Genomic DNA, 56,202 nt, shown 5'->3' on the forward strand with positions numbered 1-56,202 from the left:
ACCTGATGAGCTTCGGCGCGCTCCAATGATTGCCTAGCTCACCGCCGCGTATTACCCGCCGTCCATTGGCCGGCGCTGGCGAAGCGGACGGCTTCTTCCGCGGCGTCGACCAGGGCGCGTGCCTTGAGGACGCTCTCCTGGTATTCGGCCTCGAGATCGGAGTCGGCGACGACGCCGACGCCGGCCTGGACGTACATCGTGTCGTCCTTCACCAGCGCCGTGCGCAGCAGGATGCAGGTGTCCATCGAGCCGTTCGCAGCGAAATAGCCGGCGCAGCCGGCATACATGCCACGCCGCACCGGCTCGACCTCGTCGATGATCTGCATGGCGCGCACCTTGGGGGCGCCCGAGAGCGTGCCGGCCGGGAAGCCCGCCTTCAGCACGTCTATCGCATCGAGCCCATCTTCGATTGTGCCCTCGACGTGGCTGCTGATGTGCTGGAGGCGGCTGTACTTCTCGATGGTGAACTGCTCGACGACCCGCACCGAACCGATCTTGGATACGCGGCCGACATCGTTGCGCGCCAGGTCGACCAACATCAGGTGCTCGGCATGCTCCTTGGGATCGGCGAGGAGCTTCTCGGCGAGCTGCTTGTCTTCTTCAGGTGTGGCGCCGCGCCGGATCGTGCCGGCGAGCGGCCGGATGGTGACGGTGTTGTCGCGCAGCCGGACCAGGATCTCGGGGCTCGAGCCCACGATCTGGAAGTCGCCATAGTCGAAGAAGATCAGGAACGGCGAGGGATTGATGCGGCGCAGCGCCCGGTAGAGCGACAGGGGCGGCAGCTTGAACGGCAGCGAGAAGCGCTGCGACGGCACGATCTGGAAGGCGTCGCCCGCGCGGATGTACTCCTTGCAGGTCTCGACCATCGCCTTGAAGTCTTCCTTCGACATGTTCGCCTGCGGCAGGGGCAGGGCGTCGAGGACATCGGCGCTATCGCGGCGGAAGGGCAGAGTCCGCTCGAAGTCGGAAACGGCGTCGCCCAGCCGTTCCTGCGCGGCCTCGTAGGCGGCTCGTGCGCTGATGTCCTTCTGCGGCCAGACCGGCGTGACCAGGGTCACGTTGTCTTCGAGGCGGTCGATGATGCAGATCAGGGTCGGCCGCACCATGATCGCGTCGGGCAGGCCGATCGGATCGGGATTGTTGTCGGGCAGCCGCTCCATGTCGCGGACCATGTCGTAGCCCAGGAAGCCGAACAGGCCCGACGCCATCGGCGGCAGGCCCGCCGGCAGTTCCATCTGGCATTCCTTGATCAGTGTGCGCAGCGTGTCGAGCGGCCGGCCGTCGAGATTCTCGAAGGCCTGCGAATCGCTCTGGGCCCGGCGGTTGATCGTGACCTGGCCCTTGCGGCAGCGCCACACGACATCGGGCTTGAAGCCGATGATCGAGTAGCGGCCGCGCACCGAGCCACCCTCGACCGATTCCAGCAGGAAGGAGTTGGCGCGGCCGTCGGCCAGCTTGAGATAGGCCGAGACGGGCGTCTCGAGGTCGGCGACCAGCTTGGTCGAGACGACCTGCGGCGTGCCGGAGTCATAGCGCGCCGCGAAGGCGTCGAAGTCGGGCGAGATCGACATGGGGGAACTCTACTGCTGCTGCGCGAAGGTCGCCTGGAAGGCGGCCTCGTCGACGGTGACGCCATACTTGGCGCGGAGCGCCGCCACGAGCTGCAGGATCAGGTCGTTGGCCACCATCGTGTCGAGCTGCTTGCCGAAGCGGTCGAGCTGCTCCTTGTCCTTGGCGAGGTCGGGCGCCTCGACCGACTTCAGGCGCACCAGCACGCTGCCTTCGGCGGTGCGCACCGACTGGGTCTTGTCGGGCGGCAGCTTGAACAATTCCTGCACCACCGGCTGGCTGAGATAGTTGCCGGCATCGGCCTCGAAGCGGGTGACGGGCTTGGCGATGCGGGCCTCCAGGCCCAGCTCCTTGGCCAGCGCCACGAAGTCGGTGCCGCTGTTCGACTTCTCGACCGCCGCTTTGACCTTCTCGTCAGCCAGCTTGCGGCGCTCTTCGTTCTGCCATGCCGCGACCACACGGTCCTCGACCTCGGCCAGAGTCGGCGCCCGCGAGGGCGTGATGCGGTCGGTGCGGACGATGAAATATTCGCCGCGCGGGGTTTCCAGCAGCTCGCTCTCGGCGTTCTCGCGGGTCGCGAAGGCTGCCTGCACCAGCTCGGCCGAGGCGGGGCCGATCACGACCTGCTTGCCGGCGGCATCCTGGCCACGGGCATCGACGTTCTCGAAGGTCCGGACCTTGAGGCCGAGATCCTCGGCTGCGGCCTTCATCGACTGGGTCCGGCCCAGCACGCGCTCGAAGTCGGTGACCAGCTTGATGAGGAGATCCGGCGCCTGCTGCGCCTTCAGGTCCTTCTCGAGCTTCTCCTTGACCTCCTCGAAGGGCACCGACTTGCCGGCCTCGATCTTGTTGATGCGCACGATGTGCCAGCCGAGCGGCGACTGGATCGGCGCCGCCGCGATGCCTTCGGGCAGGCCGAAGATGCCGTCGGCCAGCGGGCCGGGCGGCAGGTCCTTCTTGGTCACTGGGCCGAGCTTGATCACGCCGTCGGCATTGCCGGTCACTTCTTTGGCGGCGTCTTCCAGCGATTTGCCGCCTTGGGCGGCGGCGATGATCGCCTTGGCCTTGTCCTCGGTGTCGGTCATCGCCTGGTCGACGTCGCGCTTCTCGGGCGTGCCGAACTCGGCGGTCCGCGCCTCGTATTCCTGGCGCACGGCGTCGGCGGTGACGGCCACCTGGTTCTGCACGTCGTCGACAGTAATCATGACGTAGGAGAAGTTACGGAACTCCGGTACCTGGAACTTGGCCTTGTTGGCCTCGAAATAGGTGTTGAGCTGCTCCGGCGTCGGCTTCGGGACGTCGACGACGATGGCGTCGGGAACGTAGATCGTCTCGGCGATGCGCTTCTCGCTTTCGAGCTTGAAGATCTGGTCGCGCAGCGAGGCCGGCGCGAGCCCGTCGGCGCGCACGGCGCCGAACAACTGGCCGGCGGCGATCTGGCGGCGCATGTCCGTCACGAACTGTGCTTCGGTGATGCGGGCTTGCTGTAAGCGGTTGCGATAGAGCAGGGGATCGAACGAGCCGCCTGTGCCCTGGAAGGCCGGGTTGCGGGCGATGGTGGCGCGTACTTCCTCGTCGCTGACGGTCAGGCCGAACTCGCGGACGGCGTAGTCGAGAACGGCCCGCTGGATGACCTCCTCGAGGGCACGCACATGCAGGCCGAAGCGCAGCGCCTGCTCCTGCTCGGGGCGCTGGCCGGTCTGGCGCTGGATCGCCTCGAGCTGATTATTAAACTGTTCGCGGACCTCGGTGGCATAGACGGGCGCGCCGCCAACCCAGCCATAGAGGGGAATCTTCGTGCCGCCGACATGCGCTACTTCGGTGCTGCGCCCGACCGCCTTCAGCATGTCGCCGACGCCCCACAGGCCGAAGCTGATGATCAGCATGCCGAAGAGAATGGAAAGAACGATGAAGCGGGCGTACTTGCGGAACTGATTCACGGGGCCGGGCAGGGTTTCTTGACGGGGCGCCATGCCTACCACCGGCCCCAGGGACAGGCAACCAAGCGGCCTTTGACCGCAAACGCCACCGCCTTTAGATACGCCACAAGCAATGAAGGGGACTGAAATGGCGCGGACGAGGCGACCGCTGATCGCGGGCAATTGGAAGATGAACGGTCTAAAGGCCGATGCCCTTGCCCTCGCCAAGGATGTTGCCGCCGGCGTGAAGCAGGCCGGCTGGAGCGACCGCGAACTGCTGGTCTGCCCGCCGGCGACGCTGGTCGCCGCCGTGGCCGAGGCCGCGAAGGGAAGCGGGTTGCTGGTCGGCGGCCAGAACTGCCATGCCAAGGCGAGCGGCGCCCATACCGGTGACGTCTCCGCCGAGATGCTGAAGGATGCCGGCGCCAGCCACGTCATCGTCGGCCATTCCGAGCGCCGCGCCGATTGCGGCGAGACCGATGCGATCGTGAAGGCCAAGGCCGAGGCTGCCTGGCGGGCCGGCCTGCTGCCGATCGTCTGCATCGGCGAGACGCTGGCCGAGCGCGAAGCCGGCAAGACGCTCGAGGTCCTCGAAACCCAACTCAAGGGCAGCGTCCCGGCGGGTTCGACGGCCGCCAACCTGGTCGTGGCCTACGAACCGGTCTGGGCGATCGGCACCGGCAAGACACCGACCGTGGCCGAAGTGGCTGCAGCCCACGCGCATATTCGCAAGGTGCTGGGCGGGCTGACGGGCGAGGCGGCGGGCGTGCGTCTGCTCTACGGCGGCTCGGTGAAGGGCAGCAATGCCGCCGAGCTCCTGGCCGCGGGCGATGTCGACGGCGCCCTGGTGGGCGGCGCGAGCCTGAATGCCGCGGAATTTTTGTCTATCGCCAAGGCCGCCTAAAGCGGCTAGAAGCGCCCGCTTGGCGAAGATGCCCCCTTAAGCCTGGACGAAAATGGACGCCGTAAGACACTTCCTCCACGAATGGCGCCTCGTGCTGCTCGTCATCCATGTCGGTGTGACGACCGCGATGATCATCGTGATCCTCCTGCAGCGCAGCGAAGGCGGCGGCCTGGGCATGGGCGGCCGCTCGGACGCGTTGTTCTCGGTGCGCGGCCAGGCCAACGTGCTGTCGCGCATGACCGCGATCTTCGCGAGCATCTTCTTCGTCCTGAGCCTGATCATGGCGTGGAGCATGACCGATCCGGTCCGTGCCACGCGGTCGATCATGGATCGCGCACCGGTCGGATCTGGCGCGCCTGCCGCTCCAGGCGGCGGCATGGCGCCTGCTGCGCCGACGGCGCCCGCCGCGCCGGCGCAACCCGCCGCTCCGACCCGCTAGGGCCGACATGACATCAGCTTCCTCCCTCCGCCGAAATCTTTCCGGCGGAGCGATATCCCCATGGCTGCGCTCCACAAGCGCTTGTATGCTGTAGGCCCATGACGCGCTTTATTTTCATAACGGGCGGCGTGGTTTCCTCGCTTGGCAAGGGTCTTTCCTCGGCGGCGCTCGGCGCCCTGCTGCAGGCTCGCGGCTACAAGGTCCGGCTACGCAAGCTCGACCCCTATCTGAACGTCGATCCGGGCACGATGAGCCCCTACCAGCACGGCGAGGTCTTCGTGACCGACGACGGGGCGGAGACCGACCTCGATCTTGGCCATTACGAGCGCTTCACGGGTGTCGACGCCAAGCAGAGCGACAACATCACCACCGGCCGCATCTATTCGACCGTGATCGCCAAGGAGCGGCGGGGTGAGTATCTCGGCGCAACCGTTCAGGTCATTCCACACGTCACCGACGCCATCAAGGACTTCGTCCTCGCCGACACCGACAAGGAAGACTTCGTCCTGGTCGAGGTCGGCGGTACGGTCGGCGACATCGAGAGCACGCCGTTTCTCGAAGCCATCCGCCAGGTCGGCAACGAGCTCGGCCGCGAGCGCACGATGTACGTGCATCTCACCCTGTTGCCGTGGGTGCCGACGGCCGGTGAGCTGAAGACCAAGCCGACCCAGCATTCGGTGAAGGAGCTGCTGAGCGTCGGTATCCAGCCCGACCTGCTGGTCTGCCGCAGCGGCGACAAGGAGATTCCGGCCAACGAGCAGCGCAAGATCGCGCTGTTCTGCAACGTGAAGCCGGAGCGGGTCATTGAGGCGCGCGACGTCGACACGATCTACCAGGTGCCGATCGCCTATCACGAGAAGGGCTTCGACCGCGAGATTTGCCGTTACTTCGGCCTGCCGGCCGACGAGGAGCCCAATCTCGATCGCTGGCGCGGGGTCGTGCGTTCGGTGCGCGAGCCCGAGGGCAAGGTCACGATCGCCGTCGTCGGCAAGTACACGGTGCTGCTCGACGCCTACAAGTCGCTCTCCGAGGCGCTGACCCATGGCGGTTTCGGCAGCAACGTGAAGGTCGGCCTGGAGTGGATGGACTCCGAGATCTTCGAGCGCGACGACGCCGTCACCCGCCTAGAGCATGTCCACGGCATCCTGGTGCCCGGCGGCTTCGGCGAGCGCGGCACCGAGGGCAAGATCCACGCGGTGAAGTTCGCCCGCGAGCGCAAGGTGCCGTTCTTCGGCATCTGCTTCGGCATGCAGATGGCCGTGATCGAGGCGGCGCGGAACCTGCTGGGCATCGAGACGGCTTCGTCGAGCGAGTTCGGCCCGACCGACCATGCGGTGGTCGGCCTGATGACCGAATGGATGAAGGGCAACCAGCTCGAGAAGCGTTCGGCCGACGGCGACCTGGGTGGGACGATGCGGCTGGGTGCCTTCCCGGCGCACCTGCGGCCGGGCACAAAGGTCCACGAGATCTACGGCCAGGACGTGATCAGCGAGCGGCACCGCCATCGCTACGAGGTGAACGTCAACTACAAGGACCGGCTGGAGCAGGTGGGGCTGCGTTTCTCGGGCATGTCGCCCGACGGCATCCTGCCCGAGATCGTCGAGATTCCCGACCATCCCTGGTTCATTGGCGTCCAGTACCATCCCGAACTGAAGTCGCGGCCCTTCGCACCGCACCCGCTGTTCACTTCGTTCATCGGCGCGGCCAAGACACAGAGTCGCCTCGTCTAGGCAAGGGTGGGGCCGCGGCCGGGTCGCATTTCCGTCACCTTTTTCAGGTGAATTGACAGGCATGTTCCGTATTGCCGCCCTCGTCACACTCGCCGTCCTCACGCTCGGCTCTAATGCCTGGGCACAGGCCGCCTCGCAGTCGTCCTACGGCAAGGCCGAGCGGCGCGATCCCATCTTCCTGCGCTTCAGCGAGATGGCGAACCGCTACTGGGTGAACAGCGACACCAACTCGGCCAGCCACAAGGTCGTGGCGATCCCGATGCCCAAGCAATGCGCCTTCATGTATGCCGACGCCTACACGCGCGGCCAGCAGAGCGAGAGCGAAGTGCAGCAGATCGCTTTGTCGAACTGCAACCGGCGCCTCCAGGAACTCGGCCCCCTCGGCGAGAATTACGGCGTCGACTGCCGCTGCCAGGTGGTCATCAGCGACGAGACCTATGTCGTGCCGAAATCCTCGATGCCGGATGACGCCTACGGTCCGACCTCGATCTTCTACCGCGACGATCGCGGCAACGTCGCGCGGCTGAACGGCCAGGTGCGCTACGGCGCGCTGATCGGCCGGGATCGCTCGGTCACCTTCACCGTCGACAATCCGCGCGGCGAGCAGGTGTGCAACGGCACCATGACCAACGAGAATCCCGGCAGCGGCCAGTTCTCGCTGTCCTGCTTCGGCGGCAAGTTCGCCGGCCGCGGTACCTATGAGAACAAGACCGGCGCACCCAACGACCACATCATCGCCCGCGGCCAGACCGGGCGCGGCCAGCCGGTCACCATGGTGATCGGCCTGCCGGCGCAGCTCGCGGCCAATACCTATGGCGGTATGTGAAATGCGCCTCGCCGCTGCTTCCATCATCGGCTTGGCGCTTCTGGCGCCGGTCGTCGCCTCTGCGCAGAGCGCCGGCGAAGTCGAGCGCTGCTTCCAGAATCCCGCCGCCTGCGCGTCCGGCGGTGGAGGAGGAGGGGGCGGCGCTGCTCCAGCCCAGCACGTACCGGCGCCCGTCACCGCTGCGCGTCCGGCACCGGCGCCCGACTACACGACGGTGCTCAACAGCTCTGACGCCGAGCGCAAGAAGATCCAGGAATCGCTGCGCACGCTCGACAAGTACAACGGCCCGATCGACGGCAACCTGCAGTCCGAAGCCACGGTCAAGGCGATCGGCGACTGGCAGAAGGGCCGCAACACGCCGGTCGTCGGTAAGCTGACGCCACAGGAGGCCGCCCAACTCAACGCCGAGGCGACGCGTGCGCCGATCCGCCGGCTTGAATCGCCGCCGCCGCAGACCGCCACGCCGGTGCCGTTGGCGCCGGCCAGGCCGTCCAACGCCGATGCGCTGAAGGCCCTGCAGGACAGGCTCGCCGAGCGTCGCAAGGCCGCTGAGCCGAAGGCCAATGCCGCGGCGCAGGCGCTGGTGCGCGACCTCAAGGCGTATGTCGCGGCCGATGGCAAAGGCGTGGCGGGCGACCAGTTCGCGCCCTTCGCCAAATGGTACGCCGACAACAAGGCCGCCGGCCATACCGTCGGCGAGATCGCGCCCGTGATCGACGACTACGGTGACGCCAAGGCCGGCGCCGTGACCACCACCGAGGTCAAGTTCGAGACCAAACAGGGCGACAAGACCTACGGCCAATGCCTGGTCTTCGCCTGGATCGAAGGCACTCCGCGCAAGAACCCGCAAGCCTTCACCTGCGACGACGTCGCCGCGGTCGAGAAATGGAAGACCGACCAGGCGCTCAAGAGCGCCTGGCGGTAGCAATGGAGCGCGCCACTCCAGTGGCGCTCATGATCATGATTGCGCCACTGGAGTGGCGCGCTCCAATTACGGTGACCCCTTAAGCATTCGCCCCGTGGATCGCCTCGATCACGGCTTTCGTCACATCCACAGTTCGCGCCGCGCCACCGAGGTCGGGCGTGTGGAAGCGCTTGTCGGCCGTGACACGCTCGATCGCCTTCATCAGGCGGCCGGCGGCGGCCGGCTCTCCGAGATGCTCCAGCATCATCACCGCCGACCAGAAGGTGCCGACCGGATTGGCCACGCCCTTGCCCATGATGTCGAAGGCCGAACCGTGGATCGGCTCGAACATCGAGGGGAAGGTGCGTTCGGGGTTCAGGTTGGCGGTCGGCGCGATGCCCAGCGAACCGGCAAGTGCTGCGGCAAGGTCCGAGAGGATGTCGGCGTGCAGGTTGGTTGCCACCACCGTGTCGATGCTGCCGGGCTTCATCACCATGCGCATGGTCATGGCGTCGACCAGCATCTTGTCCCAGGTGACGTCCTTGAAGTCGGCGGCGACCTCGTTCGCGATCTCGTCCCACATCACCATGGCGTGGCGCTGGGCGTTCGACTTGGTGACGACGGTGAGGAGCTTGCGCGGCCGCGACTGCGCCAGCTTGAACGCAAACCGCAGGATGCGCTCGACGCCGGCCCGCGTGAACATCGACACGTCGGTCGCCGCCTCGATCGGCGAGCCCTGGTGGACCCGGCCGCCGACGCCGGAATACTCGCCCTCGGAATTCTCGCGCACGATCACCCAGTCGAGCTCGTTGCCGTTCACATGGCGCAGCGGCGAGGTGATGCCTGGCAGCACGCGGGTCGGGCGGACGTTGGCGTACTGGTCGAAGGGCTGGCAGATCGCCAGCCGCAGGCCCCACAGGGTGACATGGTCGGGAATGTCGGGATGGCCGGCCGAGCCGAACAGGATCGCATCGTGCCTGGCGATCTGCTCGCGCCCGTCGACCGGCATCATGCGGCCGTGCTTCTTGTAGTAGTCGCCGCCCCAGTCGAAATGGTCGATCTGGAAGGCGAAGCTGCCCTCGCGCTTCGCGATGGCCTCCAGCACCTCGACTCCCGCCGACACGACCTCCGTGCCGATGCCGTCGCCGGGAATGGCTGCGATCTTGTAACTCTTCATCACGATCTCCGGATCAATTGGTTCCCTTGACGCCGGCCGCCTTGATCACGGCGTCCCAGCGCTTCACTTCGGATTCGAGGTAGCTCTTGAGCGCCGCCGGGCTGACCTGCGCCTCGGCGACGGGTTCGGTGCCGAGGCCGGCAAAGCGCTCGATCACCTTGGGGTCCTTCAGCGCGACCTTCAGCGCCGCGACGAGCTTGTCGGTGACGTCCTTGGGCAGTCCCTTGGGCGCCCACAGCGCGTGCCAAGCCGAGACCTCGAAGCCGGGCAGGGTGCCGCTGTCGAAGGTCGGCAGGTCGGGGACGGACGAGACCTTGGCCTTGGTGGTGACGGCGTAGCCCTTGATGCGGCCTTCCTTGATGTGGCCGGTCGTGTTGGTGGTCTGGTCGCACATCACGTCGAACGTGCCGCCGAGCAAATCGTTCATTGCCGGGCCGGTGCCGCGATAGCCCACGCCTTCCATCTTGATGCCCAGCTCCTTCATCAGCAGCAGCATGCAGAGGTGCGAGGCCGAGCCGATGCCGGCATGGCCGTAGGTCGCCTTGCCCTGGTTGGCCTTCATCCAGGCCACGATCTCGACGATGTCCTTGGGCGGCAGGCCGGCCTTGGAGACCAGGGTCATCGGCACGTCGGTGATGCGGCCGAGATGGTCGAAGTCGCTTACGACGTCGTACTTCAGGCCGTCATAGAGGGCCGGGGCGGTGGCCTGTGCGATGTGCCAGACGGCGATCGTGTAGCCGTCGGGTGCCGCGCGGGCGACCTTGGCCATGCCGATCGTGCCACCGGCGCCGCCGACATTCTCGACCACCACGGTCTGGCCGAAGGTCTTGGTCATCGACTCGGCGATCAGGCGCGCCACCGTGTCGGTCGGACCGCCAGCCGCGGCCGGCACGATCAGGGTGATCGGCTTGTTGGGGTAGGCGCTTTGCGCGAAGGCCGGCCCGGCCATAGCGGCCGAGGCCAGGGTTGCGGATGCAGCCAGCGCGCCGGTCAACAGGGCACGACGAAAATAGTCCATGATTCACTCCCACGCTTTCCGATTTGCTCCTTCCTTACGGCCGTTGACGGCAGGCTGCAATTGACTCGCCCCTTCGCAACGAGAGCTTCGCCGCCACAATCCCGGAAATCGCTCTCGAGGGTTTTTCGTTTCGTTTGTTTCGTATATTTCGTTTGTTTCGTTTATGCGCCTTGGCGGTGTCGCCGGGGCGCAAGGTCGGAACGAGCACACGATTGATATAGAGGTGGAAGCATTGCTCTAGGACGTCGGCGTCGTCTGCCCGGCTGCCCATAGCCATTTGTCATTCGCGTCGGCGAATACACAGAGCGAGCGATAGGTCGCCCGGACTTCGCGCCCGCCGGCGGTGAATCGGTCGCGCAGGGTCAAGGTTGCCATGGCGAAGCCGGGGAATTTTTTGACCGAGAGGTCGTCGATCTTCTGCTCGAGGAACACGACCTTGCCGAACGTGCAGTAGGTCTCGACATAGCCTGTCTTGTCGAACTTCGTGCCGGTGGCGTTGACGTAGACGAAGTCGTCATGGAGCAGCGCGGCCAGCGTCTTGGCCGACCGGCGCACCATCGCATCTGCCTTTGCCGCGAGAACCTGCCGGATCGCATCGGCAGGCATCGGGTTACTTCGCGTGCTCGAGGTAGCTTTCGAAGACGCCGACATGGACGAAGGCCTGGTCGGCTGAGTCCGACCACAGGTCCCGCGAGTCGAAGCGGACGTCGTAGGTCGGTTCGTCCTCGGCTTCGATCCCGTGGCCGTGTGCGTCGGGGAACGGGTAGGCGGGCGATACGCCGACCACCACGCCGCTCTTGCCGCGGATGTAGCCCGGCATGCGGACGTGGCCGGGGACGTAATCCGTCTTCACGGTGACCTTGTCGCCGACCTTCAGCGTCTGGCGCGTGGCGACGTTGCCGCGGCCGGGGGCGCTGGGCGAGGAGAGGGGGAAGGTGCCCTGGGCGCGGCGCTCCAGCTCCTCTTGCGTCAGGATGCCCTTCTCGACGCAGAGCGTCGCCAGGCTGGTCAGCGAGCGCTCGTAGTAGCTGGCCGACAGATAGTGCCGTGGCTCCATGCGCTCGATGGCGTGGCGGTACTCGTCCATGTTGAAGATGCCGAGCTTCACCGCCAGCGAGTAGAGCGCGTTGACCCGCTTCTCCCACGGCTCGTGGAAGGTTTCCGCGCGCAGCGAATAGCGGATGCGGCCAAAGCCCTGCTTGCCGCCGAGATCGTGCATGCCGTCCATGATCGACCCCGTTCCTAGAGACGCGAGACGCCGATCATGGCGTCCTTGGTGACGAGGCCGGCGAGCTTCTCTTCCGACCAGCCCTCGGTGTCGGCCGGGCGCACCGGCAGCACCATGTAGCGGGTGTCGGCCGTCGTATCCCAGACGCGGATCTCCATGTCGGCCGGCAAGTCGAGGCCCATCTCCTTCAGCACGGTGCGCGACTGGCGCACGACCCGGGCGCGATACTCCAGCTCCTTGTACCAGTCCGGCGGCAGGCCGATGATCGAGAAGGCCGTGCAGGAGCAGAGGGTGCAGCAGATCACGTTATGGATCTTGGGCGTGTTCTCCAGCACGACGAGGTGCCGGTGATGCGGCGGCATCGACAGGCCGAGTTCGGTGACGGCCTCGCGGCCGTTGGCGAACAGGCGCTCGCGGAACGCAGGATCGGTCCAGGCCTTGGCGACGACCCGAGCGCCGTTCTCCGGAACCCATTCCTCCTCGGCGAGGTGCTTGAACTCGCGGATGAAGTTTTCCGGCTCCAAGCCGCGCTCCTGGAACGCGGCCTCGATGGCGTCGGTGCGCGCTTCGACCGAAGCGGTGGCCTGATGGTGATGGGTCTGGTCGGGCATTGTTTTCTCCCAGGCGGCGGCAATTCTGGCCGGGAAGTATAGGAAGCGCGCGCCATCGCGTCACTTGCTCCCCGCCGTCCGTGCGGGCTAGACAGGCCGCGCCCAACAGGAGTTTTTCTCATGAGCGCCATAGCTGAAGTCCGCGGCCGCGAAATCCTCGACAGCCGTGGCAATCCCACCGTCGAAGTCGAGGTCGAACTCGACAGCGGCGCGATCGGCCGTGCGGCCGTCCCGTCCGGCGCCTCGACCGGCGCGCATGAGGCGGTCGAATTGCGCGACGGCGACAAGAAGCGCTATGGCGGCAAGGGCGTACTCAAGGCGGTCGCCGCGGTGAACGGCGAGATCATGGACCTGCTGTCCGGCCTCGACGCGCTGGAGCAGATCAAGATCGACCGCGCCCTGATCGAACTCGACGGCACCCCGAACAAGGGCCGCCTCGGCGCCAACGCGATCCTCGGCGCCTCGCTGGCGGTGGCCAAGGCCGCGGCGATGGACAGCGGCCTGCCGCTCTACCGCTATGTCGGTGGCAGCCAGGCCTCGGTGCTGCCGGTGCCGCTGATGAACATCATCAACGGCGGCGCCCATGCCGACAATCCGATCGACATCCAGGAATTCATGATCATGCCGGTGAAGGCGGATCGCTTCGCCGATGCGCTGCGCATGGGCGCGGAGGTCTTCCACGCGCTGCGCGGCCAGCTCCATGACGCCGGCCACAATACCAACGTGGGCGACGAGGGCGGCTTCGCGCCGAACCTCGCGACGGCCGACGAGGCGCTGTCCTTCGTCATGAAGGCGATCGAGAAGGCCGGCTACAAGCCCGGCGAGGACGTCATGCTGGCCCTCGACCCGGCCTCGACCGAGTTCTTCAAGAAGGGCAAGTACGAGATGGAAGGCGAGGGCAAGTCGTTCGATGCCGCCGGCATGGTCGACTACTACGCCGATCTCGTGAGCCGCTACCCGATCGTGTCGATCGAGGACGGCATGGCCGAGGACGACATGAAGGGCTGGAAGGCCATCACCGACAAGCTCGGCAAGAAGATCCAGCTGGTCGGCGACGACCTGTTCGTCACCAACCCGAAGCGCCTGGAGCAGGGCATCAAGGACGGGCTGGCCAACGCGATCCTGGTCAAGGTGAACCAGATCGGCACGCTGACCGAGACGATGGAAGCCGTCTCCATGGCACGCAATGCGAGCTATGGCGCCGTCATGTCCCACCGCTCGGGCGAGACCGAGGACGCGACCATCGCCGACCTCGCCGTCGCCACCAACTGCGGCCAGATCAAGACCGGCTCGCTGTCGCGCTCCGATCGCCTGGCCAAGTACAACCAGCTCCTGCGCATCGAGGAGCAGCTCGGCACCCAGGCGCGCTACGCGGGGACGTCGATCCTGCGCGGCTGAGCGCAGGCTGAAACGGAATGACGAAGGGTCGCCGCGGCGGCCCTTTTTCATTTTGAGAGGAAGAGCAAGGATCCTTCGCTTCGCTCAGGATGACACCGTCGTTGGACCCTACGCAGTGCGCCAAACCCAGGACGGGTGTCATCCTGAGCGAAGCGAAGGATCCTTAATCTGCCTGACTAATAGTTGACGAAGTCAATCAATTGATTGACCATGGCAACCATCTCGGAGGTGGCCATGGCAACGTCGTCGCTCGCGTCCCGCATCGAGTCGGTGCGTCGTTTCTCGCGCTTCTACACTCGCCGTATCGGCGTGCTGGAGGAGACGCTCCTGCACAGCCCGTTCACGCTGCCCGAGGGACGCCTCGTCTACGAAATCGCCAATCGCGACAGGCCGACGGCGCAGGAGCTGTGCCGCGATCTCGGCCTCGACCCCGGCTATGTCAGCCGTATGCTACAGGGACTGGAGAAGAGGGGCTGCGTCGCCCGCACCCGCTCGCAGACGGACAAGCGCCAGACCGAGCTGACGCTGACGGCCAAGGGCCAGACGCTCTGGGGTGCGATGAACGAGCAGTCGCGGCAGGATATCGCCAAGTTGTTGGCCGAGCTGCCGGTCGAGCGTCAGGACAAGCTGGTGAAGGCACTGGAGACCGTGCAGCTGCTACTCGACGAGCCGCCGGAGAAGCGGGTGCCCTTCACCCTGCGGCCGCACCAGCCGGGCGACATGGGCTGGATCATCCGCCGCCAGACCCAGCTCTATGCCAACGAATACGGCTGGGACGGCACCTTCGAGGCGATGCTCGCGGAGATCGCGGGCAAGTTCATCTCGAAGTTCAATCCAAAGTCCGACAATTGCTGGATCGCTGAGCGCAACGGCGAGATCGTGGGATCGGTGTTCCTGGTGCGTGCCGGCAAGAACACCGGGCAGCTCCGTATGCTCTATGTCGAGTCGACCGCGCGCGGCCTCGGCATCGGCCAGAAGCTGGTCGAGGCCTGCATCGAGGATGCCCGCGCCAAGGGCTACAAAAAGCTGATGCTGTGGACCAACGATATCCTGGTCTCGGCGCGCAAGATCTACATTGCGGCGGGGTTCCGTCTCATCAAGGAAGAGAAGCACGACAGCTTCGGCAAGAAGCTGGTCGGGCAGTTCTGGTCGATGGACCTGTGACGCGGCCGGGCCCGCTCTGGGCTGCGGCCGGCACCGGCTTCCAGGTCGGCGCGGCGATGGTGGCGACGCGCTATGTCGTCGACGCCGCCGGGCCGGGCTCGCTGGGTTTCCTGCGCTATCTCATCGGGCTGATCTGCCTCGTACCGGCGCTGTGGCTGCGGCCGTGGCACAGGATCGCCAACCGCGATCTCTTGCCGATCGGGCTTCTGGGCATCTGCCAGTTTGCGGCGCTGATGGTGCTGCTGAACTATTCGCTGCTGCACATCCCGGCAGCCCGCGCGTCGCTGCTGTTCTCGACGTTTCCGCTGATGACGATGATCCTCTCGGCACTGCTGGGCCGCGAGCGCTTTACGACAGCCAAAGTCGGCGGCGCGCTGCTCACCTTTGCCGGCGTGGCCATTGCGCTGGGCGGCGCGGCGATGACGACGCAGCCGCAGCACGGATCGGTCTGGCTCGGTACGCTGTCGGCGCTAGGAGCGGCCTTTTGCGGCGCTGTCTGCTCGATCTTCTATGCGCGCTATGTCGTGCGTTACTCAGCGCTGCATGTGACGTCCTTCGCCATGTTCGTGGCAGTGCTGGCGCTGGCCGGCATCGCCGCCGCCGAAGGCTTCTTCCTGGCCTGGCCACGCTTCACCGTCGGCGAGGTCGCAGCCATCGTCTTCATCGGCTTCTCGAGCGGCATCGGCTTCTTCCTGTGGGCCTATGCGCTGGGCAATGCGCCGCCGACGCTGGTCACGATCTTCCTGGGCCTCGGTCCGGTGACGGCGGCGCTGGGCGGAACGGCGCTGCTCGGCGAGCCTTTGCCGGTAGCCGCTTTGCTGGGCCTCGCCTGCGTCCTCGGGGGCCTCTGGTGGGCGCTCAAGCCCGCTTCGCGTCGCCAGCTTCGAAATGCGCCAGTTGGTCGGCATGGGCCTTCTTGAAGGTAGGGCGATCGGTGACACGGTTCACATAGGCTTCGGTCTTCGGCCGGTCGCCAAAAGCGCGAACCTTCCCGACGCGCAACACATCGGTCATCAGCAGATCGGCAGCGGTGAAGCGATCCGCTGCCAGCCACTCCCGTTCGCCCAACACCTTCTCGAGCTGGTCGAGGCGATTGCCCATCCAGCCGGTGAGGGCATTGTCCTTTTGCCCGGTGATTTCCAGGAACCACCAGGACACGCTCACCATCTCGATCGAGTTGAGCGCGGCGAACATCCATTGCAGCGTCGCGGCTTCACCGGCCGGATCGCGCGGCATCAGCTTCTCGCTCTTGCGGGCGAGATGCATCAGTCCGGCGCCGCTCTCGAACATTTCGAGGTCGCCGTCGCTCAGGAACGGGACTTGGCCGAACGGCTGTTGTTCGAGATGGTTCGTCTCCCGCCCGTCGAAGGCGACCGTCCGCACGGAATAGGGAAGTCCCGCTTCCTCGCAGGCCCAGCGGAGCCTGAGATCGCGCACGAAACCGCGCGGGCCCTTGGGGACCCAGTCGTAGGTCCAGATGATGAGGTCGCTCATACCGTCTGATCCCGTTTCAAAGCCGCGAAGAGCCTCCAATTAAACGAAAAATCTTGACGGAAGGCCACAATATGTTGCCATATGCCTGCAGGAACGCCGCATATGTTGTTGAGACCACGTCAGATTTTGGCTCCCGTCGTCTTCGCCACGGTATTCGGCTATTTCGGATACCATCTGGTGAATGGCGATCGCGGTCTGCTGGCGATGGCCCATCTGCAGCGCGAAGTGCTGATCGCCGAACAGAACCTCGCCGAAGCCGAAGCCACGCGGAAGATCTGGGAGCGGCGCGTTGCGGCGTTGCGCAACCAGAGCCTTGAGCCCGACATGCTGGACGAGCGCGCGCGGGTCCTTCTGAACTTCGCTCGCAAGGACGACATCATCGTCTTCATGCCGACCCGCTGAATGCCGAGGCGCTGACGATGACAGCTCGATGATGACGCGCTGATCAAGGTTCGCCTCGCGGTCATCTGAAAGAAACTGTCCGGTGCGATCCATCGTTTGAGAACAATCGCTCAATTGCTGCGGCGCACGCGCCGTCAGTCTGTTTTTTCCTGCTAGATCAAACACATCGCCCTCTGCGATGCTATAAGCCGAAGCGCGTTCACGAGGGGACTGCCATGGCGAAGCCGGCCACGAAGCCGAAAGACGAAACTTCTCCCGCCAAGGCGAAGTCGCCGCCCAATCCGGGCGACAACAGCGTGAGCCCCGACGAGCTCAAGACCTATTACCGCGACATGCTTCTGATACGCCGCTTCGAGGAGCGGGCGGGGCAGCTCTACGGCATGGGCCTGATCGGCGGCTTCTGCCACCTCTATATCGGCCAGGAAGCGGTCGTCGTCGGCATGCAGGCCAGCGTCCGCGACAAGGACGCCGTCATCACCTCCTACCGCGACCACGGCCACATGCTGGCCTGCGGCATGGACCCCAAGGGCGTCATGGCCGAGCTGACGGGCCGCAGCGGCGGCTACTCCAAGGGCAAGGGCGGCTCGATGCACATGTTCAGCCGCGAGAAGAGCTTCTACGGCGGCCACGGCATCGTCGGCGCCCAGGTGCCGATCGGCACCGGCCTCGCCTTCGCCCACAAGTACAATGGCGACCAGAACGTCTCGCTGACCTATTTCGGCGACGGCAGCGCCAACCAGGGCCAGGTCTACGAGGCCATGAACATGGCGGCGCTCTGGAAGCTCCCCGTGATCTACATCATCGAGAACAACCGCTACGGCATGGGCACCTCGGTCGAGCGTGCCTCGGCCACGACCGAGCTCTACCGCCACGGCGAATCCTTCGGCATCCCGGGCGAACGGGTCGACGGCATGGACGTGCTGGCGGTGCGGGCGGCCGGCGAGAAGGCCATCGAGCATGCGCGCAGCGGGCAGGGACCGTACATCCTCGAGATGCAGACTTACCGCTATCGCGGCCATTCCATGAGCGATCCGGCCAAGTACCGGACCAAGGAAGAGGTCGACAAGTTCCGCAACGAGCGCGATCCGATCGAGCAGATCCGCAAGCGCCTGATCGACGCCAAGATCGTCGACGAGGCCGCGCTCAAGGCGGTCGATACCGAGATCCGCAAGATCGTGAACGACGCCGCCGAATTCTCGCAGCACAGTCCCGAGCCCGATCCTTCGGAGTTGTGGACCGACATTCTGGTTGAGGCCTGATCCCATGAGCACTCAGGTTCTTATGCCTGCCCTGTCGCCGACCATGACCGAGGGCAAGCTTGCGAAGTGGCACGTCAAGGTTGGCGATGCCGTGAAGTCCGGCCAGGTGATCTGCGAGATCGAGACCGACAAGGCGACGATGGAAGTCGAGGCGGTCGATGAAGGCACGGTCGCCAAGATCCTGATCGAGGAAGGCACCGAAGGCGTCGCGGTAAACACGCCGATCTGTGTGCTGGCCGATGAGGGCGAGAGCGCTGCCGATGTCGAGACGCCGGCGCCCGCCGCCAAGGCCGAGGCACCGAAGGAAGAAGCGCCCAAGGCTGAAGAGAAGCCGAAAGCCGATGCGGCTCCTGCGGTACCAGCCATTGCCGCGCCGGCGCCCGAGCCGGAATGGAAGGGCGGGACGCAGCACATCACCGTGCGCGAGGCGCTGCGCGAAGCGATGGCGGCGGAGATGCGCGCCGACAAGTCGGTGTTCCTGATGGGCGAGGAAGTCGCGCAATACCAGGGCGCCTACAAGGTGAGCCAGGGGCTGCTCGACGAGTTCGGCGAGAAGCGCGTCATCGACACGCCGATCACCGAGCACGGCTTCGCCGGTCTCGGCGTCGGTGCCGCATTCGGCGGCCTGAAGCCGATCGTCGAGTTCATGACCTTCAACTTCGCCATGCAGGCGATCGACCAGATCATCAACTCGGCGGCCAAGACGCACTATATGTCGGGCGGCCAGATGACCTGTCCGATCGTGTTCCGTGGCCCCAACGGCGCCGCCTCGCGCGTCGCCGCCCAGCATTCGCAGTGCTACGCGAGCTGGTACGCCCATGTGCCGGGCCTGCGCGTGCTGGCGCCGTGGAGCGCCGCCGATGCCAAAGGTCTTCTCCGCGCGGCGATCCGCGATCCCAATCCGGTGATCTTCCTCGAGAACGAGATCCTCTACGGCCAGTCGTTCGACGTGCCGGAGGATCCCGACTTCATCCTGCCGATCGGCAAGGCCAAGATCGAGCGCGCCGGCAAGGACGTCACCATCGTTGCCTTCTCGATCATGGTCGGCAAAGCGCTGCAGGCGGCCGAGGAACTGGCCAAGCAGGGTATCGACGCCGAGGTGATCAATCTCCGCTCGCTGCGCCCGTTCGACACCGAGACCATCGTCCAGTCGGTCAAGAAGACCAACCGGCTCGTCTCGGTCGAGGAGGGCTGGCCCTTCGCCGGCATCGGTTCCGAGCTGTCGGCGCTGATGATGGAGCATGCGTTCGACTGGCTCGATGCGCCGGTGAAGCGCGTCGCCGGTCTCGACGTGCCGCTGCCCTATGCGGCGAACCTCGAGAAGATGGCGCTGCCGCAATCGACCCATATCGTCGAGGCCGCCCGCGCGGTCTGCAATCGCTGAGGCGGGAGAGCCGGCATGTCGATCAACATCCTGATGCCCGCGCTGTCGCCCACCATGACGGAGGGCAAGCTCGCCAAGTGGCACGTCAAGGTCGGTGACACGGTCAAGTCCGGCCAGGTGGTCTGCGAGATCGAGACCGACAAGGCCACGATGGAAGTCGAGGCCGTGGACGAGGGCAAGGTCGGCCAGATCCTAGTCGAGGAAGGCACCGAGGGCGTGAAGGTGAACGCCGTCATCGCCGTGCTGCTGGAAGAGGGCGAGAAGGAAGTTGCCCCATCCGCAACACCCGCGGCCGCGCCTGCTGCTGCTGCGCCGGCCGCCAAGGCCGAAGAGAAGCCGGCGGCGCCGGCTCCGGCTGCTGCTCCCGCACCGGCAGCCAAGCCAGCTGCTCAGCCTGCCGCGTCTTCAGGCGGCACCCGCATCTTCGCCTCGCCGCTGGCCAAGCGTATCGCGGCGGAGAAGGGCATCGACCTCGCCGGCATCAAGGGCTCCGGCCCCAACGGCCGCATCGTCAAGGCCGATGTCGAGAACGCCAAGCCGGGCGCTGCTCCGGCAGCCGCGGCTCCCAAGGCCGCGCCGAAGGCCGCTGCTCCGGCGCTGGCCGCCGGCGGCCAGCCGGTGTTCGTGGCACCTGGCGACACGCGCGTGCCGCACACCAGCATCCGCAAGGTCATCGCGCGGCGCATGCTCGAGTCCAAGCAGACCGTGCCGCACTTCTATCTGACGGTGGATTTCGAGATCGACGCACTCCTGACGGCGCGTACGGCGATCAATGCCGTCGTCGAGAAGAAGGGCGCCAAGGTTTCGGTCAACGACATGGTGATCAAGGCCTGCGCCAAGGCGCTGCGCGACCATCCGGAGTGCAACGCCTCCTGGACCGAGGACGAGATGATCCAGTACGGCGCCGTCGACATTTCCGTCGCCGTCGCCACCGATCGCGGCCTCATCACGCCGATCGTGCGCAACGCCGACATGAAGGGCCTGGCGCAGATCTCGATCGAGATGAAGGACCTCGCCAGCCGTGCCAAGAGCGGCAAGCTGAAGCTCGAGGAGTTCCAGGGCGGCGGCTTCACCATCTCCAACCTCGGCATGTTCGGCATCCGCGACTTCGGCGCCATCATCAACACGCCGCAGGCCATGATCCTGGCGGTCGGCGCCGGCGAGGAGCGGGTCGTCGTCCGCAAGGGCGAGATGGTCATCCGCAACATCATGAGCTGCACGCTCGCCGTCGATCACCGCGTGGTCGATGGCGCCCTGGGCGCGCAGTTCCTGCAGACGCTCAAGGCGTATGTCGAGCAACCCGCCGCGATGCTGGCCTAGGAGAGAGACATGGCCGAGACCAGTTTCGATCTCATCGTCGTGGGCGGCGGGCCGGGCGGCTACGTCGCGGCCATTCGCGCAGCCCAGCTCGGCATGAAGACCGCCGTCGTCGAGCGGGAGAACATGGGTGGTATCTGCCTCAACTGGGGCTGCATCCCGACCAAGGCGCTGCTGCGCACCTCGGAAGTCTATGGCCTCATCAAGCACGCCGAGGCCTATGGCCTGTCGGTGAAGGACGTCTCTTACGATCACAAGAAGATCGTGGAGCGTTCGCGCAAGGTCGCGGGCCAGCTCAGCAACGGCGTCAAAGGCCTGATGAAGAAGAACAAGATCACGGTCTTCGACGGCACGGCCAAGCTGGCCGGCGCCGGCAAGCTCGCGGTCGCGATGAACGACAAGACCAACGTGACGCTCGCCTACAAGAACGTGATCCTGGCGACCGGCGCGCGGGCGCGGCAGCTGCCGGGCCTGGAGACCGACGGCAAGCTGGTCTGGAGCTATCGCGAGGCGATGGTGCCGGAGGAAATGCCGAAGTCGCTGCTGGTCATCGGCTCGGGTGCGATCGGCATCGAGTTCGCGAGCTTCTACCGCACCATGGGTGCCGAGGTGACGGTCTGCGAAGTGCTGGACCGTATCCTCCCCGTCGAGGATGCCGAGGTGTCCGCGTTCGCCAAGAGGGCGTTCGAGAAGCAGGGCATGAAGATCCTGACCAGCGCCACCGTGTCGAACCTGAAGAAGGGCGCCAACAACGTCACGGCCACGATCACGGTCGGCGGCAAGGCGCAGGAGATCACGGTCGACCGCGTCATCAGCGCCGTCGGCATCGTCGGTAACGTCGAGAACCTGGGCCTCGAGGGCACCAAGGTGAAGGTCGAGAAGACCCACATCGTGATCGACCAATGGGGCTTCACGGGCGAACCGAACGTCTATGCGCTGGGCGACGTCGCCGGCCCGCCCTGGCTCGCCCACAAGGCGATGCACGAGGGCGTGCTGGTGGTCGAGAAGATCGCGGGCGTGAAGGGCGTGCACCCGATGAAGACCGAGAACATCCCGGGCTGCACCTACTGCCAGCCCCAGGTCGCGAGCATCGGCCTCACCGAAGCGGCGGCCAAGGCCAAGGGGCTGGAACTCAAGGTCGGCAAATTCCCCTTCATCGGTAACGGCAAGGCGATTGCCCTTGGCGAGCCCGAGGGCTTCATCAAGACGATCTTCGACGCCAAGACCGGCGAGCTGCTGGGCGCCCACATGATCGGCGCCGAGGTGACCGAACTGATCCAGGGCTACAGCATCGCCAAGACGCTGGAGACCACCGAGGCCGAGCTGATGGCCACGGTGTTCCCGCATCCCACCCTTTCCGAGATGATGCACGAGTCGGTACTGGCGGCGTACGGCCGGACGCTCCATATCTAGCCGGTCATGGACGGAACCCTCGACAAGCTTTCCCTGAGCCGGGCGGAACGCCACCCGGAGAAGGCCCATCGCCCCGACAACCCGATTCAGCGCAAGCCGGATTGGATCAGGGTGCGTGCGCCGAATTCGCCCGAATATGCCGAGACCAAGCGGCTGATGCGCGAGCTCAAGCTCACGACGGTGTGCGAGGAAGCGGCTTGCCCGAATATCGGCGAGTGCTGGAAGCAGAAGCACGCGACCTTCATGATCATGGGCGAGACCTGCACGCGGGCCTGCGCCTTCTGCAACGTGGCGACCGGCAAGCCTGGCGCGCTCAATCCGCACGAGCCGGCCAACATCGCCGAAGCCGTCGGCAAGCTCGGCCTCGGCCATGTCGTGGTGACGTCGGTCGACCGTGACGACCTGGACGATGGCGGGGCGGGGCACTTCGCCGAGGTGATCACGGCGCTGCACAAGTCGGCGCCGACGACCACGGTCGAGATCCTGACGCCGGACTTCATGCGCAAGCCGGGCGCCATCGAGACGGTGGTCGCGTCGCGGCCCGACGTCTTCAACCACAATCTCGAGACCGTGCCGCGACTCTATCCGACCATCCGGCCGGGCGCCCGCTACTTCACCTCGCTGCGGCTGCTGTCGAGGGTGAAGGAGATCGATCCCGCGATGTTCACGAAGTCCGGCCTGATGGTCGGGCTGGGCGAGACGCGCGAGGAGATCCTGCAGGTGATGGACGATCTGCGCGCCGCGGACGTCGATTTCCTGACGATCGGCCAGTACCTGCAGCCGACGCCCAAGCATGCCGCGCTCGATCGTTTCTGGACGCCGGCCGAGTTCTCGGAACTGGCGCAGATGGCGCGCGCCAAGGGCTTCCTGATGGTCTCGTCCTCGCCGCTGACGCGGTCGAGCTATCACGCGGGCGACGACTTCGCCCGCCTCAAGGCCGCGCGATTGGCGCAACTAGAGCAGCTCAGGGGCTGACCGCTTCTTGCCGATCCGCCACCAGGAACGTCGCGTCGTCCCGTATCAGCCAGCCCAGCTTTTCGCGCTGGTGGCCGACGTGGAGCGCTATCCGGAGTTCCTGCCCTGGTGCTTTGCCGGCCGCATTCGCCGCCGCGAGAGCTTGACGGTCGAGATCGCCGAACTGGCGATCGGCTTCGGCCCTTTCCACGAGAAGTTCGTCTCGCGCGTCGTGCGCGCGCCCGATGATCCGGAAGGCCCGCGCATCGACACGACCGGCATCGAGGGCCCGTTCAAGCTGCTGAAGAGCCGCTGGATATTCAGGCCTCATCCCGAGGGCACGCAGATCGACTTCGAGTTGGAGTTCGATTTCCGCTCGCTGCTCTTGCAGAAGACGGTGCAGCTCCTCTTTGCCGAAGCGGTGCGTCGCATGGTGTCGGCCTTCGAGGCGAGGGCGGCAAAGCTCTACGGGAAGCCGAAGGCGGAAGCGAAGGATCCCTCACTTCGTTCGGGATGACACCGTTTTCTGTTGTGTCATCCCGAACGAAGTGAGGGATCCTTGCTCTATCGCTCCGCCAGCTTGGCCAGCATCGCAAGCGCGGTGATTACCGTGAGGCGGCGGATGGCGTCGCGGTCGCCGGGGAAGATGTGATGCTCGGCGACGGTCTCGAAACCGGCGCGAGCCGCGCCGAAATGGACGAGGCCCACCGGTTTCTCCGCCGAGCCGCCGCCGGGGCCGGCGACACCTGTGACGGAGACCGAGAGCTGTGCGCCGGAGCGGGCGAGGGCGCCCGAGGCCATGGCACGCGCCACTGGCTCGCTCACCGCGCCGTGGCCCAGGATCGCATCCCACGGCACGCCCAGCATCTCGCGCTTGGCCTCGTTGGAATAGGTGACGAAGCCGCGATCCACGACGTCCGAGGAACCGGTGATGGCGGTGAGGGCAGCGGCGATCAGACCGCCGGTGCAGGACTCGGCCGTCACGACCTTGAAGCCGCGCTTGCGGCAGGTGAACAGGACATGCTCCGCGGCTTCCCGCATCTCGTGATCGAACATTCGCCGTTCAGCTCCCTGGCAGTTCTACGGTCGCGATGGCCTGGGCCGCGATGCCTTCGCGGCGGCCGGTGAAACCCAATCCCTCGGTCGTCGTCGCCTTCACGCTGACCCGGTCGGCGGCCACCTCTGCAATCGCGGCGATGCTCCTCACCATGGCGTCACGGTGCGGGCCGACCTTGGGGGCTTCGCAGACGATCGTGACATCGAGGTGAACGATGCGGCCGCCGCGGCCCGTCACGAGATCGACGGCGTGGCGCAGGAAGCGGTCGGACGAGGCGCCCCGCCATTGCGGATCGGAGGGCGGGAAATGCTTGCCGATGTCGCCGGCGCCGATCGTGCCCAGCACGGCATCGGTCAGCGCATGCAGCGCGACATCGGCGTCGGAGTGACCGGCGAGCGTATGGGTGTGCGGGATGGCCACACCGCCCAGCATGACGGCGTTGCCCGGCGCGAAGCCGTGCACGTCGAAGCCGAGGGCGGTGCGGATTTCCATGCGATTGGGGATGAGATCGTCGGCGGTGGTGATCTTGCGGTTATCCTCGCTGCCCGCGACCATGACAACCTTCAGTCCGGCGCGCTCGGCCACGGCCGCGTCGTCGGTGAGGGCGGTCGCTTCCACGGCGCCGAGCGATGCGGCGGCGCGGTGTGCTGCGAGCAACGACGCGAAGCGGAAGACCTGGGGTGTCTGCGCCCGCCACAGGTTCTGGCGCGGTACCGTTTCGGTGACGACATGTTCGTCACCCACGCGCTTCAGCGTATCGGCGAGCGGGATGCCGAGCACGGCGCCGTCGATCCCCTCGGCAGAAGCAGCGGCGAGACAGGCCTCGATGTCGGCCCGCATAACGAAGGGGCGGGCGGCGTCATGGATCGCGACCAGATCCGGCGGATCGGTGGCCAGCGCTTCGAGGCCGTTCAGCACGGATTGCTGCCGGCTGGCGCCGCCCGAAATCGGAGCGGGCAGGCCGAGCCCCTCGGTCGCTGCGGCATAGTGGGCGTCATCGCCCGGACCGATCACGACCAGAATGCGGCCGATGCCAAGGGTGGCCTGGAAGGTCATGACAGTTCGGCGAAGGACGGGCTGGCCATCCAAAAGCGCATATTGCTTAGGCAGTGGGCCGCCGAAGCGGCTCCCACGGCCAGCCGCGACGATCAGGGCGGTACAAGTGAGCACGGACCCTAGATAACACTGGCTTCGGGGGATGCGCACTCACGACCCTTGCGCCTGCCCCCCGGACCCGCTATTGCTCGATTAAATATTGTGCACTGCACAAGATGCCTAATAACTGAACAAAGAATGCAAAACGCACACCGCCTCAAACCTGTCGATATCGGTCCCGTCCGCATCGAGGACCCGGTCATCCTGGCGCCGCTGTCGGGTGTCAGCGACATGCCCTTCCGCCAGATGGTGAAGCGGCGTGGGGCAGGGCTCGTCGTCTCCGAGATGATCGCATCCGCCGCGATGGTCCGCGAGAACCGCAAGACACTGATGATGGCCAAGACCACGCCGGAAGAGTTCCCGATGTCGGTGCAGCTCGCCGGCTGCGAGCCCGAGGTGATGGCCGAGGCGGCGAAGCTCAACGAGGATCGCGGAGCGGCGATCATTGATATCAACTTCGGCTGCCCGGTGAAGAAGGTCGTGAACGGCCATGCCGGCTCCTCGCTGATGCGCGACGAGGTGCATGCCGCGAAGATTCTCGAGGCGACGGTCAAGGCCGTGAAGCTGCCGGTCACGCTTAAGATGCGCACCGGCTGGGACTCGATCAACCGCAATGCGCCGAACCTGGCGCGCATCGCCGAGCAGTGCGGCATCAGGATGCTGACGGTGCACGGCCGCACGCGCTGCGATTTCTACGAAGGCCATGCCGACTGGGCCTTCATCCGCACCGTGAAGGAAGCGACCAGGCTGCCGGTGATCGCCAACGGTGACATCAACACGCTCGAAGACGTCGACCAGGCGCTCGAACAATCGGGCGCGGACGGCATCATGATCGGCCGCGGCGCCTATGGCCGCCCTTGGTTCCTCAACCAGGCGATCCGCTATCTGCGTACCGGCGAGCGCGTGCCCGATCCGACGCTTGCCGAGCAGTACGCGGCGGTGCGGACGCATTTCGAGGCGATGCTCGAGCATTACGGAATCGAGACCGGTGTGCGCATGGCCCGCAAGCATCTCGGCTGGTACTCCAAGGGCCTGCCCGCCTCGGCGGATTTCCGGGCGGCGTTGAATCGCGAGACCGATGCCGGAAAGGTGCGCAGCATGCTGGCCTCGTTCTTCCTGCCGGCCGTCGAGCGGCAGGCCGCCTGATGTCCGTGCGTCCTCTCAAGCGAAACGGCATGAGCGATCAGTTCCCGACAGCACTCCTCGATTCGCTTTCGGAAGCGATCATCGTCGTCGAGGCGAACGGCCTGATCCACTACGCCAATCTCTCGGCCGAGCAGTTCTTCGGCGTCGGCCGGGCACGCCTGGTCGGCCATCCGCTGAGTGAATTCATTCCCGAGGACACGCCGCTCTTCTCGCTGCTGGAGCAGGTGCTGACGACCGGCGGAGCGGTTGCCGAGAACGGTGTGACGCTCGCCTCGCCGCGTATCGGCACACGCTTCTGCGCGCTCCGCCTCTCGCCGATCGTCGACAGCGACGGACTGGTCGCCGTCTCGCTGGTCGAGCAGACCATTGCCCGCAGCATCGACCGGCAACTCTCGCACCGCAGCGCCGCCCGCTCGGTGAGTGCGCTGGCCGCCATGCTGGCGCACGAGGTGAAGAACCCGCTGTCGGGCATCCGCGGCGCCGCTCAGCTTCTCGAACAGTCGGTGCCGGATTCCGAACGCGAGCTGACCGAGTTGATCTGCGAGGAGACCGACCGCATCGTGGCGCTGGTCGACCGCATGGAGGCCTTCGCCGACGGCCGCCCGATCGAGCGCGGGCCGATCAACATCCACCAGGTCCTGAATCATGTCCGCCGCCTGTCGCAGAACGGCTTCGGCAAGGGTGTGCGCTTCGTCGAAACCTACGATCCGTCGCTGCCCGACGTGCATGGGGACCGCGACCAGCTCATCCAGGTGTTCCTGAACCTGGTGAAGAACGCCTGCGAGGTCCCGGGCGACGTCGACCGTGAGATCGAACTGTCGACCGCCTACAGGCACGGCCTGCGGCTGGCGGTGCCGGGCCAGCAGACCAGGGTCAACCTGCCGCTGGTCGTTTCGGTGCGGGACAACGGTCGGGGCGTCTCGGACGAGATCCGCAGCCATCTCTTCGACGCCTTCGTGACGAACAAGCCTACCGGAACTGGCCTGGGTCTTGCTTTAGTCGCCAAGATCATCAACGACCATGGCGGTGCGATCGAGTTCGATAGCGAGCCGGGCCGCACGTCATTCAGGATCATGTTGCCTCTGCAGTTCCCACAGGCCGCGCCATGAGCGTCGCCAGCACTATTCTCGTCGCCGACGACGACCGCGCCATCCGCACCGTCCTGCACCAGGCCCTCGGCCGGCAGGGGCACACGGTCCGCAGCACCGGCACCGCTTCCACGCTCTGGCAATGGGTCCAGGAAGGGGAGGGCCAGCTCGTCATCACCGACGTGGTGATGCCGGACGAGAACGGCCTCGACCTGGTGCCGCGCATCCGCAAGCTGCGGCCCGACCTGCGCATCATCGTCATGAGCGCGCAGTCGACCCTGCTCACGGCCGTCCGCGCGACCGAGCGCGGCGCGTTCGAATACCTGCCCAAGCCGTTCGACCTGAACGAGCTGATCTCGGTCGTGAACCGAGCTCTGTCGGCGCCGGCCACGTCGGTGCAGCGGGCGGCGACGCTGCCGGAAGAGGGTGAGCGCCTGCCGCTGATCGGCCGGTCGCCGGCGATGCAGGAAATCTACCGCACGCTCGCGCGCCTGATGTCGACCGACCTCACCGTCATGGTCACCGGCGAGTCGGGGGCGGGCAAGGAATTGGTCGCGCGCGCGCTGCACGATTACGGCAAGCGCCGGAAGGGCCCGTTCATCGCGCTCAACATGGCCGCGATCCCGCGCGAGCTGATCGAGAGCGAGCTGTTCGGCCACGAGCGCGGCGCCTTCACCGGCGCGGTGCAGCGCTCGGCCGGCAAGTTCGAGCAGGCCTCCGGCGGCACGCTGTTCCTCGACGAGATCGGCGACATGCCGCCCGAGGCCCAGACCCGTCTGCTGCGCGTGCTGCAGGAAGGCGAATACATGACGGTCGGCGGTCGCACGCCGATCAAGGCCAACGTGCGTATCGTGGCGGCGACCCATCGCGACCTGCGCCGCCAGATCCAGCAGGGCCTGTTCCGCGAGGATCTGTTCTACCGCCTCAATGTCGTGCCGATTCGCCTGCCGCCGCTGCGCGAGCGGCTCGACGACATTCCCGAACTGGCCAACCACTATCTCCAGGCCGCCACCGCCGACGGATTGCCGACCAAGGTCCTGTCGCCCGAAGCGATGGCGCGGCTGAAGCAGCATCGCTGGCCAGGCAACGTGCGCGAGCTCGTGAATCTGGTCCGCCGCCTGTCGGCGCTCTATTCCGAGGAGATCATCGGCGTCGAGACGATCGAGACCGAGCTCGCGGATGCGGTCTCGGCGATCGATCACGGGCCGCCGTCGTCGGAGCTGGGCGAGGACATCTCGCTGGCCGACGCCGTCGACCGTCACCTGCAGTCGCTGTTCGCCGCGCACGGCGACCGGCTGCCGCCCGACGGCATGTACGATCGTGTCATTTCCGAGGTCGAGCGGCCGTTGCTCGCCCTGGCGCTGGGGGCCACCCGCGGGAATCAGTTGCGTGCGGCCCGCCTCCTGGGGCTCAATCGCAACACGTTGCGCAAGAAAATAAAGGACCTCGACGTCCCCGTGGTTCGCACGCCGCAGGTTCGCCGAGGCGGGTGATTTTTTGACAGCTGCGCTGGGCGTTTCACGCTTGGGCGACAAGATGAGCAGGGTGCTTCGCAGCCTCAGTGGCCGCGTCGCCGCCATCTCGTTGGCTATTCTCGCCATGGTCGCCGGCGGGGCGACCTATGCCTGGCTGGCCGGCTTCGTGCCGGAATCGTTCGGCACACGCGGCTGGATGACGGGCCTGCTGGTGGCCGACCTGGTCATCGCGATCGCCCTGGTCTCCGTCCTCGCCGTCCGCCTGACCCAGCTCTGGCTCGACCGGCGGCGCGGTGCGGCGGGCTCGCGCCTGCACATGCGGCTGGTGCTGGTCTGCAGCGTCTTCACCATCACGCCGACCGTCATCGTCACCATCATCCTGTCGATGCTGGTGATCAGCCTCACCGACTTCGTGGTGAAACCCTCGCAGGCTTCCTACGAGGCGGCGCGCGCCATCGGCGAGCCGGTGCGGCGGGCGCGCGAACAGGAGATCCTGAACGACATCGAGGCGATCTCCGCGCCGCTGCAGGCCGAGGGCGTGGACGCCGTGCGCGATCCGGCTGCGACCAAGGCCATGCTGGACCGCCTGATCGAAGGGCGACCGATCATCGAGGCCACCCTGCTCGACGCCGACAAGGGCGTGATCGCCCAGGCGAAGGCGCCCGATGCCAAGGGCATGCCCAACCCGGTGCCGCCCGCGCAGTTCCTCTGGCAGGCGGTCAACCAGGCGCGTCCCGTGCAGTTCGAATCGCCGGACGGCGCTTACTTCGTGATGCAGCTTTTCGTCGGCGAGCCGCTGTTCCTCGCAACCGGCCATGCCGTCGACCTCCGGGTCGTCGACTACATCAAGAGCATCGAGTTCGCCGGCTCGTTCTATTCCCAGATCGAATCGGCGCTGCGGCGCAGCCAGCTCATCATCTTCGTGGTCTGCGGCGCCATCGCCTTCCTGATGCTTCTGGCCGCGGTCTGGCTCGCCATCCTGTTCGCGACGCGCCTGACCGAGCCGATCGGCGGGCTGATGCAGGCGGCCGAGCGGGTGCGCGGCGGCGATCTCAGTGCGCGCGTGGAGGAGGGACCGCCCAACGACGAGCTGGGGCAGCTCGCCCGATCCTTCAACCGCATGGCCAGCCAGATCGAGCAGCAGCGCGGCGAGCTGGTCCACGCCAATACCGAGCTCGACACCCGCCGCCGCCTCACCGATGCGGTGCTGGCGGGCGTCTCGGCCGGCGTGCTGAGCGTCGACGGCGAGGGCATCGTCATGCGCTCGAACCGCTCGGCGCTGACCCTGCTGGCCCTGCCCGAGGACGGCGTGCTGGGACGGCCGCTGATCGCGGTCATGCCGGAACTCAAGCCGCTGGTCGCGCAGGCGGCGGAAAGGCCGGATCGGATGACCCAGGGCCAGGTCGAGATCCTGCAGCGCGGCTCGCGGCAGATCCTGCTGGTCCGCATCAGCGCGGCGTCGGGTGCCGGCTACGTCGTCACCTTCGACGACGTCACCGACCTCATGTCGGCGCAGCGCATGGCGGCCTGGGGCGACGTCGCCCGCCGCATTGCCCACGAGATCAAGAATCCGCTGACGCCCATCCAGCTCTCGGCCGAGCGCCTGAAGCGCCGCTACCTGAAGCAGATCAAGGAGGATCCGGAGACCTTCACGATGTGCACCGAGACGATCATCCGGCAGGTCGGCGACATCGGCCGCATGGTCGACGAATTCTCCTCCTTCGCCCGCATGCCGCGGCCGACGGTGAAGGAGGAGGATGCGAAGGAGATGTGCCAGCAGGCGCTGTTCCTGCAACGCAACGGTAATCCCGAGATTCGCTACATCTCGAACCTGCCCAGCCATCCGGTGCCGCTCGACTGCGACCGCCGCCAGGTCTCGCAGGTGCTGACCAACATCCTGAAGAACTCGGCCGAGGCGATCGAGGGCAGGGACGAGAGACCGGACACACCATTGCCACAGGGCGAGATCACGCTGACTTTGCGGGAGGACGGCGCCGGGCTGAAGATCGTCGTCGAGGACAATGGCCGTGGGTTGCCGAAGGAAGGGCGCGAGCGCTTGACCGAGCCGTACATGACGACGCGCAGCAAGGGCACGGGCCTGGGACTCGCGATCGTCAAGAAGATCATGGAGGACCATGGCGGCTTCCTCTCCCTGGAGGATCGCGAGGGTGGCGGCGCACGCATCAGTCTGGTATTCCGGCGGGACGCGAAGGAAATCGCGTCGGCTCCACCGCAAGTGACGGCCGCACAATGACCCGCGTTCCATGCGGGCTGCTTGAGTGACATGGCCCACGATATTCTGATCGTCGACGACGAACGCGATATCTGCACGCTGATCGCCGGCATCCTCGAGGACGAGGGCCACACCGCGCGCCGTGCCCACAACAGCACCGAAGCGATCGATGCCGTGCGGCAGCGTCGGCCGGCTTTGGTCATTCTCGACGTCTGGCTGCAGGGCAGCGAGCTCGACGGGCTGCAAATCCTCGAGGTCATCCGCCGCGAGGATCCGCCGATCCCCGTGGTGATGATCAGCGGCCACGGCACGATCGATACCGCGGTGTCGGCGATCAAGACCGGCGCCTACGATTTCGTCGAGAAGCCCTTCAAGGCCGATCGCCTGCTCCTCGTCGTGGACCGCGCCATCGAGGCCGACCGGTTGAAGCGCGAGAACGTGGTGCTGCGCCGGCGTGCCGGCGGCGAGGTGACCTTCGTCGGCTCCTCGAGCGATGCCGGCAACGTGCGTACGCAGATCGAGCGCGTGGCGCCGACCGGCAGCCGTGTCCTCATCACCGGTGCCTCCGGCTCGGGCAAGGAAACGACGGCGCGGCTGATCCACCAGGGATCGAAGCGGGCCGACGGTCCATTTGTCATCGTCAATTGCTCGACGCTTCCCGCCGAGCGGCTGGAGATCGAATTGTTCGGCACCGACGGCGACACCGACGCCGATGCGCTGCGCGTGTCCGGCGCCTTCGAGATGGCGCATGGCGGCACGCTGCTCCTCAAGGAAGTGGCCGACCTGCCGCTGGCGCTGCAGGGCCGGCTGGCGCGCGTGCTGCAGGAGCAGTCCTATGCCCGCGATGGCGGCAAGACCAAGGTCGAGATCGATGTACGCGTGCTGGCGACCACGGCGCGCGATCTCCAGGAGGAGATCGCCGGCGGCCGCTTCCGAGAGGACCTGTTCCATCGCCTCAACGTGGTGGGCCTGCGTGTGCCGCCGCTCAGCGAGCGCCGCGAGGACATTCCCGAGCTGGCGCTCGACCTGCTGAAGCGCGTGGCCGACGCGACCGGACTTCCGTCTCGCTCGATCGGCGAGGATACACAGGCGGCCCTCCAGGGCCATGACTGGCCGGGCAACGTGCGCCAGCTGCGCAACGTCATCGAGCGGCTGCTGATCCTGGCGCCGGCCGGCGGCGCGCCGATCCGCGCCGACGTGCTGCCCAACGACGTCAGCGAGGACGCTCCGTCTGTGCTGCGCTGGGAGAAGGGCGGCGAAATCATGCAGCTGCCACTGCGCGAGGCGCGCGAGGTGTTCGAGCGCGAGTACCTGCTGGCCCAGGTGACGCGCTTCGGCGGCAATATTTCACGGACGGCGACCTTCGTCGGCATGGAGCGCTCGGCCTTGCATCGCAAGCTGAAGTCGCTCGGCCTGCACGGGGGGGCGCCCGAGGGCGGCGGCGCCGAGCAGCCGGTCTAGAGGGGAGAGGGCGTCATGGCGCGTTATGCCTATGTCAACGGTCGCTACGTCGAGCATCGCGAGGCCAGCGTCCATATCGAGGATCGCGGCTACCAGCTGGCCGACGGCGTCTACGAGGTCGTGGGCGTGCGCGACGGCAAGCTGATCGACGAGAAGCCGCATATCGACAGGCTCGATCGCTCGCTGAAGGAACTGCGCATCGACTGGCCGGTGTCGCGCAACACGCTGGGCTTCATCATCCGCGAGCTGATGCGCAAGAACCGCCTGCGCGACGGGCTGGTCTACATGCAGGTGACTCGCGGCGTCTCGCGCCGTGACCACGGCTTCCCGACCACCCCGGTGAAGCCCGCTCTCGTCATGACGACGAAGGCCACCAAGCATATCGTCGCCGACCCCGGCGCCGGCGTCGCCGTGAAGAGCATGCCCGACATCCGCTGGGAGCGTTGCGACATCAAGACGGTCGCCCTTCTGCCCAACGTGCTGGCCAAGCAGGCCGCCCGCGAGGCCGGCGCCTACGAGGCCTGGCTGGTCGACGGGCAGGGCTGCGTCACCGAGGGCGCATCGACCAACGCCTGGATCGTGACCGACGACGGCGAGCTGGTGACGCGCCAGACCGACAACGGCATCCTCTCCGGCATCACGCGGCACACGCTGAAGTCGATCTGCAACTCGCTGCAGCTCAAGCTGGTCGAGCGGCCGTTCACGGTGGAGGAGGCGAAGAAGGCGAAGGAAGCCTTCATCACCAGCGCCACCTCGTTCGTGACGCCGGTGGTGAAGATCGACGGCGACAAGGTGGGCGACGGCAAGGTCGGCGCGACGGCCCGGCGCCTGCGCGAGGAATATGTCCGCTTCTCGGAGGCGGGAGAGGCCGTGACGTGAGCCTGCCCGCCGGGCTGAAGCCACCTCGCGCCGTCCTGTTCGACTGGGACAACACGCTGGTCAACACCTGGCCGACCATCGTGGAGTGCTACCGCGACACCTTCACGGCGCTGGGCCAGACACCTTGGACTGCAACCGAAGTGCAGGACCGCGCCCATGGCTCGTTGCGCGAGGTTTTCCCCACCCTGTTCGGCCCGCGCGCCGCGGAGGCGGAGAAGGTCTTCTACGACACTTTCCATCGCATCCACCTGGAGCGCCTTGAGGCGTTGGACGGAGCGGCCGACCTGCTGGCGCACTGCCATGGCAAAGGCTGCTATGTCGCGATCGTGAGCAACAAGGTTGGGGATAATCTCCGGGCCGAGGTCGCCCATCTCGGCTGGGGCAAGTGGGTGGCGCGGGCCGTCGGTGCACGGGACGCTGCTCGCGACAAACCCGCACCGGATCCGATCTACCTGGCCCTCGACGGCACGGGAATTGCCCCGGATGACAATGTGTGGATGGTCGGCGACACGCCTGCCGATCTTAAGTCCGCACATGCGGCGGGTTGTCTGCCGGTTCTCGTGGGTGGTGCGGAGCAATTGACTGCAGCCCTTCTGGAGCATCCGCCGCGACTGAGAGTGCGTAATTGTCACGAGTTGGTGGCATTGCTTTGAGACGAACCTCACCTATATTCGAGGCAACTCGGTAGCGGGGAGGGACCCCGTACCTTCTAAACCGGTGACCCCCTTGGAAGCCGGCCGCCCAGCAAGAGGCCAAAAAATATGAGCGAAAAGGCACAGAACGTTCAGGACGTCTTCCTGAACCATCTTCGGAAGAACAAGACCCCGGTCACGATCTTCCTCGTGAACGGCGTGAAGCTGCAGGGCATCGTCACGTGGTTCGACAATTTCTCGGTGCTGCTGCGCCGCGACGGACATTCGCAGCTTGTCTACAAGCATGCGATCTCGACGATAATGCCGGTCACGCCGGTGCAGCTGTTCGACGGGGACAAGGCCGACGCAGGCTGATTTGATCGACGAATTCGAGCTCGACGACTCCGAAAAGCGCATCCGCAAGCCGCTGGACACCGTGCGACCCGCAACGGTGGCCGCGGTCCTGTGTCCGTACGAGCCGCGCCTGCGCGGTCGCAGCGAACGCGACAGCCAGGCCAAGCTCGAGGAGGCGGTGGGTCTTGCCCGCGCGATCGACCTCGACGTGCGGCTGGCGCAGGTCGCGCCATTGCGGCAGGTCACGCCCGCGACGCTGATCGGCAAGGGCGTCGTCGCGCGCATCGCCGCCTCGGTCGGGGAGCTGGGCATCGGCCTGGTCGTCGTCGACGACAGGCTGACGCCGGTGCAGCAGCGAAATCTCGAGAAGGCCTGGCAGACCAAGGTCATCGACCGTACCGGCTTGATCCTCGAGATCTTCGGCGCCCGCGCCCGAACCCACGAAGGACGGCTGCAGGTCGAACTGGCCGCGCTCGACTACCAGCGCGGCCGCCTCGTCCGGTCCTGGACCCATCTCGAGCGCCAGCGCGGCGGCTTCGGCTTCATGGGCGGTCCCGGCGAATCGCAGATCGAGATCGACCGCCGCCTGATCGGCGAGCGCATCGTGCGGATCAAGCGCGACCTCGACAACGTACGCAAGACGCGCGCGGTGAATCGTGCTGGCCGCAAGAAGGCCCGGCTGCCGACGGTGGCGCTGGTTGGCTATACCAACGCCGGCAAGTCGACGCTGTTCAACCGGCTCTCCGGCGCCGAGGTCATGGCCAAGGACCTGCTGTTCGCCACGCTCGACCCGACCATGCGGTCGATCAAGCTGCCCAACGGCAAGGGCTGCGTGCTGTCCGACACGGTGGGCTTCGTCTCCGACCTGCCGACGCACCTGGTCGCGGCTTTCCGTGCGACCCTGGAGGAGGTCATCGAGGCCGACCTGATCGTGCATGTGCGCGACGTCTCCCATCCCGACACCGAGCAGCAGCGCGCCGACGTCGAGGACGTGCTGCGTGAGCTGGGTGCCCTGGAAGAAGGGTCGGGGCGACCGTTCATCGAGGCGCTGAACAAGGTCGATGCCTTGCCCGAGGATGTACGGCAGGTGCTGCAGACGCGGACCGCCACCGGCGCCGAGCGGGCGCGGCAATATCCTGTGTCGGCGCTGACGGGCGAGGGAGTCGACCAGCTCATGGACGCCATCGCCGCGCTCCTGGGGGCCGCCGGCGAGGCCCGCGAGGTCTCCGTGCCGCTGACCGATGGCGCCACGATCGCCTGGCTCTACCGCCACGGCGAGGTTCGCAGCCGTCGCGACGAGGGCGAAACCGCCTGGCTGACGGTGGCATTGGACGACGAGGCCGCCGCCCAGTTCGAGCGGCGCCAGCAGGCTCGTTGACACCCGGCGGGCGCCCTTCCTATAAGCGCCCAAACGTCGAAACGCCCACCACCAAGACGAAGGAAAAGACCATGGGTTTCAAGCCCTTGCACGACCGCCTGCTGCTGAAGCCGGTAACCGCCGAGACCCGCACCAAGGGCGGCCTGATCATTCCCGACACGGCCCAGGAAAAGCCGATGCAGGGCAAGGTCGTTGCGGTCGGCAAGGGCCGCCGCCTCGAGGACGGCCGCCTGCAGGAGCTGGGCGTGAAGGTCGGCGACACGGTGATCTACGGCAAGTGGTCCGGCACCGAGGTGAAGCTCGGCGGCGAGGATCATGTGATCCTGAAGGAAGAGGATATCTTCGGCGTCGTCGGCTGAGGCCGATGCTCGATTTCGGCGGCTCGCAGCGGATCGTCGATCTCATGCGCGAGACGGCGGCAGCCGAGCTGCTGCCGCGTTTCCGCAATCTCTCCAAGGACGATGTCCGCCAGAAGCGGCCGGGCGACATCGTCACCGTGGCCGACGTCGCGGCCGAGCAGCGCCTGGCCTCCGGCCTGGCGAAGATCCTGCCGGGCGTCCCGGTGGTGGGTGAGGAGGCCGTCGAGAAGGATCCGAGCCTTCTCGACCTGATCGCCCGCCCGGGCGAGTCCTGCTGGATCGTCGACCCACTCGACGGCACCGCGAACTTCGCCGCGGGCCGGGACCGTTTCGCCATCATCGTCTGCCTGGTGCAGGACACGGCGGCGATCGCCGGCTGGATCCTCGACGTGCCGCGCGACCGCATGGCCGTGACGCACAAAGGGGGCGGGGTGACGTTCGACGGCGCCGCCATTCGCGGCGAGCCGACAACGGAGCCGCTGACGGGCTTCGTCGGCTACAAGGTCGCGAAGGCCTTCGACGAGCAGCTCAGCAAGGAGCAGCGGGAGCGGTTCGCTCACATCTCGACCATGCGGTGCGCCGGCGCAGAATACCTGGAAATCCTCTCCGGTCGCGCACATTTCAGCCTCTATCGCACGACCAAGCCGTGGGATCACGCGGCCGGCACGCTGATGATGCGTGAAGCCGGCGGCGGCGCCATCCAGTTCGGCGGCGCGCCTTACGGACCCGCCCAGCCGCTCAACGCCGGCCTGATTGCAGCCTCGACCGCCGAGGCGCTGGCGGAGGCACGATCGGCGCTCGAAGCGTCGAAAATGCCGCTGCTGGCGCAGCGCACTTAAGGTATCGGTGTCATCCAGAGCGTAGCGAAGGATCCTTAAGCAGCACCGACCAAGGATCCCTCGCTGCGCTCGGGATGACACAGCCTAAGATCGAAGCTCAAGCCCGCGTCTTGGCTTCCTGCCAGAGGGTTTCCATCTCCTCGAGGCTGGCTTCGGCGGGCTTTCGGCCGGCCTCGGCCAGACGGCGTTCGATGTAGCGGAAGCGCTTCTCGAACTTGTCGTTGGTGGCCCTCAGCGCCACCTCCGGGTCGACCTTGCAGTGGCGAGCGAGGTTGGCGACAGCGAACAAGACATCGCCAAGTTCGTCGGCGACCTTCTCCTGCTCGACCTTTCCGGCCTCCAGTTCAGCCCGCAGCTCTCCCAGCTCTTCTTCGATCTTGTCGATGACCGGACCGATCGAGCCCCAGTCGAAGCCGACCCGGGCGGCGCGCTTCTGGATCTTCTCGGCGCGCATCAGGGCGGGAAGGGCGCGCGCCACGCCGTCCAAAGCCCCGACCGGTGCCGTCTCCTTGGCCTTGGCGGCCCGTTCGGCCGCCTTGCGGGCCTCCCAGGAGACGGTCTGGGCATCGGCGGTCTTGATGTCGAGGTCGCCGAAGACGTGCGGATGGCGGTCGACCATCTTGTCGGCGATAGCCGCCGCCACGTCGTCGAAGCCGAACGCCTTGGCCTCGCTGGCGATCTGGGAATGGTAGACGACCTGCAGCAGCAGGTCGCCGAGCTCTTCCTTGAGCGCGGGCATGTCGTCGCGCTCGATGGCGTCGGCGACCTCGTAGGCTTCCTCGATCGTGTACGGCGCGATGGTCCGGAAGGTCTGGTCGATATCCCAGGGGCAACCATGCTGCCGGTCGCGCAGCCAAGCCATGACCGCCAGCAGCCGCTGGAGGGGTTCGCGGGGTAAGGATTCAGGAGTGGGCTTCTGGGACATATGTCCTCTATAACACAGATCCAAATTATCGTATAATATATATTATGGAAAATATTATATAAATATCAGTTACAGAGGATTACCAGGAAATCCTCATATTCTGGGTGATCAACGCCAGCAGCTGCAGGCCGCGGCTCGCCTCGTTGGCCGGCATGCCCAGAGTCACCAGGATGCCGACCTTCGGGTTGCCGGGATTGGGCACCACGAGGTCGAACACGGTGCGTGGGCCGCTGTCGTTCGACCCTTTCGGCACGTTCTCGTAGACGATGACGAAGCTGCCGTCGCTCAGCTTGCGGGCCTGGGCCTGAACGCCGGGGCGCCGGGCCTTCATGGAGCCGGCCTTGGTGGCGGCGTAGTGCTCGGCGTCCTTCACGCCCTCGTAGGCGAAGTCGACCCGCCAGACGATCAGCCGGATGCGCTTGTCGAGCGTATAGGCGACGCCCCGCTCCTGGTCCTCGCTGGCCTGCCAGCCCATGGGCAGCAGCAGCTCGACCTTGACCGAGTCGAAGCGCAGCCGGACCGCCTGTTGCGCCGGGTCGACGCCCAGGACGCGCGTGAAGCTTTGGGTGGTGCCGCCGCCGACACTCTGCTCGCCGCGGGTAAAGCTGGAGCCGTTGTCGGGCGTGCCGAAGTCCCGGAACGTAAGCCCGCCGGTCTCGAGCCGATCGGCCGCCAGTACCGCAAATGGGGTCGAAAACGACACCAAACCGGCCACGACGGCCGCCGACAGGAACATCCGGCGTCCGGACTCGTTTTGTCTACGCTGATTGTTCAGATGAGATTGTCCGGATATCCATCTGATTTTCATGATATTTCCGGCCTTTTAAAGGTCGATCTGGAGACCGTCGAAGCACGGCGTTACATGGGCCGGCGTCGTCCGGTCGACTTCCGCATAGTCCATATCGACATGGAGGTTGGTCAAGAAGGCCCGCTTGGGCTTCAGCCGATCTATCCACTGCAGCGCCCGGTCGAGATGGGCGTGCGTGGGGTGCGGCCGGTAACGCATGGCGTCGACGATGAGCACCTCGACGCCCTCCAGCGCCACAAGCGATTCCTCGGGCAGCATGACCACGTCGTTGGCATAGCCGACGGCCCCGAAGCGGAAGCCTAGCGACTTGATGGTGCCGTGATCCTGCAGGAACGGCACGACCGGCAGGCCGGCGGCCTCGAACGGTCCCGAGATCACCGAATGGCGGTAGATCGGATTGTAGAAGCCGTTGCCCTCGGCGTGGAAGCAGTAGCCGAAGCGTCGGCTGAGCACGCCGTAGGTCCGCTCGTCCGACCAGGATTCGATCTGGCCATGGCGCAGCGCATAGGGCCGCAGGTCGTCGATCCCGTGGCACTGGTCGGCATGGTCGTGGGTCCAGATCACGGCGTCGACCCGCTCGACCTCGGCCGCGAGGAGCTGGCTGCGGAGGTCGGGCGAGGTGTCGACCAGCACGGTCTTGCCCCGGTCCTGGACCAGAATCGAACAGCGGCTGCGGCGATTGCGGGGGTCGCTGGGATCGGCAGCCCCCCACTCGCCCTTGCCGCCCGGTCCGCCGGCCCGGGGAACGCCCGCCGAGGTCCCGCAGCCCAGGATCGTCACCCGCACCGGGAACGCTCCGCCTTGGTGAACAGCCGGAAGAAATTGTCGGTCGTCACGGCCTCCAGCTCGGCCAGGCTCACGCCCTTCAGCTCGGCGACCTTGGCGGCCGTGTGCGCGACATAGGCCGGCTCGTTGGTCTTGCCGCGCTTGGGGATCGGCGCCAGGTACGGCGAGTCGGTCTCGACCAGTAGCCGGTCGAGCGGCAGGTCGCGCACGATGGTGCGCAACTCCTCGGCGGCCTTGAAGGTCACGATGCCCGAGATCGAGATGTAGAGGCCCAGCGCTAGCGCCCGCTCGGCGACGGCGCGGCCGGAGCTGAAACAGTGGATCAGGCCGGGGAAGGCGCCCTTCCCGTATTCGTCCTCCAGGATGTCGCCGGTCTCGGCATCGGCATCGCGCGTATGGACGATCAACGGCAGGCCGGTCTGGCGCGAGGCCGCGATATGGGCGCGGAAGCTCTCGGCCTGCTCCTCGCGCGGGCTGTGCTCGTAATAGAAATCAAGCCCGGTCTCGCCGATGCCCACGACCTTGGGATGCCGCGTGGCCTCGATCAGCCGGTCGGGGGTGCGCTGGCCCTCTTCCTTGGCCTCGTGCGGATGAACGCCGACCGAGCACCAGACATTGTCATGGCGCTCGGCAATCGCCCTCACCCGCTCGAACTGGTCGAGCCGCGTGCCGATCGTCAGCATGCCGCCGACCCCGGCCGTGCGGGCACGCGCCAGCACGCCGCTCTCGTCCGTCGTCAGCTCCGGAAAGTCGAGATGGCAGTGGCTGTCGATCAGCATGTCAGCTCGCGACTTTCGGCTGCTTGGGCGCCTTGGGCTGCTTCGGCGGCTTGGCCGGTGCAGCGGCCGGCGCCGGCTCGACGAAGCGCGGGAACACGCCCTGCGGCGGCGGCAGCGCGGTACCGGAGACCAACTCCTCGTCGAAGGCCGCGTAGCGCCGCTTCTCCGGCGGCACCGTGAGCTGATCGAGGATCCTGGCCGTCGACTCCGGCATGAAGGGCTGCACCAGCAAGGTTACCCGCCGGATCGTCTCGGCCAGCACCCACAGGACCGTGTCGCGCCGCACCGGGTCGGTCTTGGCCAGTGCCCAGGGGGCCTGCGCGTCGACATAGCGGTTGGCGTCGGCGATCACTTCCCAGATCGCCGTCAGCGCCTTGTGGAAGGCCTGCTCGTCGAGTTCGGCGCGCACGATGGCCAGCAGGCCCTTCGCACGATCGAGCAACGCCGTGTCGGCTTCGACCAATTCACCCTTGGGCGGAACCTTCTCGCCGCAATTCTTGGCGACGATCGACAGGACCCTCTGGCAGAGATTGCCATAGGCATTGGCGAGGTCGGCGTTCATGCGGCCGATCAGGGCGCGGCGCTGGAAGTCGCCATCGTTGCCGAACGGCACTTCGCGCAGCAGGAAGTAGCGCACCTGGTCGACGCCGAATTCCTTGGTCACCGCCACGGGATCGATCGCATTGCCCAGCGACTTGGAGATCTTCTGGCCTTCGGTCGTCCACCAGCCCGACGCGAAGACGCGCTTGGGCGCGGCGACGCCGGCCGACAGCAGGAACGCCGGCCAGAACACGCAGTGGAAGCGGATGATGTCCTTGCCGACCACATGGACGTCGGCCGGCCAGAAGCGCCACAGCGGATTGCTCTCGTCCGGGTAGCCCACCTCGGTGATGTAGTTGGTGAGCGCGTCCAGCCAGACGTACATGATGTGCTTCTCGTCGCCCGGCACCGGGATGCCCCAGGAGAAGCTGGTGCGCGAGACGGAGAGGTCCTGCAGGCCACCCTTCACGAAGCTGATGACCTCGTTGCGACGGCTCTCCGGCGCGATGAAGCGCGGGTTCTTCTCGTAGAACTCCAGCAGCCGATCGGTCCAGGCCGACAGCTTGAAGAAGTAGGACGGCTCCTCGACCCACTCGACCTCGTTGTTCACCGGGCCTGCGCGGCGCTTGCCGTCGGGACCGACCGTGGTCTCGTCCTCGGCATAGAACGCCTCGTCGCGCACCGAATACCAGCCGGCATACTTGCCGAGATAGATGTCGCCCGAGGCGACCAGCTTCTCCCACAGCGCCTGGCAGGAGGCGTAGTGGCGCGGCTCGGTCGTGCGGATGAAGCCGTCCGGCGAATAGTTCATCACGCCGATCAGGTCGCGGAACGACTGGCTCACCTTGTCGGTGAAGGCCTGCGGCGTCATTCCGGCTGCGGCTGCCGCCTTCTCGACCTTCTGGCCGTGCTCATCGGTACCGGTGAGGAAATGGACGTCGTAGCCATCGAGACGCTTGAAACGCGCAAGCACATCGCAGGCGAGCGTCGCATAGGCATGCCCGATGTGGGGCACGTCGTTGACGTAGTAGATCGGCGTGGTGACGTAATAGGTGCTGTTGCCCGACATGATACTGAACTCCGAACGGCCGCCCCTTCCGGGGCACGAGACTCAAGCGCGTTCAGCCCCGCATTCGTTCGCAGGGCAGCGAGTCTCTGATGTCGGACCGGGGCAACATGGCCGATCTTTTCTCACGCCTAACCCTGTGGATCAAGGCTCGGGACCATGGGGCGCGGTTCAGCGGGTCGCCGATTGCAGCTTCAGGAAGCTGCCCATGACGGTCTGTTTACGGTCGAGATTGACGGCGTCGGCCCGCGAAAAGAGGAATGCCACCTGTTCTGCCGCCTCCATCCAGCGCTCGAGGCTCGTGGCGGCCAGCAACCGCGTCTGCAGCCCGCTCTCCATCGGCACGACGGGTGCAGCTTCCGTCGTGAGCGCGGCCTGGCGCATCAGCCCCTTCAGCCAGCCATCGAACAGGTAGTTCAGCGAACGCCAGTCGGCGTTGGCCTCCTCGCCGCGCTTGGCGAAGCGTTCGGCGAAGGCGTGCAGCCGCGGCATGTCGAGATCGGGCAGGGTCGCCAGCACCTCGACCATCTCGCGATAGAGATCCAGGCTGCCCGCGCCCGCCAGCTCCAGGGCGCGGCCGATGCTGCCTTCGGCGAGGCGGGAGAGCGCCCTTCTCTCCTCATCCTTCGTCTCGGGCGCATAGTCGCCCAGCAGCTTCACGACCGTGTCGTCCTTCAGCGGCTGCAGCGCGAGGCGCCGGCAGCGCGAGCGGATGGTCGGCAGCAGCCGGCCCGGCGCGTGCGAGACGATCAGCAGCACCGCGTTGGGCGGCGGCTCCTCGAGGATCTTCAACACCGCGTTGGCGCTGTTGCGGTTCATCTCGTCGGCCGAGTCGACGATGGCGATGCGCCACTTCCCCATCGCCGGCGTCATGTGCATGAAGCCGCCCAGCCCACGCACGTCGTCGACGGCGATCTCGGCGCGGATGCGGCCGGTATCGTGGTTGAGCGCGCGGCGCAGATGGAACAGGTCGGGATGCGAGCGCGCATCGATCAGGTGGCGACCCGGCGCATCGGCCGGCACGTCGAGAGATTCCGGTCCGCCGCCGAACAGGCCACCCTGGTCCTGGCCCGCCAGCAGGAAACGCGCGAAGCGCCAGGCGAGCGTCGCCTTGCCGATGCCGCGCGGTCCCGTCAGTAGCCAGGCATGATGCAGCCGGCCGCTCTGCTGCGCCGCCAGCATCGTCCGCTCGGCCTGCTCATGTCCGACCAGGCGGTTGTTCCGCCACGGCGGCGGCCAGCCATACGGCCATTCGAGCTTCTCGATCTCGGCCGGATCGGACGGCGTCTTGCCGCGCGCCACGGCTCAGGTTTCCAGATGCTTGGTCACCGCGTCGGCGATCGCCTGGGCAATCTCGTCGATGCCGGCGGTGGCATCGATCACGACGCAGCGGCCCGGATCGGCTTCGGCGATGTCGAGGAAACCCGCGCGCACGCGTTCGTGGAAGTCCTTCGGCAGTGACTCGTAGCGCGTCTCCGTACCCCGCCGCGCCGCGGCGCGTTTCAGGCCGGTCTCGACCGGCAGGTCGAGGATCAGCGTGAGGTCGGGGCGGAAGTCTCCCACGGCGATATCGTAGAGCGTGCCCAGCATGGCGCGGTCGGCGCCATGGCCATAACCCTGATAGGCCATGGTGGAATCGGCGAAGCGGTCGGAGACGACCCAGGTGCCGCTCCCGATGGCGGGCAGCACCGTCGTGCGCAGATGCTCGCGGCGGGCCGCAAAATGCAGCAGCGCCTCGGTGACACCGTCCCAGCGCTCCGCAGGGCCTTCGACCAGGAGCTTGCGCACCATCTCGGCGCCGGGCGCACCGCCCGGCTCGCGCGTGGCGATGCATTTGTGCCCGCGCTTCTCGATCCAGTCCTTGAGGCGGGCGACCTGTGTCGACTTGCCGGCCCCTTCCCCGCCTTCCAGCGTGATGAACAGACCCTCGCCGTCGCCCGTGCCGGCGTCGGTCACGACATCCAGCCGAACAGATAGTGCTGCAGCATCGTCGACATGCGGCCGAACACGCCCATGCGCGGCACGTCGGCGCCGGCTTCGAGCGGATACTCCATCGTCCGGTTGTCGGGCAGCGTGACGACGGCGGTGCCGATCTTGGTGCCCTTGATGATCGGCGCGGCGATCGGGCCGTCGAAGCGCGCGACCACGCGCGGCGATGCGGCCTGGCCCGTCGGCATCGTGATCTGCACGGTCTTCGGCATGACCAGCGGCACCTTGTCCTGCGCGCCGAGCCACACCGGCGCCTCGACCACCATGTCGCCGGCGCGGAACACCGTCGTGTTGGTCGATTCGCGGTAGCCCCATTCCATCAGCCGCGCCGTCTCCTGCGCGCGCTCGGCCATCGAGGCGAGGCCGTTGACGACCAGGATCAGGCGGCGGCCGTCGCGCACCGCGGAGGTGGTCTGGCCGTAGCCGCCCTCTTCCGTGTGGCCGGTCTTGAGGCCGTCGGTGCCCGCCACGGTCTTGAGCAGACGGTTGCGGTTCTCCTGGCGGATGTTGTTGTAGGTCCAGTTCGTCTCCGCATAGTACTTATAATACTGCGGGTAATCGTCGATCGTGTGCCAGCCCAGCACCGCGAGATCGCGCGCCGTCGTGTACTGGCCCTCGGCCGGCCAGCCCGACGCATTCTTGAACACCGTCTTGGTCATGCCGATCTCGCGCGCACGCTTGTTCATGCGATCGGCGAAGGCCTCCTCGCTGCCCGCGAGTCCCTCGGCGATCACGACGCAGGCGTCGTTGCCCGACAGGATGATGATGCCCTTGATCAGGTCCTCGACCGTGGCCTCGCTGCCCAGTTCGAGGAACATGCGCGAGCCGCCCATGTTGCGGGCCTTCTCGCTGACGCGGAAACGCGTGTCGAGCTTGAGGCGTCCGGCCGCCAGCTCGTCGAAGATGATGAAGATGGTCATCATCTTGGACATCGATGACGGTGGCATCGTCGTCTCGGCATCCTTGAACAGGAGCACCGTCGAGGTCTGCGGATCGACCATGAAGGCGTGGCGGGCCAGCGTGCCGATGCCGACCTGCGAGGGCGGCAGGGATTCGATCTTGGGCGCCGCCGGCTCTTTCGGTGCCGGCTTGGCGGCCGTGGAGGCCGGGGCCCGCGGCTTGGCCGGCGGTTTCTGCTGCTGGTTGGCCGGTTTCTTCGGCGGGTCCTGCTGGGCGAAGGCCGCCACGGACAGGCCGGCGATGCCAACCATGGCAAGGAGCGCGATTGCGGTGCGATTGAGCTTATTCAGTGACCACACGGGCATCCCCATAGCCTGAACGCTTGAGCCGGTCGGCGACAATGCCGGCGGCATCGGGAGTGGTATAGGGCCCCAGCCGCACGCGATAAACATCGCGTCCGCCCGCCGAGGCCTGGGAAATCTCGGGGTTGCCGTAGCTGCGCACCGCGCCACGCTGTTTCTCGGCATTCTCCTGCGTGGAGAATGCGCCGACCTGCACGAAGAACCCGTTGAGCTGCGACGATGGCGTCGCCGTGGCCGTCGTCGCCGTGAGCGACGCGATGGTGGGCGGCATATCGCCCGACGCCGACCTGGGCGCGCCGAATGGCGTACCGTTGCCGCGCGGCGGGGGGGCATACGCGGCCTGTGCGGGAGGCGCCGGGGGTGGCGCGGCTGGCGGCGGCTCGTACGCCGCCTGCATGACCGGCGGCGGCGGGGCCGCGACAGGCGCCGCTGCTGGAGCTTGTACGGGAGCCGGCGTCGCACGCCTGCCGCTGGAAACCTGGGCCATCGCTTCGTGCTGTTCGGCCGGGCCGCCGCCGCTCAAAGCGACGTCCTTCACGGCGAGGCTTTCGGCCTGGAGCTGGTCGACGCGGACCCGTGCGGTGCCCTTGCCGACCATGTCGATCTCCTCTGCCGCCGTGCGCGACAGGTCAATGACACGGCTGCGGGCAAAGGGGCCGCGGTCGTTCACCCGGACGACCGTGCTGCGCCCGTTGTCGAGATTGGTCACCCGCACGACGGCGGGCATCTGCAGGGTGCGATGGGCGGCCGTCCGGTCGGATTGGTCGTAGCGCTCGCCGTTGGCGGTCGACTTGCCGTGGAAGCCCGGCCCATACCAGGAGGCCACGCCCGTCTCGGTCAAGGTGAACGTCTCCTGCGGGGTGTAGGTGACGCCGTCGATCTTGTAGGGCTGGCCGATCTTGTAGGTGCCGCGTTGGGCGACGCTGCCGCTGGCACCCCCGCCTTTGCTGGACGAACCGCAGGCCGCGAGGCTCGCCAGAAGCGCGACTGCTCCAGCCAACCGGAAGGCCCGATGGAGCTCAGGGGCGGCAGGAAATCGCTGTATTACCAACGTTAGCGGCATGATGTTCACATCATACATCATCTTGCGCCGCTAGAGGAGCGGCCTCATTGACGTTGGTTCAGGCCGCGATCCGATCCGACAGCAGACCGACTGCAAGGGCGAAGAAATCCGACTGGTTCCAGCGCAGGATCACCTTGAAGTTCTCGGTCGTCTGGTAGGCTGGGCCCCCTGCTCCCGACGGCCGCACGATGCGCCCGCCGCCCGCGGCCTGGGTGCCCGCCGACACTTCGTTGCCCCAGCGCATGCCCGGCTTCCAGCCGACCTTGCGCAGGTAGTTCACCACCGAGGCGAAGACGTCGACCTTGTTGGTCCAGATGTCCTTGCGCCCGTCGCCGTCGCCATCGGCGGCGTAGGCGATGAAGCTGGTCGGGATGAACTGGCACTGGCCCATCGCGCCGGCCCACGAGCCCTTCATCGCATGCAGGCCGATATGGCCCTGCGAGACGATCTTCAGGGCGGCGATGAGCTGCTCGCGGAAGAACTTGGCGCGGAAGTTGTTGTGGACCAGCGTGGCCAGCGCCTCGACCACCTCGAAGTCGCCGAGCCGTGTGCCGTAATTGCTCTCGATGCCCCACAGCGCGACGACCACCGACGGCGGCATGCCGGCCGGTCCGGCGAAGCGTTCGATCGTGGCGCGGTTCTCGGCCAGCAGCGCCTTGCCGCGAGCCACGCGCTCGCTGGAGACGACGCGCTCCTGGTAGGTTTCCCAGCTCATCTTGAATTCGGGCTGGTTACGCGCCTGCTCCATCACCTTCGGGACCTCGCGGATGTCCGCCAGCGCCGCGTCGAGCGTTGCGCGATCGACGCCGGCCCGCAGCGCCTCCTGCCGTATCCCGTCCAGCCACGCCGCGGGAAATCTTCCGCCGGATCCCTGAGCGAGGACCGGAAACGGTGCGAGGGCGGCGCCGGCACAGAGCAGTCTGCGAGTGATCATGAGCGTCCCTGGTTATTGGAGCCCTCTGACGGGCGCCAATACCATGTGCCGGTCAATCTTGCAGACACTATGGCGAGTCACTTGCGGCGATAAAGAATCATCCCGCCGTGATGCAGCGTGTCGATGTCGACGAAGACGCCGTCGGCCGTGAAGCCGGTATCGTCCCAGTATTCGATTCGGGTTCCGCTCACCTCGTATCGCCCGCGATAGGCACTCTCGCGCGTCCCGCGGGCCTCGTCATAGCGATTGTTCGGCAAGAGGTTGTGACGGATGTTTCCATCGGCGGTGACCCACATGCCGACATAGGGGTGAGTCGTCATTTCGGCATGGCCTCTCGTTGTGAGGATAAAGGGTGTGTTGATGGCGAGCGCCATGGTCAGGAGGCCTATGGCCTTCATTGTGGCCTCCTATCGTCCAGATGGGGCATTGCGGCGCTCGGCGAAGAGTTCGCTAAGGACCTGCGAGGCCGCGATGGCGCGCGAGATGCCGGCCGGCACGGTGATCATGTAGACGATCTCCTTCAGCTCCTCCTCGGACACGCCGATGTTGAGCGCATAGCCGGCATGGACCTTCATGAAGGGCAGCTGGCCCGTTGCGGCGAAGGCCGACACCGCCGCAAGCTGGCGCGTGCGGTTGTCGAGGCCCGGCCGCGACCAGACATCGCCCAGCGCGTAGGCCTCGGTCGCCTCGGCGAGGAAGGGAAACTCCTGGCGCATGCGTTCCAGCGCCGACTGCGGCTGGCCGCGATTGAGTTCCTTGATCACGGCGTCGCCGCGCTTCAGCCGGTCCTCGACCGTCTGGGCGAAGGCAGGTGCTGCTGTCAGGGCGACGAGCAAAGTGGCGAGAGTCGGATACAGGCTCATGGTCATCTCCTCACATGGTGGTCGCGATGGGACGAACGACGATCTCGTTCACGTCGACATCGTCGGGTTGCTCGATGGCGAAGCGGACGGCCCGGGCAATCGCGTCCGGCTTCAGCGCGATCGCGCGAAAGGTCCTCATGGCTTCGGCCGCGGCCGGATCGGTGATCGTGCTGGCCAACTCGCTCTCGACGACGCCGGGATGGATGCAGGTGACGCGGATCCTGTCGTTCTCCATCCGCAACCCGTCCGAAATCGCACGGACCGCATACTTGGTCGCGCAGTAGACGGCGGCGGTCGGGAAGACTTGCAGGGCGCCGATCGAGGCGATGTTGACGACGTGCCCCGAGCCGCGCGCGGTCATTTCCGGCAGCACGGCGGCGATGCCGTAGAGCACGCCCTTGATGTTCACGTCGACCATGCGCTCCCACTCCTCGACCTTCATCGCGGCCATGGCGGAGAGCGGCATCAGGCCGGCATTGTTGACGATGACGTCCACCCTCCCCCAAGCCGCACGCGCGGCATCGGCAAAGGCCTCAACGCTCTTCCAGTCGGTGACGTCGAGCGGGCAGACACGCGCCGTGCCGCCCGCCGCATTGAGTTCGGCGGCGAGCGCTTCCAGGCGGTCGACGCGACGTGCGCCCAGCATCAGCTTGGCGCCGGTACCGGCCAATTCGCGGGCGATGCCGGCGCCGATGCCGCTGGAGGCGCCGGTGACGAGAACGACTTTATCGAGAGACATGATCGGGTCCTTTCGGAAGCGAGCGGGTTTGCTTGCCCCGAACATGGACCTGAGTGATTGTCGCGATAAGACGACAATCACTTACTAATCTGGAAAGCTGAGCTAACCAATGGAGCCCGATCTCAATGCACTGTCCGTCTTCGCGCTGGTGGCCGAGGAGCGGAGTTTTCGCGCCGCCGCCGACCGGCTGGGCGTCACGCGGTCGGCGATCAGCCAGACGATCCAGCGCCTCGAGGCGAGCCTCGGGATCGCGCTGGTCCTGCGCACGACCCGGAGTGTCAGCCTGACGGAGGCCGGCGAGCGGTTGCATCTGGAGATCGCGCCGGCGGTCGCCGAGATGCGCGGCGCCCTGGAAAAGACCGCCGCCCTGCAGGGCCGGCCGCGCGGCCGCCTGCGGGTCGCTGTCTCCTCGATCGCCGAGCGCTTCCTGGCGGGGCAGTTCCTGGCGGGCTTCGCCGAGGCCAACCCCGAGGTCGACCTCGACGTCACCGTGACCGACGACGCGATCGACATCGTGGCCGAGGGTTACGATGCGGGCGTGCGCCTGGGCGAGGTGATCGAGCAGGACATGATCGCGATCCCGGTGGCCGGCGACGAGCGGCAACTGGCGGTCTGCGCCCCCTCCTACCGCCGGCGCTTCGGCGTGCCAAAGCACCCGGCCGAGCTTCCGTCGCACACCTGCATCGGCTGGCGCCCCTCGCCCAAGGCCGCGCCCTATCGCTGGGAATTCGCCGAGGGAGACAAGGAGTTCAGCGTCGCCGTCGCCCCTCGGTTCGCCACCAACGACATGGCGCTGATGATCAAGCTCGCCGTCGCCGGCGCCGGCATCACCTTCGGCATGGAGGAAAGCTTCCGCGGGCATTTCGCGCGCGGCGAACTGGAACCGATCCTCCAAGAGTATTGCCCGAGCTTCGCCGGCTTCTACCTCTATTATCCAAGCCGCCGGAATATCGCCCCGAAGCTGCGTGTCCTGATCGACTACCTGCAGCGGCAGAGGTGATTCCCGCCCCCTGACACAAGGCCATCGGCTCCCTATATTCGCAGGCTTCCGACAGGTGTGACCAGGAGCAGGAAATGCAGGCGTACAAGAAGACTCCCGAGGCCGTCGCAAACCTTTCCCCGGAGCAGTTCTACGTGACGCAGGAAAGCGGCACCGAGCGGCCCGGCACCGGTGCCCTGCTCTACAACAAGGAGCCCGGTATCTATGTCGACATCGTGTCAGGCGAGCCTCTGTTCGCCTCGGCCGACAAGTATGAATCGGGATGCGGCTGGCCGAGCTTCACCAAGCCGATCGAGCCCGCCAACGTCGCCGAGTTGCACGATAATTCGCATGGCATGAGGCGCATCGAGGTGCGGTCCAAGCATGGCGACAGCCATCTCGGGCACGTTTTTGCGGACGGTCCGCGCGATCGCGGCGGACTGCGTTACTGCATCAATTCGGCCTCGCTCCGCTTCGTCCATCGCAAGGACATGGAGGCGGCGGGCTACGGTGCCTATCTCGACCAGGTGGAGGATGTGAAATGAGCCAGGAACGCGCAGTTCTCGCCGGCGGCTGCTTCTGGGGCATGCAGGACCTGATCCGGCGCATGCCCGGCGTGGTGTCGACGCGGGTCGGTTACACCGGCGGCCACGTTTCGAATGCGACCTATCGCAACCATGACGGCCACGCTGAGGCGATCGAGATCGTCTTCGATCCGGCGAAGATGAGCTTCCGCACCTTGCTGGAGTTCTTCTTCCAGATCCACGATCCCTCGACGATGAACCGCCAGGGCAACGATCGCGGCACGTCCTATCGGTCGGCGATCTTCTACACCAGCGACGAGCAGCGCCGCGTCGCCGAGGACACGATCGCCGATGTCGATGCCTCCGGTCTGTGGCCCGGCAAGGTCGTGACCGAGGTCACGCCCGTCTCCGACTTCTGGGAAGCCGAGCCCGAGCACCAGGATTACCTGGAGCGCATTCCCAACGGCTACACCTGCCACTTCGTCCGGCCGGGCTGGAAGCTGCCGGTCCGCACCAAGGCCGGTCAGGCCGCCTGAGTCTTCACCTCTTGGGCGTCGCCCTGCCCTGCGGCAGCGGCGACATCGCCTCGAAGACGCCGTCGCGGCGGACCAGCGCATGGAATAGCGCCGCCGCGACATGAAGCAGGATCAGCGCGAAGAAGGCGAAGGCCAGCCAGCGATGCGCGGTCCACAGCAGCGTATGCAATGAGTCGCTCTGCGGCAGGATCGGCGGCAGCCGGACGTTGCCGAACAGGACGACCGGATAATCGGCCGCCGACAGCATCGCCCAGCCGATCAGCGGCATGGCGATCATCAGGCCGTAGAGCGCCCAATGCGAGAGGATCGCGCCCAGCCGCATCGACGGCGGCAGGTCGGCGGGCAGCGGCGGCGTCCCCAGAGCGAGGCGCAGGACGAGGCGCACCAGCACCAGCAGGAAGAGCGCGACGCCCAGTGTCTTGTGTGTGGCGACCAGCGGCACGTAGCTCGGCGCGATGGTCGAGAGCATGCCGACGCCGATGAACAGCATCGCCACGATACCGGCGGCCATCACCCAGTGCAGCAGGCGCTGCGCTCCGGAAAAGCGGGTATGGATCACCGTATTGGTCATAGTGCGGCTCATTGCTTGGTGCTCCCGGCGGCCGGCGTGCGGGGGTAATCCTTCGCCTCGGACGTGCGCAGATCGTAGGACCTGGCATAGGCGGAGGATCGTGCCGCAGGGTATGGATCGTCGGAGACGCTGATCCCGCGCGGCAGGATCGTGGGATCGAAGTTGATGTCGCGGCACGGACCGTCCGGCTCGGCGATGACCTTGTTCACAACTAGCGTGCCGACCTCGACCGTGCGCCTTTCCTTCGGCCAGGCCTTGGTGGGATCGGCGGTGTTGTCACCCGGCTCCGCGACGGTCACGACCATGGTCCAGCGTTGCGGCGCGCCGGCGACCCGCTGCGCGATCTCCTGCTCGAGATAGTTCGGCCCCTTCTTCGCAAGCTCGTCGGGCGTGATGGCCACCGGCGTTGCCGCCGGCCGCAACGACCACCGGACCGCGCGGGAATTGCCGGCCGCGTCGGTGAACAGGAAGGCGTTGAGGCCATTGAACGGATCCTCGGCGTAGCTCGAGGTCCAGGGCGCGCTTCCGGCCCAGCCGGCAAAGGCCAGGAACTCCGGATGGCGGCCGATGAACGCCTTCATCGCGTCCCCTCCCTTGGGCGCCGTCTGGAGCAGTTCGTAGAAGGCTTCCGGCGTCGACACGGCGAAGACCGGTGCGTCGATCATGGCGCTGCGCCAGACATCGCCGTCGGGCGTCGTGATCTGCAGGCCCATGCCGCGCACCCGCACCGTCGCGTCGGCCGCGTTCGGGCTGGGCGTCGCGAGATTGAAGCGGCCGAGCACCGGCCAGGTGCCGGGCTTGAAAGCCTGCGCGGTCGACAGCGATGCGCCGCTGCCGTTCGACTGGAACTCGCCGGTGAAGCAGACGCCCTTGGCGTGGTTACGCCGGTGGCCGAGCGCGGGTCCGCCGGGCGGCGCCAGGGCCGCGACGAGCCGCGTGGGCGTGAGACGCTCGGGCGACAGCCAGCCCGCGGTGTAGGCGAAGGCGGCCGCGCCGCCCGCCATGACCAACGCGATCACGGCCAGTGAAGCCAAGGGGTTGCGAGAGGATGAGGATAACATGGGTAAGCACCTGCCTAGTCGTCGGTGAGAGTATGCCTGCAACCCGGAGGGCGCGTCGCTCAAGAGCCCGTGAGGGTGTCAGGCGACGGCCTCGGCGCGCACGAGCCGCACCGGAATTCCCTTGTAGGACGGGGTGAAGCTCACCGGATCGTGAGCGTCGATCGCCACCAGCGGATTGGTCTCGGGATAGTAGGCGGCGCAGCTTCCCTCCGGGAAGGAATAGGCCACGAGCTGGTAGCCGCGCACGCGCCGCTCGATGCCGTCGTCGTTAACGGCCACGACATCGACGCGATCGCCGGGTGCGAAGCCGCGCTTCTCGATTTCGGCGGCGCTGAGGAAGACGACGTCGCGCTGGCCGTAGACGCCGCGATAGCGGTCGGACAGCGAATAGAGCGTCGTATTGTACTGGTCGTGGCTGCGCACGCTGGTGAGCCAGAGCACGTCGGCATCCTTCTGAGTCGGGTCCTCGACGAGCCCCTCATAGACCAGGAAGTTCGCCTTGCCCGACGCGGTCTTCCAGATCCGCTCGCGTGCCGTCGATACGAGGTGGAAGCCGCCGGGCACGCGGATGCGCTCGTTATAGTCCTGGAAGATCGGGAACACGTCTTCGATGGCATCGCGGATGCGATCGTAGTCGTCGACCAGGTCTTCCCAGGGCACGACCGAACGCGCCCCGAGCGTTGCCCGCGCCAAGCCGCCGACGATCGCGGGTTCGCTCTTCAGATGCTCCGAGGCGGGCTCGTTCAGTCCCAGCGAGGCGTGCACCATCGACATCGAATCCTCGACGCTGATGGATTGCGGGCCGGTCGCCTGCACGTCGAGTTCGGTGCGGCCGAGGCACGGCAGGATCAGCGCCTCGCGGCCGTGCACCAGATGGCTGCGGTTCAACTTGGTCGAGACATGCACCGTGAGATCGAGCCGTCGGAACGCCTCGTGCGTCACCTGCCAGTCGGGTATCGCGGCCACGATGTTGCCGCCCATGCCGAAGAAGACGCGCACCTCGCCGCGCGCCATCGCCTCGAGCGAGGTCACGACATTGTGTCCGTGCGCCGAAGGCGGCGTGAAGCCGAAGCGCTTGCCCAGGCGGGCGAGGAAGTCGGCGGCCGGCACCTCGGTGATGCCGACCGTGCGGTCGCCCTGCACATTTGAGTGGCCGCGCACCGGACAGAGGCCGGCCCCTTCCCGGCCCATGTTGCCCCGGAGCAGGCAGAGATTGGCGAACTGCTGCACCGCCTTCGCGCCGTGGCGATGCTGGGTGATGCCCATGCCGTAGACGACGATGGCGCGCTCGGCCTTCATATAGGCCCGCGCAGCCTCCTCGATCTCCGCGCGGGAAAGGCCGGACTGGCGCTCGATGAGAGACCAATCCGTCGCCTTCAGGTCGGCGATGAGCGCATCGATGCCGGCCGTGTGCTCGTGGATGAAATCCCAGTCGAGCACGGCGGCGGTGCCCGCGGCGCGGGCCTCCTCGTCGGCCGCCACCAGGATCTTCATCATGCCCTTGACCAGGGCGACATCGCCGCCGACGCGGACCTGGTAGAGGCGCGAGCTGATCGGCGTCGAGCCCAAGGTCACCATCTCGACCGGGTCCTGCGGCGCCTGGAAGCGTTCCAGCGCCCGCTCACGGAACGGATTGAACGACATGATGGTGGCGCCGCGCCGTGAGGCATCGCGCAGGCTGGTCATCATGCGCGGGCTGTTGGTGCCGGGGTTCTGGCCGAAGATGAAGATGCCGTCGGCCTTGTCGAAATCCTCGAGCAGGACCGTGCCCTTGCCGACGCCGAGCGACAGCGGCAGGCCGACGCTGGTCGCCTCGTGGCACATGTTCGAGCAGTCTGGAAAGTTGTTGGTGCCGAACTCGCGCACGAAGAGCTGGTAGAGGAAGGCCGCCTCGTTGGACGTGCGGCCGGACGTGTAGAATTCGGCCATGTTCGGATCGGGCAGAGCCGCCAGATGCTGGCCGATGGTCGCGAAGGCCTCGTCCCAGCTCACCGGCACGTAGTGGTCGGTCGTGGCGTCATACGCCATCGGGTGTGTGAGCCGGCCCGCCATCTCGAGATCGTAGTCGCCCCAGCCTTCCAGTTCGGAAACCGTGTGCTGGGCGAAGAACTCCGGCGTGCAGCGGTCGGCGGTCGATTCCCAGGCCACCGCCTTGCCGCCATTCTCGCAGAACTCGAACGAAGACGTGTGCTTGGGGTCGGGCCAGGCGCAGCCCGGGCAGTCGAAGCCCATCGGCTGGTTCATGCGCAGGAGCGTCTTCGTTCCCTTGATGGGGATGCGCTGCTCGACCAGGTGCTCGCCGAGCGCCCTCAACGCGCCCCACCCGCCGGCGGGCTGGCTGTAGGGCTGGATGCGCTTGCTGTCGACCATGTCCTGCTCCCGGTCCGATGTCGTGAAGCGATCATACGGAGAAAAGGTGACAGCTGCCTGCCTATACCAAGGTATGCCGGCACCAGACTTCCATCTGAATTGGCCGCGCCGCCCCGCTCTCTATCCTCTCAGCAGCCACGCAATGATGCATGGCCCGCGATAGGAGCCCGTCATGTCGCCCAGCAGCCCCGCCGCCTTGATCCCCCTACGCCGTCCCGCGGAACACGATCCGCTCCCGCCTGCGCCCGAAACCACGCCGCAGCAGGCTCCGCGCAAAGAATTCATCGGACGCCGCACGCTCCTCGGCGGCGTGGGCGCCTTGGCCCTGATCGTCGCGCTGGCGGCGAGCGGGCTCTATTTCGACTACAGCAGCCACTTCGCGACGACCGACGATGCCTTCATCGCGGCACGACAGTTCGCCGTGGCGCCGCAGGTGCCGGGTTACCTGACTTCTGTGCCGGTCACCGACAACCAGCACGTCGCGACGGGCGACGTGATCGCCCGCATCGACCAGCGCGACTACCAGGTGGCCCTCGCCCTGGCCGAGGCGGCAATCGCGTCGGCGCAGGCCGGCATCGCCAACGCCGATGCGCAGATCGAGGTCCAGAAGGCGCAGATCACCGCCAGCGAGACGCAGGTGAAGCTCAGCGAGGCGAAGCTGATCTATGCGCAGAAGCAGGCCGAGCGTTACGGCACGCTGACAAAGGACGGCTGGTCGAGCCAGCAGACCGGCGAGCTTGCGATCTCCGAACTCTACCAGCAGGAGGCCGCGGTCGCGAACGCCAAGGCCAATGTCACCGTCGCCCAGCGCCAGCTCGAATCGCTCAAGGCGCAACGCAACACCGCCATGGCCAGCCTGAAGCAGGCCGAGGCCAGGCGCGACCAGGCCCAGCTCAACCTCTCCTACACCACCGTCGTCGCGGCACAGCCCGGCCGCGTCGTGCAACTCGGCGCCGCGGTCGGCCAGTACGCGCAGACGGGCGCGGCCCTGTCGATGTTCGTGCCCGACCAGATCTGGGTCACGGCCAACTTCAAGGAGACGCAGCTCAACGCGATGCGGCCCGGACAACCCGTGACCTTCGAGATCGACGCCTATCCCGGCCGCGAGATCCACGGCCGCGTCGCCAGCGTGCAGCCGGGTTCCGGCACCGCCTTCTCGCTGCTACCGGCGGAGAATGCGACGGGCAACTACGTGAAGATCGTGCAGCGCGTGCCGGTGAAGATCGTGATCGACCAGCCGC

At 66.6% G+C, this 56,202-nt stretch carries 56 protein-coding genes (1 of these 56 only partly in view); 30 read left to right on the forward strand and 26 right to left on the reverse strand.

Translation table 11 applies throughout. From position 1 onward, the window contains the following. Positions 1-38: 38 nt before the first annotated feature. Together trpE and AC1ROX_RS07840 are read right to left on the reverse strand one after the other, a co-directional pair. The gene (gene trpE / locus AC1ROX_RS07835) at positions 39-1,571 is read right to left on the reverse strand and encodes an anthranilate synthase component I (protein ID WP_493124107.1); all 1,533 of its coding nucleotides are present in this window, start codon (positions 1,569-1,571) and stop codon (positions 39-41) included. A gap of 9 nt (positions 1,572-1,580) precedes the next feature. After that, positions 1,581-3,542, reverse strand: a complete 1,962-nt coding sequence (locus AC1ROX_RS07840; RefSeq protein ID WP_493124109.1) for a peptidylprolyl isomerase — start codon at positions 3,540-3,542, stop codon at positions 1,581-1,583. Between the two features lie 94 nt (positions 3,543-3,636). Here AC1ROX_RS07840 and tpiA point away from each other — a divergent pair, with 94 nt between their 5' ends. The 5 genes from tpiA (at position 3,637) to AC1ROX_RS07865 (ending at position 8,312) form a co-directional block, all read left to right on the forward strand. Next, the gene (gene tpiA / locus AC1ROX_RS07845) at positions 3,637-4,392 is read left to right on the forward strand and encodes a triose-phosphate isomerase (protein WP_493124111.1); all 756 of its coding nucleotides are present in this window, start codon (positions 3,637-3,639) and stop codon (positions 4,390-4,392) included. A gap of 52 nt (positions 4,393-4,444) precedes the next feature. Then, entirely contained in the window at positions 4,445-4,831 is a 387-nt protein-coding gene (gene secG, locus AC1ROX_RS07850) for a preprotein translocase subunit SecG (protein WP_493124113.1), read from the forward strand. Positions 4,832-4,929: 98 nt separating this feature from the next. After that, the gene (pyrG, locus tag AC1ROX_RS07855) at positions 4,930-6,561 is read left to right on the forward strand and encodes a CTP synthase (RefSeq protein ID WP_493124115.1); all 1,632 of its coding nucleotides are present in this window, start codon (positions 4,930-4,932) and stop codon (positions 6,559-6,561) included. Between the two features lie 61 nt (positions 6,562-6,622). Continuing rightward, on the forward strand, positions 6,623-7,387 hold the full coding sequence (locus AC1ROX_RS07860) for a hypothetical protein (protein ID WP_493124117.1): 765 nt from the start codon (positions 6,623-6,625) through the stop codon (positions 7,385-7,387). A 1-nt stretch (position 7,388) separates the two neighbouring features. After that, on the forward strand, positions 7,389-8,312 hold the full coding sequence (locus AC1ROX_RS07865; protein WP_493124119.1) for a peptidoglycan-binding domain-containing protein: 924 nt from the start codon (positions 7,389-7,391) through the stop codon (positions 8,310-8,312). Positions 8,313-8,391: 79 nt separating this feature from the next. On the opposite strand, the gene AC1ROX_RS07870 is transcribed toward AC1ROX_RS07865, so the two are convergent. The 5 genes from AC1ROX_RS07870 to nthA all read right to left on the reverse strand — a co-directional run bounded on the left by AC1ROX_RS07870 (position 8,392) and on the right by nthA (position 12,325). Then, positions 8,392-9,468: a tartrate dehydrogenase gene (locus tag AC1ROX_RS07870; RefSeq protein ID WP_493124121.1), complete on the reverse strand. Its 1,077-nt coding sequence runs from the start codon at positions 9,466-9,468 to the stop codon at positions 8,392-8,394. Between the two features lie 13 nt (positions 9,469-9,481). Continuing rightward, a complete protein-coding gene (locus AC1ROX_RS07875) occupies positions 9,482-10,486 on the reverse strand; it encodes a tripartite tricarboxylate transporter substrate-binding protein (protein WP_493124123.1) in 1,005 nt (334 codons plus the stop codon). A 237-nt stretch (positions 10,487-10,723) separates the two neighbouring features. Next, entirely contained in the window at positions 10,724-11,092 is a 369-nt protein-coding gene (locus tag AC1ROX_RS07880) for a nuclear transport factor 2 family protein (RefSeq protein ID WP_493124125.1), read from the reverse strand. Positions 11,093-11,096: 4 nt separating this feature from the next. Then, positions 11,097-11,714, reverse strand: coding sequence for a nitrile hydratase subunit beta (nthB, locus tag AC1ROX_RS07885; protein WP_493124127.1), 618 nt, complete (start codon positions 11,712-11,714; stop codon positions 11,097-11,099). Between the two features lie 14 nt (positions 11,715-11,728). Further along, positions 11,729-12,325, reverse strand: coding sequence for a nitrile hydratase subunit alpha (gene nthA / locus AC1ROX_RS07890; RefSeq protein ID WP_493124129.1), 597 nt, complete (start codon positions 12,323-12,325; stop codon positions 11,729-11,731). A gap of 120 nt (positions 12,326-12,445) precedes the next feature. On the opposite strand from nthA, the gene eno reads away from it, so the two are divergent. From eno to AC1ROX_RS07905, 3 genes are all read left to right on the forward strand, one after another. Beyond that, complete coding sequence (eno, locus tag AC1ROX_RS07895) at positions 12,446-13,723, forward strand: phosphopyruvate hydratase (RefSeq protein WP_493124131.1); 1,278 nt, start codon at positions 12,446-12,448, stop codon at positions 13,721-13,723. Between the two features lie 234 nt (positions 13,724-13,957). Continuing rightward, positions 13,958-14,887 carry a bifunctional helix-turn-helix transcriptional regulator/GNAT family N-acetyltransferase gene (locus tag AC1ROX_RS07900; protein ID WP_493124133.1) on the forward strand — a complete coding sequence of 310 codons (930 nt, stop codon included), beginning with the start codon at positions 13,958-13,960 and terminating at the stop codon, positions 14,885-14,887. Next, positions 14,884-15,807 (forward strand): DMT family transporter, encoded by a 924-nt coding sequence (locus AC1ROX_RS07905; protein WP_493124135.1) that lies wholly within the window; start codon positions 14,884-14,886, stop codon positions 15,805-15,807. The genes AC1ROX_RS07900 and AC1ROX_RS07905 overlap by 4 nt, the downstream gene beginning before the upstream one ends. On the opposite strand, the gene AC1ROX_RS07910 is transcribed toward AC1ROX_RS07905, so the two are convergent. Next, positions 15,746-16,381 (reverse strand): glutathione S-transferase family protein, encoded by a 636-nt coding sequence (locus AC1ROX_RS07910; RefSeq protein WP_493124138.1) that lies wholly within the window; start codon positions 16,379-16,381, stop codon positions 15,746-15,748. The two genes, AC1ROX_RS07905 and AC1ROX_RS07910, sit on opposite strands and share 62 nt — an antisense overlap. 102 nt (positions 16,382-16,483) lie before the next feature. Between AC1ROX_RS07910 and AC1ROX_RS07915 the strand changes: the two genes are divergently transcribed. The 7 genes from AC1ROX_RS07915 to AC1ROX_RS07945 all read left to right on the forward strand — a co-directional run bounded on the left by AC1ROX_RS07915 (position 16,484) and on the right by AC1ROX_RS07945 (position 23,627). After that, positions 16,484-16,783 carry an FtsB family cell division protein gene (locus AC1ROX_RS07915; protein WP_493124140.1) on the forward strand — a complete coding sequence of 100 codons (300 nt, stop codon included), beginning with the start codon at positions 16,484-16,486 and terminating at the stop codon, positions 16,781-16,783. A 215-nt stretch (positions 16,784-16,998) separates the two neighbouring features. After that, on the forward strand, positions 16,999-18,042 hold the full coding sequence (gene pdhA, locus AC1ROX_RS07920; RefSeq protein ID WP_493124142.1) for a pyruvate dehydrogenase (acetyl-transferring) E1 component subunit alpha: 1,044 nt from the start codon (positions 16,999-17,001) through the stop codon (positions 18,040-18,042). Between the two features lie 4 nt (positions 18,043-18,046). After that, positions 18,047-19,426 (forward strand): pyruvate dehydrogenase complex E1 component subunit beta, encoded by a 1,380-nt coding sequence (locus AC1ROX_RS07925; protein WP_493124144.1) that lies wholly within the window; start codon positions 18,047-18,049, stop codon positions 19,424-19,426. A 15-nt stretch (positions 19,427-19,441) separates the two neighbouring features. Then, positions 19,442-20,746: a pyruvate dehydrogenase complex dihydrolipoamide acetyltransferase gene (locus AC1ROX_RS07930; RefSeq protein WP_493124146.1), complete on the forward strand. Its 1,305-nt coding sequence runs from the start codon at positions 19,442-19,444 to the stop codon at positions 20,744-20,746. A gap of 9 nt (positions 20,747-20,755) precedes the next feature. Beyond that, positions 20,756-22,156 carry a dihydrolipoyl dehydrogenase gene (lpdA, locus tag AC1ROX_RS07935; protein ID WP_493124148.1) on the forward strand — a complete coding sequence of 467 codons (1,401 nt, stop codon included), beginning with the start codon at positions 20,756-20,758 and terminating at the stop codon, positions 22,154-22,156. Positions 22,157-22,162: 6 nt separating this feature from the next. Next, positions 22,163-23,131, forward strand: coding sequence for a lipoyl synthase (gene lipA / locus AC1ROX_RS07940; RefSeq protein WP_493124150.1), 969 nt, complete (start codon positions 22,163-22,165; stop codon positions 23,129-23,131). 7 nt (positions 23,132-23,138) lie between these two features. Then, positions 23,139-23,627, forward strand: a complete 489-nt coding sequence (locus AC1ROX_RS07945; protein ID WP_493124152.1) for a type II toxin-antitoxin system RatA family toxin — start codon at positions 23,139-23,141, stop codon at positions 23,625-23,627. Positions 23,628-23,674: 47 nt separating this feature from the next. On the opposite strand, the gene AC1ROX_RS07950 is transcribed toward AC1ROX_RS07945, so the two are convergent. Next, positions 23,675-24,166 carry a CinA family protein gene (locus AC1ROX_RS07950; RefSeq protein WP_493124154.1) on the reverse strand — a complete coding sequence of 164 codons (492 nt, stop codon included), beginning with the start codon at positions 24,164-24,166 and terminating at the stop codon, positions 23,675-23,677. A 7-nt stretch (positions 24,167-24,173) separates the two neighbouring features. After that, the gene (locus AC1ROX_RS07955; RefSeq protein WP_493124156.1) at positions 24,174-25,373 is read right to left on the reverse strand and encodes a bifunctional 2-C-methyl-D-erythritol 4-phosphate cytidylyltransferase/2-C-methyl-D-erythritol 2,4-cyclodiphosphate synthase; all 1,200 of its coding nucleotides are present in this window, start codon (positions 25,371-25,373) and stop codon (positions 24,174-24,176) included. Positions 25,374-25,460: 87 nt separating this feature from the next. Here AC1ROX_RS07955 and dusB point away from each other — a divergent pair, with 87 nt between their 5' ends. From dusB to AC1ROX_RS08010, 11 genes are all read left to right on the forward strand, one after another. Beyond that, positions 25,461-26,468 (forward strand): tRNA dihydrouridine synthase DusB, encoded by a 1,008-nt coding sequence (dusB, locus tag AC1ROX_RS07960; RefSeq protein WP_493124158.1) that lies wholly within the window; start codon positions 25,461-25,463, stop codon positions 26,466-26,468. Between the two features lie 29 nt (positions 26,469-26,497). Next, complete coding sequence (locus AC1ROX_RS07965; RefSeq protein ID WP_493124159.1) at positions 26,498-27,577, forward strand: two-component system sensor histidine kinase NtrB; 1,080 nt, start codon at positions 26,498-26,500, stop codon at positions 27,575-27,577. Continuing rightward, positions 27,574-29,049, forward strand: coding sequence for a nitrogen regulation protein NR(I) (gene ntrC, locus AC1ROX_RS07970; protein WP_493124161.1), 1,476 nt, complete (start codon positions 27,574-27,576; stop codon positions 29,047-29,049). Before AC1ROX_RS07965 ends, ntrC begins: the two co-directional genes overlap by 4 nt. 43 nt (positions 29,050-29,092) lie before the next feature. Beyond that, positions 29,093-31,285, forward strand: a complete 2,193-nt coding sequence (locus tag AC1ROX_RS07975; protein WP_493124163.1) for a sensor histidine kinase — start codon at positions 29,093-29,095, stop codon at positions 31,283-31,285. Positions 31,286-31,315: 30 nt separating this feature from the next. Further along, complete coding sequence (gene ntrX / locus AC1ROX_RS07980; protein ID WP_493124165.1) at positions 31,316-32,725, forward strand: nitrogen assimilation response regulator NtrX; 1,410 nt, start codon at positions 31,316-31,318, stop codon at positions 32,723-32,725. A 15-nt stretch (positions 32,726-32,740) separates the two neighbouring features. Further along, positions 32,741-33,604 (forward strand): D-amino-acid transaminase, encoded by an 864-nt coding sequence (gene dat / locus AC1ROX_RS07985; protein WP_493124167.1) that lies wholly within the window; start codon positions 32,741-32,743, stop codon positions 33,602-33,604. Continuing rightward, positions 33,601-34,257 (forward strand): HAD family hydrolase, encoded by a 657-nt coding sequence (locus AC1ROX_RS07990; RefSeq protein WP_493124169.1) that lies wholly within the window; start codon positions 33,601-33,603, stop codon positions 34,255-34,257. The genes dat and AC1ROX_RS07990 overlap by 4 nt, the downstream gene beginning before the upstream one ends. Positions 34,258-34,365: 108 nt before the next feature. After that, positions 34,366-34,611: an RNA chaperone Hfq gene (hfq, locus tag AC1ROX_RS07995; protein ID WP_068189217.1), complete on the forward strand. Its 246-nt coding sequence runs from the start codon at positions 34,366-34,368 to the stop codon at positions 34,609-34,611. Positions 34,612-34,651: 40 nt separating this feature from the next. Further along, positions 34,652-35,968, forward strand: a complete 1,317-nt coding sequence (gene hflX / locus AC1ROX_RS08000; protein ID WP_493124519.1) for a GTPase HflX — start codon at positions 34,652-34,654, stop codon at positions 35,966-35,968. A 71-nt stretch (positions 35,969-36,039) separates the two neighbouring features. After that, positions 36,040-36,327 (forward strand): co-chaperone GroES, encoded by a 288-nt coding sequence (locus AC1ROX_RS08005; protein WP_493124171.1) that lies wholly within the window; start codon positions 36,040-36,042, stop codon positions 36,325-36,327. Between the two features lie 5 nt (positions 36,328-36,332). After that, a complete protein-coding gene (locus AC1ROX_RS08010) occupies positions 36,333-37,166 on the forward strand; it encodes an inositol monophosphatase family protein (protein ID WP_493124173.1) in 834 nt (277 codons plus the stop codon). Positions 37,167-37,263: 97 nt separating this feature from the next. On the opposite strand, the gene mazG is transcribed toward AC1ROX_RS08010, so the two are convergent. The 13 genes from mazG to AC1ROX_RS08075 all read right to left on the reverse strand — a co-directional run bounded on the left by mazG (position 37,264) and on the right by AC1ROX_RS08075 (position 48,920). Further along, complete coding sequence (gene mazG / locus AC1ROX_RS08015; protein ID WP_493124175.1) at positions 37,264-38,091, reverse strand: nucleoside triphosphate pyrophosphohydrolase; 828 nt, start codon at positions 38,089-38,091, stop codon at positions 37,264-37,266. Between the two features lie 79 nt (positions 38,092-38,170). Then, complete coding sequence (locus AC1ROX_RS08020) at positions 38,171-38,827, reverse strand: hypothetical protein (RefSeq protein ID WP_493124177.1); 657 nt, start codon at positions 38,825-38,827, stop codon at positions 38,171-38,173. Positions 38,828-38,914: 87 nt separating this feature from the next. After that, a complete protein-coding gene (locus AC1ROX_RS08025) occupies positions 38,915-39,685 on the reverse strand; it encodes an MBL fold metallo-hydrolase (RefSeq protein ID WP_493124179.1) in 771 nt (256 codons plus the stop codon). Then, positions 39,676-40,464, reverse strand: coding sequence for a TatD family hydrolase (locus AC1ROX_RS08030; RefSeq protein ID WP_493124181.1), 789 nt, complete (start codon positions 40,462-40,464; stop codon positions 39,676-39,678). The genes AC1ROX_RS08025 and AC1ROX_RS08030 overlap by 10 nt, the downstream gene beginning before the upstream one ends. Before the next feature lies 1 nt (position 40,465). Beyond that, positions 40,466-42,073, reverse strand: a complete 1,608-nt coding sequence (gene metG, locus AC1ROX_RS08035) for a methionine--tRNA ligase (RefSeq protein ID WP_493124183.1) — start codon at positions 42,071-42,073, stop codon at positions 40,466-40,468. A 168-nt stretch (positions 42,074-42,241) separates the two neighbouring features. Continuing rightward, positions 42,242-43,372, reverse strand: coding sequence for a DNA polymerase III subunit delta' (locus tag AC1ROX_RS08040; protein ID WP_493124185.1), 1,131 nt, complete (start codon positions 43,370-43,372; stop codon positions 42,242-42,244). A gap of 3 nt (positions 43,373-43,375) precedes the next feature. Next, on the reverse strand, positions 43,376-44,026 hold the full coding sequence (gene tmk, locus AC1ROX_RS08045) for a dTMP kinase (protein ID WP_493124186.1): 651 nt from the start codon (positions 44,024-44,026) through the stop codon (positions 43,376-43,378). After that, positions 44,023-45,318 carry a D-alanyl-D-alanine carboxypeptidase family protein gene (locus AC1ROX_RS08050; protein ID WP_493124188.1) on the reverse strand — a complete coding sequence of 432 codons (1,296 nt, stop codon included), beginning with the start codon at positions 45,316-45,318 and terminating at the stop codon, positions 44,023-44,025. Before AC1ROX_RS08050 ends, tmk begins: the two co-directional genes overlap by 4 nt. Beyond that, entirely contained in the window at positions 45,302-46,321 is a 1,020-nt protein-coding gene (locus AC1ROX_RS08055) for a septal ring lytic transglycosylase RlpA family protein (RefSeq protein ID WP_493124190.1), read from the reverse strand. Before AC1ROX_RS08055 ends, AC1ROX_RS08050 begins: the two co-directional genes overlap by 17 nt. 121 nt (positions 46,322-46,442) lie before the next feature. Beyond that, positions 46,443-47,318 carry a lytic murein transglycosylase gene (locus AC1ROX_RS08060; RefSeq protein WP_493124192.1) on the reverse strand — a complete coding sequence of 292 codons (876 nt, stop codon included), beginning with the start codon at positions 47,316-47,318 and terminating at the stop codon, positions 46,443-46,445. Between the two features lie 77 nt (positions 47,319-47,395). After that, on the reverse strand, positions 47,396-47,692 hold the full coding sequence (locus tag AC1ROX_RS08065) for an Atu4866 domain-containing protein (RefSeq protein WP_493124521.1): 297 nt from the start codon (positions 47,690-47,692) through the stop codon (positions 47,396-47,398). Positions 47,693-47,725: 33 nt separating this feature from the next. Beyond that, positions 47,726-48,181, reverse strand: a complete 456-nt coding sequence (locus tag AC1ROX_RS08070; RefSeq protein ID WP_493124194.1) for a carboxymuconolactone decarboxylase family protein — start codon at positions 48,179-48,181, stop codon at positions 47,726-47,728. A gap of 10 nt (positions 48,182-48,191) precedes the next feature. Beyond that, entirely contained in the window at positions 48,192-48,920 is a 729-nt protein-coding gene (locus AC1ROX_RS08075; protein WP_493124196.1) for an SDR family oxidoreductase, read from the reverse strand. A gap of 109 nt (positions 48,921-49,029) precedes the next feature. On the opposite strand from AC1ROX_RS08075, the gene AC1ROX_RS08080 reads away from it, so the two are divergent. The 3 genes from AC1ROX_RS08080 (at position 49,030) to msrA (ending at position 50,959) form a co-directional block, all read left to right on the forward strand. Then, a complete protein-coding gene (locus AC1ROX_RS08080) occupies positions 49,030-49,920 on the forward strand; it encodes a LysR family transcriptional regulator (protein WP_493124198.1) in 891 nt (296 codons plus the stop codon). Positions 49,921-49,994: 74 nt separating this feature from the next. After that, positions 49,995-50,444 carry a peptide-methionine (R)-S-oxide reductase MsrB gene (gene msrB, locus AC1ROX_RS08085; RefSeq protein WP_493124200.1) on the forward strand — a complete coding sequence of 150 codons (450 nt, stop codon included), beginning with the start codon at positions 49,995-49,997 and terminating at the stop codon, positions 50,442-50,444. After that, positions 50,441-50,959: a peptide-methionine (S)-S-oxide reductase MsrA gene (gene msrA, locus AC1ROX_RS08090; RefSeq protein WP_493124202.1), complete on the forward strand. Its 519-nt coding sequence runs from the start codon at positions 50,441-50,443 to the stop codon at positions 50,957-50,959. The genes msrB and msrA overlap by 4 nt, the downstream gene beginning before the upstream one ends. A 4-nt stretch (positions 50,960-50,963) precedes the next feature. Here msrA and AC1ROX_RS08095 read toward each other — a convergent pair whose 3' ends face one another. The 3 genes from AC1ROX_RS08095 to AC1ROX_RS08105 all read right to left on the reverse strand — a co-directional run bounded on the left by AC1ROX_RS08095 (position 50,964) and on the right by AC1ROX_RS08105 (position 54,961). Beyond that, on the reverse strand, positions 50,964-51,542 hold the full coding sequence (locus tag AC1ROX_RS08095; RefSeq protein ID WP_493124204.1) for a cytochrome b: 579 nt from the start codon (positions 51,540-51,542) through the stop codon (positions 50,964-50,966). Next, positions 51,539-52,591, reverse strand: coding sequence for a catalase family peroxidase (locus AC1ROX_RS08100; protein WP_493124205.1), 1,053 nt, complete (start codon positions 52,589-52,591; stop codon positions 51,539-51,541). The genes AC1ROX_RS08095 and AC1ROX_RS08100 overlap by 4 nt, the downstream gene beginning before the upstream one ends. A gap of 78 nt (positions 52,592-52,669) precedes the next feature. Continuing rightward, entirely contained in the window at positions 52,670-54,961 is a 2,292-nt protein-coding gene (locus tag AC1ROX_RS08105) for an FdhF/YdeP family oxidoreductase (protein WP_493124207.1), read from the reverse strand. A 172-nt stretch (positions 54,962-55,133) separates the two neighbouring features. Between AC1ROX_RS08105 and AC1ROX_RS08110 the strand changes: the two genes are divergently transcribed. Continuing rightward, on the forward strand, positions 55,134-56,202 hold the 5' portion of the coding sequence (locus AC1ROX_RS08110; RefSeq protein WP_493124208.1) for an HlyD family secretion protein. It continues 98 nt past the right edge of the window; the window shows 1,069 of its 1,167 coding nt (coding positions 1-1,069); the start codon lies at positions 55,134-55,136; the stop codon falls past the right edge of the window.

The sequence above is a fragment of the Reyranella sp. GW821-FHT14A01 genome (assembly GCF_058803965.1).

Coding starts and splice junctions, on each gene's coding strand:
- AC1ROX_RS08105 (WP_493124207.1), bottom strand. CDS start 54,961: ATGGTCGACAGCAAGCGCATCCAGCCCTACAGCCAGCCCGCCGGCGGG.
- ntrX (WP_493124165.1), top strand. CDS start 31,316: ATGGCCCACGATATTCTGATCGTCGACGACGAACGCGATATCTGCACG.
- AC1ROX_RS08005 (WP_493124171.1), top strand. CDS start 36,040: ATGGGTTTCAAGCCCTTGCACGACCGCCTGCTGCTGAAGCCGGTAACC.
- AC1ROX_RS08100 (WP_493124205.1), bottom strand. CDS start 52,591: ATGTTATCCTCATCCTCTCGCAACCCCTTGGCTTCACTGGCCGTGATC.
- AC1ROX_RS07930 (WP_493124146.1), top strand. CDS start 19,442: ATGTCGATCAACATCCTGATGCCCGCGCTGTCGCCCACCATGACGGAG.
- eno (WP_493124131.1), top strand. CDS start 12,446: ATGAGCGCCATAGCTGAAGTCCGCGGCCGCGAAATCCTCGACAGCCGT.
- msrB (WP_493124200.1), top strand. CDS start 49,995: ATGCAGGCGTACAAGAAGACTCCCGAGGCCGTCGCAAACCTTTCCCCG.
- AC1ROX_RS08010 (WP_493124173.1), top strand. CDS start 36,333: ATGCTCGATTTCGGCGGCTCGCAGCGGATCGTCGATCTCATGCGCGAG.
- ntrC (WP_493124161.1), top strand. CDS start 27,574: ATGAGCGTCGCCAGCACTATTCTCGTCGCCGACGACGACCGCGCCATC.
- mazG (WP_493124175.1), bottom strand. CDS start 38,091: ATGTCCCAGAAGCCCACTCCTGAATCCTTACCCCGCGAACCCCTCCAG.
- AC1ROX_RS08095 (WP_493124204.1), bottom strand. CDS start 51,542: ATGAGCCGCACTATGACCAATACGGTGATCCATACCCGCTTTTCCGGA.
- AC1ROX_RS07925 (WP_493124144.1), top strand. CDS start 18,047: ATGAGCACTCAGGTTCTTATGCCTGCCCTGTCGCCGACCATGACCGAG.
- AC1ROX_RS07875 (WP_493124123.1), bottom strand. CDS start 10,486: ATGGACTATTTTCGTCGTGCCCTGTTGACCGGCGCGCTGGCTGCATCC.
- AC1ROX_RS07865 (WP_493124119.1), top strand. CDS start 7,389: ATGCGCCTCGCCGCTGCTTCCATCATCGGCTTGGCGCTTCTGGCGCCG.
- dat (WP_493124167.1), top strand. CDS start 32,741: ATGGCGCGTTATGCCTATGTCAACGGTCGCTACGTCGAGCATCGCGAG.
- AC1ROX_RS08065 (WP_493124521.1), bottom strand. CDS start 47,692: ATGGCGCTCGCCATCAACACACCCTTTATCCTCACAACGAGAGGCCAT.
- nthA (WP_493124129.1), bottom strand. CDS start 12,325: ATGCCCGACCAGACCCATCACCATCAGGCCACCGCTTCGGTCGAAGCG.
- AC1ROX_RS07900 (WP_493124133.1), top strand. CDS start 13,958: ATGGCAACGTCGTCGCTCGCGTCCCGCATCGAGTCGGTGCGTCGTTTC.
- lipA (WP_493124150.1), top strand. CDS start 22,163: ATGGACGGAACCCTCGACAAGCTTTCCCTGAGCCGGGCGGAACGCCAC.
- tpiA (WP_493124111.1), top strand. CDS start 3,637: ATGGCGCGGACGAGGCGACCGCTGATCGCGGGCAATTGGAAGATGAAC.
- AC1ROX_RS08020 (WP_493124177.1), bottom strand. CDS start 38,827: ATGTTCCTGTCGGCGGCCGTCGTGGCCGGTTTGGTGTCGTTTTCGACC.
- AC1ROX_RS08030 (WP_493124181.1), bottom strand. CDS start 40,464: ATGCTGATCGACAGCCACTGCCATCTCGACTTTCCGGAGCTGACGACG.
- AC1ROX_RS08060 (WP_493124192.1), bottom strand. CDS start 47,318: ATGATCACTCGCAGACTGCTCTGTGCCGGCGCCGCCCTCGCACCGTTT.
- AC1ROX_RS08070 (WP_493124194.1), bottom strand. CDS start 48,181: ATGAGCCTGTATCCGACTCTCGCCACTTTGCTCGTCGCCCTGACAGCA.
- AC1ROX_RS07840 (WP_493124109.1), bottom strand. CDS start 3,542: ATGGCGCCCCGTCAAGAAACCCTGCCCGGCCCCGTGAATCAGTTCCGC.
- lpdA (WP_493124148.1), top strand. CDS start 20,756: ATGGCCGAGACCAGTTTCGATCTCATCGTCGTGGGCGGCGGGCCGGGC.
- AC1ROX_RS07870 (WP_493124121.1), bottom strand. CDS start 9,468: ATGAAGAGTTACAAGATCGCAGCCATTCCCGGCGACGGCATCGGCACG.
- AC1ROX_RS08075 (WP_493124196.1), bottom strand. CDS start 48,920: ATGTCTCTCGATAAAGTCGTTCTCGTCACCGGCGCCTCCAGCGGCATC.
- AC1ROX_RS07880 (WP_493124125.1), bottom strand. CDS start 11,092: ATGCCTGCCGATGCGATCCGGCAGGTTCTCGCGGCAAAGGCAGATGCG.
- dusB (WP_493124158.1), top strand. CDS start 25,461: ATGCAAAACGCACACCGCCTCAAACCTGTCGATATCGGTCCCGTCCGC.
- AC1ROX_RS07860 (WP_493124117.1), top strand. CDS start 6,623: ATGTTCCGTATTGCCGCCCTCGTCACACTCGCCGTCCTCACGCTCGGC.
- AC1ROX_RS07950 (WP_493124154.1), bottom strand. CDS start 24,166: ATGTTCGATCACGAGATGCGGGAAGCCGCGGAGCATGTCCTGTTCACC.
- AC1ROX_RS08080 (WP_493124198.1), top strand. CDS start 49,030: ATGGAGCCCGATCTCAATGCACTGTCCGTCTTCGCGCTGGTGGCCGAG.
- AC1ROX_RS07910 (WP_493124138.1), bottom strand. CDS start 16,381: ATGAGCGACCTCATCATCTGGACCTACGACTGGGTCCCCAAGGGCCCG.
- pdhA (WP_493124142.1), top strand. CDS start 16,999: ATGGCGAAGCCGGCCACGAAGCCGAAAGACGAAACTTCTCCCGCCAAG.
- metG (WP_493124183.1), bottom strand. CDS start 42,073: ATGTCGGGCAACAGCACCTATTACGTCACCACGCCGATCTACTACGTC.
- msrA (WP_493124202.1), top strand. CDS start 50,441: ATGAGCCAGGAACGCGCAGTTCTCGCCGGCGGCTGCTTCTGGGGCATG.
- AC1ROX_RS07915 (WP_493124140.1), top strand. CDS start 16,484: ATGTTGTTGAGACCACGTCAGATTTTGGCTCCCGTCGTCTTCGCCACG.
- hfq (WP_068189217.1), top strand. CDS start 34,366: ATGAGCGAAAAGGCACAGAACGTTCAGGACGTCTTCCTGAACCATCTT.
- secG (WP_493124113.1), top strand. CDS start 4,445: ATGGACGCCGTAAGACACTTCCTCCACGAATGGCGCCTCGTGCTGCTC.
- nthB (WP_493124127.1), bottom strand. CDS start 11,714: ATGGACGGCATGCACGATCTCGGCGGCAAGCAGGGCTTTGGCCGCATC.
- AC1ROX_RS07975 (WP_493124163.1), top strand. CDS start 29,093: ATGAGCAGGGTGCTTCGCAGCCTCAGTGGCCGCGTCGCCGCCATCTCG.
- trpE (WP_493124107.1), bottom strand. CDS start 1,571: ATGTCGATCTCGCCCGACTTCGACGCCTTCGCGGCGCGCTATGACTCC.
- AC1ROX_RS07965 (WP_493124159.1), top strand. CDS start 26,498: ATGAGCGATCAGTTCCCGACAGCACTCCTCGATTCGCTTTCGGAAGCG.
- pyrG (WP_493124115.1), top strand. CDS start 4,930: ATGACGCGCTTTATTTTCATAACGGGCGGCGTGGTTTCCTCGCTTGGC.